Origin of the sequence: Ureibacillus endophyticus (assembly GCF_003628435.1) — a bacterium.
GTDB classification, from domain to species: domain Bacteria; phylum Bacillota; class Bacilli; order Bacillales_A; family Planococcaceae; genus Ureibacillus; species Ureibacillus endophyticus.
This window is the reverse complement of the sequence record NZ_RBZN01000015.1, coordinates 1-57,671: the sequence shown is the minus strand read 5'-3', so window position 1 is coordinate 57,671 and position 57,671 is coordinate 1. Positions and strand designations below refer to the sequence as shown.

The 57,671-nt window shown below is 36.7% G+C and carries 54 protein-coding genes, 1 pseudogene and 1 riboswitch (1 of these 56 running past the window's edge); of the genes and pseudogenes, 38 read left to right on the top strand and 17 right to left on the bottom strand.

The features are described from left to right. From D8M03_RS08150 to D8M03_RS08105, 10 genes are all read left to right on the top strand, one after another. Nucleotides 1-2,210: the 3' portion of a 3-hydroxyacyl-CoA dehydrogenase/enoyl-CoA hydratase family protein gene (locus D8M03_RS08150; protein ID WP_121214272.1), read on the top strand. The gene continues 175 nt to the left of window position 1, outside the view; only the last 2,210 of its 2,385 coding nucleotides appear in the window; its start codon lies beyond the left edge, outside the window; it ends in the stop codon at nucleotides 2,208-2,210. Nucleotides 2,211-2,245: 35 nt separating this feature from the next. After that, nucleotides 2,246-3,418 (top strand): acetyl-CoA C-acetyltransferase, encoded by a 1,173-nt coding sequence (locus tag D8M03_RS08145; protein WP_121214271.1) that lies wholly within the window; start codon nucleotides 2,246-2,248, stop codon nucleotides 3,416-3,418. Nucleotides 3,419-3,493: 75 nt separating this feature from the next. Continuing rightward, nucleotides 3,494-5,275 carry an acyl-CoA dehydrogenase family protein gene (locus D8M03_RS08140; RefSeq protein ID WP_121214270.1) on the top strand — a complete coding sequence of 594 codons (1,782 nt, stop codon included), beginning with the start codon at nucleotides 3,494-3,496 and terminating at the stop codon, nucleotides 5,273-5,275. 109 nt (nucleotides 5,276-5,384) lie between these two features. After that, nucleotides 5,385-5,741: an arsenate reductase family protein gene (locus D8M03_RS08135; protein WP_121214269.1), complete on the top strand. Its 357-nt coding sequence runs from the start codon at nucleotides 5,385-5,387 to the stop codon at nucleotides 5,739-5,741. A gap of 78 nt (nucleotides 5,742-5,819) precedes the next feature. After that, nucleotides 5,820-6,203, top strand: coding sequence for a glycine cleavage system protein GcvH (gcvH, locus tag D8M03_RS08130; RefSeq protein WP_121214268.1), 384 nt, complete (start codon nucleotides 5,820-5,822; stop codon nucleotides 6,201-6,203). Between the two features lie 148 nt (nucleotides 6,204-6,351). Then, the gene (locus D8M03_RS08125) at nucleotides 6,352-6,696 is read left to right on the top strand and encodes a toprim domain-containing protein (RefSeq protein WP_121214267.1); all 345 of its coding nucleotides are present in this window, start codon (nucleotides 6,352-6,354) and stop codon (nucleotides 6,694-6,696) included. A gap of 96 nt (nucleotides 6,697-6,792) precedes the next feature. Continuing rightward, nucleotides 6,793-7,095, top strand: coding sequence for a thioredoxin family protein (locus D8M03_RS08120; protein ID WP_121214266.1), 303 nt, complete (start codon nucleotides 6,793-6,795; stop codon nucleotides 7,093-7,095). Nucleotides 7,096-7,159: 64 nt separating this feature from the next. Beyond that, nucleotides 7,160-7,264: riboswitch (SAM riboswitch) on the top strand. 124 nt (nucleotides 7,265-7,388) lie between these two features. Continuing rightward, nucleotides 7,389-8,414, top strand: a complete 1,026-nt coding sequence (locus tag D8M03_RS08115; RefSeq protein WP_121214265.1) for a methionine ABC transporter ATP-binding protein — start codon at nucleotides 7,389-7,391, stop codon at nucleotides 8,412-8,414. After that, nucleotides 8,407-9,075 (top strand): methionine ABC transporter permease, encoded by a 669-nt coding sequence (locus D8M03_RS08110; RefSeq protein WP_121214264.1) that lies wholly within the window; start codon nucleotides 8,407-8,409, stop codon nucleotides 9,073-9,075. The genes D8M03_RS08115 and D8M03_RS08110 overlap by 8 nt, the downstream gene beginning before the upstream one ends. 57 nt (nucleotides 9,076-9,132) lie before the next feature. Further along, the gene (locus D8M03_RS08105; protein ID WP_121214263.1) at nucleotides 9,133-10,005 is read left to right on the top strand and encodes a MetQ/NlpA family ABC transporter substrate-binding protein; all 873 of its coding nucleotides are present in this window, start codon (nucleotides 9,133-9,135) and stop codon (nucleotides 10,003-10,005) included. Nucleotides 10,006-10,194: 189 nt separating this feature from the next. On the opposite strand, the gene gltC is transcribed toward D8M03_RS08105, so the two are convergent. Further along, nucleotides 10,195-11,109, bottom strand: a complete 915-nt coding sequence (gene gltC, locus D8M03_RS08100; RefSeq protein WP_121214287.1) for a glutamate biosynthesis transcriptional regulator GltC — start codon at nucleotides 11,107-11,109, stop codon at nucleotides 10,195-10,197. Between the two features lie 119 nt (nucleotides 11,110-11,228). Between gltC and gltB the strand changes: the two genes are divergently transcribed. From gltB to fosM, 8 genes are all read left to right on the top strand, one after another. Further along, a complete protein-coding gene (gene gltB, locus D8M03_RS08095) occupies nucleotides 11,229-15,752 on the top strand; it encodes a glutamate synthase large subunit (RefSeq protein WP_121214262.1) in 4,524 nt (1,507 codons plus the stop codon). A gap of 12 nt (nucleotides 15,753-15,764) precedes the next feature. Further along, a complete protein-coding gene (locus D8M03_RS08090) occupies nucleotides 15,765-17,243 on the top strand; it encodes a glutamate synthase subunit beta (protein WP_121214261.1) in 1,479 nt (492 codons plus the stop codon). 370 nt (nucleotides 17,244-17,613) lie between these two features. Then, nucleotides 17,614-18,390 (top strand): Fe-S cluster assembly ATPase SufC, encoded by a 777-nt coding sequence (sufC, locus tag D8M03_RS08085; protein WP_121214260.1) that lies wholly within the window; start codon nucleotides 17,614-17,616, stop codon nucleotides 18,388-18,390. Between the two features lie 18 nt (nucleotides 18,391-18,408). Continuing rightward, nucleotides 18,409-19,716 (top strand): Fe-S cluster assembly protein SufD, encoded by a 1,308-nt coding sequence (sufD, locus tag D8M03_RS08080; RefSeq protein WP_121214259.1) that lies wholly within the window; start codon nucleotides 18,409-18,411, stop codon nucleotides 19,714-19,716. Continuing rightward, nucleotides 19,716-20,939 (top strand): cysteine desulfurase, encoded by a 1,224-nt coding sequence (locus D8M03_RS08075; protein WP_121214258.1) that lies wholly within the window; start codon nucleotides 19,716-19,718, stop codon nucleotides 20,937-20,939. Before sufD ends, D8M03_RS08075 begins: the two co-directional genes overlap by 1 nt. Then, nucleotides 20,929-21,366, top strand: a complete 438-nt coding sequence (gene sufU / locus D8M03_RS08070; RefSeq protein WP_121214257.1) for a Fe-S cluster assembly sulfur transfer protein SufU — start codon at nucleotides 20,929-20,931, stop codon at nucleotides 21,364-21,366. Before D8M03_RS08075 ends, sufU begins: the two co-directional genes overlap by 11 nt. 21 nt (nucleotides 21,367-21,387) lie before the next feature. Further along, nucleotides 21,388-22,785, top strand: a complete 1,398-nt coding sequence (gene sufB / locus D8M03_RS08065; RefSeq protein WP_121214256.1) for a Fe-S cluster assembly protein SufB — start codon at nucleotides 21,388-21,390, stop codon at nucleotides 22,783-22,785. A gap of 110 nt (nucleotides 22,786-22,895) precedes the next feature. Then, nucleotides 22,896-23,315, top strand: coding sequence for a FosM family fosfomycin resistance protein (gene fosM / locus D8M03_RS08060; RefSeq protein ID WP_121214255.1), 420 nt, complete (start codon nucleotides 22,896-22,898; stop codon nucleotides 23,313-23,315). A 41-nt stretch (nucleotides 23,316-23,356) separates the two neighbouring features. On the opposite strand, the gene D8M03_RS08055 is transcribed toward fosM, so the two are convergent. From D8M03_RS08055 to D8M03_RS08040, 4 genes are all read right to left on the bottom strand, one after another. Next, nucleotides 23,357-23,887: a hypothetical protein gene (locus D8M03_RS08055; protein WP_121214254.1), complete on the bottom strand. Its 531-nt coding sequence runs from the start codon at nucleotides 23,885-23,887 to the stop codon at nucleotides 23,357-23,359. A gap of 286 nt (nucleotides 23,888-24,173) precedes the next feature. Further along, on the bottom strand, nucleotides 24,174-24,776 hold the full coding sequence (gene cysC, locus D8M03_RS08050) for an adenylyl-sulfate kinase (protein WP_121214253.1): 603 nt from the start codon (nucleotides 24,774-24,776) through the stop codon (nucleotides 24,174-24,176). A 17-nt stretch (nucleotides 24,777-24,793) separates the two neighbouring features. Next, nucleotides 24,794-25,933, bottom strand: coding sequence for a sulfate adenylyltransferase (sat, locus tag D8M03_RS08045; protein WP_121214252.1), 1,140 nt, complete (start codon nucleotides 25,931-25,933; stop codon nucleotides 24,794-24,796). 560 nt (nucleotides 25,934-26,493) lie between these two features. Next, entirely contained in the window at nucleotides 26,494-27,195 is a 702-nt protein-coding gene (locus tag D8M03_RS08040) for a phosphoadenylyl-sulfate reductase (protein ID WP_121214251.1), read from the bottom strand. 677 nt (nucleotides 27,196-27,872) lie between these two features. Between D8M03_RS08040 and cysT the strand changes: the two genes are divergently transcribed. The 6 genes from cysT to D8M03_RS08010 all read left to right on the top strand — a co-directional run bounded on the left by cysT (nucleotide 27,873) and on the right by D8M03_RS08010 (nucleotide 33,753). Then, nucleotides 27,873-28,709 carry a sulfate ABC transporter permease subunit CysT gene (gene cysT / locus D8M03_RS08035; protein WP_121214250.1) on the top strand — a complete coding sequence of 279 codons (837 nt, stop codon included), beginning with the start codon at nucleotides 27,873-27,875 and terminating at the stop codon, nucleotides 28,707-28,709. A gap of 15 nt (nucleotides 28,710-28,724) precedes the next feature. Continuing rightward, on the top strand, nucleotides 28,725-29,603 hold the full coding sequence (cysW, locus tag D8M03_RS08030) for a sulfate ABC transporter permease subunit CysW (RefSeq protein ID WP_121214249.1): 879 nt from the start codon (nucleotides 28,725-28,727) through the stop codon (nucleotides 29,601-29,603). 11 nt (nucleotides 29,604-29,614) lie between these two features. Next, nucleotides 29,615-30,685, top strand: a complete 1,071-nt coding sequence (locus tag D8M03_RS08025; protein ID WP_121214248.1) for a sulfate/molybdate ABC transporter ATP-binding protein — start codon at nucleotides 29,615-29,617, stop codon at nucleotides 30,683-30,685. A 286-nt stretch (nucleotides 30,686-30,971) separates the two neighbouring features. Then, the gene (locus D8M03_RS08020) at nucleotides 30,972-32,021 is read left to right on the top strand and encodes a sulfate ABC transporter substrate-binding protein (RefSeq protein ID WP_121214247.1); all 1,050 of its coding nucleotides are present in this window, start codon (nucleotides 30,972-30,974) and stop codon (nucleotides 32,019-32,021) included. Between the two features lie 295 nt (nucleotides 32,022-32,316). Beyond that, entirely contained in the window at nucleotides 32,317-32,463 is a 147-nt protein-coding gene (locus D8M03_RS08015) for a YezD family protein (RefSeq protein WP_121214246.1), read from the top strand. Between the two features lie 201 nt (nucleotides 32,464-32,664). Next, nucleotides 32,665-33,753: a glycosyltransferase gene (locus tag D8M03_RS08010; protein ID WP_121214245.1), complete on the top strand. Its 1,089-nt coding sequence runs from the start codon at nucleotides 32,665-32,667 to the stop codon at nucleotides 33,751-33,753. A gap of 49 nt (nucleotides 33,754-33,802) precedes the next feature. On the opposite strand, the gene D8M03_RS08005 is transcribed toward D8M03_RS08010, so the two are convergent. The 6 genes from D8M03_RS08005 to D8M03_RS07980 all read right to left on the bottom strand — a co-directional run bounded on the left by D8M03_RS08005 (nucleotide 33,803) and on the right by D8M03_RS07980 (nucleotide 42,320). Beyond that, on the bottom strand, nucleotides 33,803-34,891 hold the full coding sequence (locus tag D8M03_RS08005; RefSeq protein ID WP_170148404.1) for a polysaccharide pyruvyl transferase family protein: 1,089 nt from the start codon (nucleotides 34,889-34,891) through the stop codon (nucleotides 33,803-33,805). 26 nt (nucleotides 34,892-34,917) lie between these two features. Continuing rightward, nucleotides 34,918-35,952, bottom strand: a complete 1,035-nt coding sequence (locus tag D8M03_RS08000; RefSeq protein ID WP_245987508.1) for a glycosyltransferase family 2 protein — start codon at nucleotides 35,950-35,952, stop codon at nucleotides 34,918-34,920. 22 nt (nucleotides 35,953-35,974) lie between these two features. Next, entirely contained in the window at nucleotides 35,975-36,439 is a 465-nt protein-coding gene (locus D8M03_RS07995) for a hypothetical protein (RefSeq protein WP_121214243.1), read from the bottom strand. A 77-nt stretch (nucleotides 36,440-36,516) separates the two neighbouring features. Continuing rightward, complete coding sequence (locus D8M03_RS07990) at nucleotides 36,517-37,005, bottom strand: alpha-helical endospore appendage domain-containing protein (protein ID WP_121214242.1); 489 nt, start codon at nucleotides 37,003-37,005, stop codon at nucleotides 36,517-36,519. A 399-nt stretch (nucleotides 37,006-37,404) separates the two neighbouring features. Further along, nucleotides 37,405-41,466 (bottom strand): alpha-helical endospore appendage domain-containing protein, encoded by a 4,062-nt coding sequence (locus D8M03_RS07985; RefSeq protein WP_121214241.1) that lies wholly within the window; start codon nucleotides 41,464-41,466, stop codon nucleotides 37,405-37,407. Nucleotides 41,467-42,017: 551 nt separating this feature from the next. Then, the gene (locus D8M03_RS07980) at nucleotides 42,018-42,320 is read right to left on the bottom strand and encodes an alpha-helical endospore appendage domain-containing protein (RefSeq protein WP_121214240.1); all 303 of its coding nucleotides are present in this window, start codon (nucleotides 42,318-42,320) and stop codon (nucleotides 42,018-42,020) included. A 306-nt stretch (nucleotides 42,321-42,626) separates the two neighbouring features. Here D8M03_RS07980 and D8M03_RS07975 point away from each other — a divergent pair, with 306 nt between their 5' ends. From D8M03_RS07975 to D8M03_RS07945, 7 genes are all read left to right on the top strand, one after another. Continuing rightward, nucleotides 42,627-43,484 (top strand): DUF72 domain-containing protein, encoded by an 858-nt coding sequence (locus D8M03_RS07975; RefSeq protein WP_121214239.1) that lies wholly within the window; start codon nucleotides 42,627-42,629, stop codon nucleotides 43,482-43,484. Continuing rightward, entirely contained in the window at nucleotides 43,484-44,311 is an 828-nt protein-coding gene (locus D8M03_RS07970) for a sulfite exporter TauE/SafE family protein (protein WP_121214238.1), read from the top strand. Before D8M03_RS07975 ends, D8M03_RS07970 begins: the two co-directional genes overlap by 1 nt. A 14-nt stretch (nucleotides 44,312-44,325) precedes the next feature. Further along, a complete protein-coding gene (locus D8M03_RS07965; protein ID WP_121214285.1) occupies nucleotides 44,326-45,687 on the top strand; it encodes a bifunctional metallophosphatase/5'-nucleotidase in 1,362 nt (453 codons plus the stop codon). A gap of 86 nt (nucleotides 45,688-45,773) precedes the next feature. Then, complete coding sequence (locus D8M03_RS07960; protein ID WP_121214237.1) at nucleotides 45,774-46,877, top strand: HD-GYP domain-containing protein; 1,104 nt, start codon at nucleotides 45,774-45,776, stop codon at nucleotides 46,875-46,877. A gap of 68 nt (nucleotides 46,878-46,945) precedes the next feature. After that, nucleotides 46,946-47,698 (top strand): sporulation protein YunB, encoded by a 753-nt coding sequence (gene yunB / locus D8M03_RS07955; protein WP_121214284.1) that lies wholly within the window; start codon nucleotides 46,946-46,948, stop codon nucleotides 47,696-47,698. Between the two features lie 136 nt (nucleotides 47,699-47,834). Beyond that, complete coding sequence (gene lipA, locus D8M03_RS07950) at nucleotides 47,835-48,752, top strand: lipoyl synthase (protein ID WP_121214236.1); 918 nt, start codon at nucleotides 47,835-47,837, stop codon at nucleotides 48,750-48,752. Between the two features lie 36 nt (nucleotides 48,753-48,788). Further along, nucleotides 48,789-49,127 (top strand): YutD family protein, encoded by a 339-nt coding sequence (locus D8M03_RS07945; RefSeq protein WP_121214235.1) that lies wholly within the window; start codon nucleotides 48,789-48,791, stop codon nucleotides 49,125-49,127. Between the two features lie 386 nt (nucleotides 49,128-49,513). Here the strand turns inward: D8M03_RS07945 and D8M03_RS07940 are convergent, their stop codons facing one another. Then, complete coding sequence (locus D8M03_RS07940; protein ID WP_121214234.1) at nucleotides 49,514-49,780, bottom strand: DUF3055 domain-containing protein; 267 nt, start codon at nucleotides 49,778-49,780, stop codon at nucleotides 49,514-49,516. A gap of 93 nt (nucleotides 49,781-49,873) precedes the next feature. On the opposite strand from D8M03_RS07940, the gene D8M03_RS07935 reads away from it, so the two are divergent. After that, nucleotides 49,874-50,323, top strand: a complete 450-nt coding sequence (locus D8M03_RS07935) for a DUF86 domain-containing protein (protein WP_121214233.1) — start codon at nucleotides 49,874-49,876, stop codon at nucleotides 50,321-50,323. Then, nucleotides 50,323-51,111 (top strand): TIGR01457 family HAD-type hydrolase, encoded by a 789-nt coding sequence (locus tag D8M03_RS07930; RefSeq protein WP_121214232.1) that lies wholly within the window; start codon nucleotides 50,323-50,325, stop codon nucleotides 51,109-51,111. Before D8M03_RS07935 ends, D8M03_RS07930 begins: the two co-directional genes overlap by 1 nt. A gap of 17 nt (nucleotides 51,112-51,128) precedes the next feature. Here the strand turns inward: D8M03_RS07930 and D8M03_RS07925 are convergent, their stop codons facing one another. Continuing rightward, nucleotides 51,129-51,365 (bottom strand): YuzB family protein, encoded by a 237-nt coding sequence (locus D8M03_RS07925; protein ID WP_121214231.1) that lies wholly within the window; start codon nucleotides 51,363-51,365, stop codon nucleotides 51,129-51,131. Between the two features lie 196 nt (nucleotides 51,366-51,561). Here D8M03_RS07925 and D8M03_RS07920 point away from each other — a divergent pair, with 196 nt between their 5' ends. Then, nucleotides 51,562-52,632, top strand: a complete 1,071-nt coding sequence (locus D8M03_RS07920; protein WP_121214230.1) for an NAD(P)/FAD-dependent oxidoreductase — start codon at nucleotides 51,562-51,564, stop codon at nucleotides 52,630-52,632. Between the two features lie 84 nt (nucleotides 52,633-52,716). On the opposite strand, the gene D8M03_RS07915 is transcribed toward D8M03_RS07920, so the two are convergent. Continuing rightward, complete coding sequence (locus D8M03_RS07915) at nucleotides 52,717-53,046, bottom strand: YuzD family protein (RefSeq protein WP_121214229.1); 330 nt, start codon at nucleotides 53,044-53,046, stop codon at nucleotides 52,717-52,719. A gap of 83 nt (nucleotides 53,047-53,129) precedes the next feature. Here D8M03_RS07915 and D8M03_RS07910 point away from each other — a divergent pair, with 83 nt between their 5' ends. Then, the gene (locus tag D8M03_RS07910) at nucleotides 53,130-53,366 is read left to right on the top strand and encodes a NifU family protein (RefSeq protein ID WP_036186915.1); all 237 of its coding nucleotides are present in this window, start codon (nucleotides 53,130-53,132) and stop codon (nucleotides 53,364-53,366) included. Nucleotides 53,367-53,429: 63 nt separating this feature from the next. On the opposite strand, the gene D8M03_RS07905 is transcribed toward D8M03_RS07910, so the two are convergent. Next, entirely contained in the window at nucleotides 53,430-54,134 is a 705-nt protein-coding gene (locus D8M03_RS07905) for a DUF2225 domain-containing protein (protein WP_121214228.1), read from the bottom strand. A gap of 174 nt (nucleotides 54,135-54,308) precedes the next feature. Between D8M03_RS07905 and D8M03_RS07900 the strand changes: the two genes are divergently transcribed. Further along, nucleotides 54,309-54,683: a HesB/IscA family protein gene (locus D8M03_RS07900; protein ID WP_121214227.1), complete on the top strand. Its 375-nt coding sequence runs from the start codon at nucleotides 54,309-54,311 to the stop codon at nucleotides 54,681-54,683. A 48-nt stretch (nucleotides 54,684-54,731) separates the two neighbouring features. Here D8M03_RS07900 and D8M03_RS07895 read toward each other — a convergent pair whose 3' ends face one another. Both D8M03_RS07895 and D8M03_RS07890 read right to left on the bottom strand, forming a co-directional pair. Continuing rightward, nucleotides 54,732-55,346, bottom strand: a complete 615-nt coding sequence (locus D8M03_RS07895) for a phosphatase PAP2 family protein (RefSeq protein ID WP_121214226.1) — start codon at nucleotides 55,344-55,346, stop codon at nucleotides 54,732-54,734. A 123-nt stretch (nucleotides 55,347-55,469) separates the two neighbouring features. Further along, nucleotides 55,470-56,389: pseudogene (locus D8M03_RS07890) on the bottom strand (class I SAM-dependent methyltransferase). 222 nt (nucleotides 56,390-56,611) lie between these two features. Between D8M03_RS07890 and D8M03_RS07885 the strand changes: the two are divergent. Together D8M03_RS07885 and D8M03_RS07880 are read left to right on the top strand one after the other, a co-directional pair. Next, nucleotides 56,612-57,109: an NUDIX domain-containing protein gene (locus D8M03_RS07885; RefSeq protein WP_121214225.1), complete on the top strand. Its 498-nt coding sequence runs from the start codon at nucleotides 56,612-56,614 to the stop codon at nucleotides 57,107-57,109. 85 nt (nucleotides 57,110-57,194) lie between these two features. Next, nucleotides 57,195-57,524, top strand: a complete 330-nt coding sequence (locus tag D8M03_RS07880; RefSeq protein ID WP_121214224.1) for a YuiB family protein — start codon at nucleotides 57,195-57,197, stop codon at nucleotides 57,522-57,524. Nucleotides 57,525-57,671 lie beyond the last annotated feature (147 nt).

The following is a 57,671-nucleotide window of genomic DNA, read 5'->3' as shown; positions in this document are numbered from 1 at the left end:
ATCGTTTTGTGCAAGGTGCAGTTCAAAAATTATTAAAACAAAAGCCTGCTCCTCTTACGTCAAAGGAAAACTTATCATTATTAACAGTCGGTAACTTAGAAGATGATTTCGAAAAATTAAAAGATGTTGATTGGATCATTGAAGTTGTCGTTGAAAATTTAGAAATAAAACAAAAGTTATTTGAACGAATTGATAGTGTTCGTACACCAGGCACTATCGTTACATCGAATACTTCTGGAATTAGCGTAAATGCGATGATTGAAGGTCGTTCTGAGGATTTCCAAAAGCATTTCTTAGGAACACACTTCTTCAATCCTCCAAGATATTTAAAATTGCTTGAAATTATTCCGACTGAGCATACATCGAATGAAGTTTTATCTTATATGAAAACTTTCGCAGAAGATGTGCTAGGTAAAGGTGTAGTAATCGGAAAAGATACACCGAACTTTGTAGCAAATCGAATCGGAACTTATGGATTACTGATTACGCTACGTGAAATGTTAGAAAGAGGATATTCGGTTGGTGAAGTGGATTCTGTAACGGGTCTATTAATTGGTCGACCTAAATCAGCCACTTTCAGAACGTTGGATGTTGTTGGATTAGACACATTCTTACATGTTGCAAAAACTGTATATGATCAAACAACTGGTGAAGAGCAAAAAGTATTCGAAGTACCTGAATTAATGAAAAAGTTAGTAGATGCAGGTAGTCTCGGTGCTAAATCTGGGCAAGGGTTCTTTGTGAAAAAAGGAAAAGACATTTTCGAAATCGATCCAGCCACAATGGAATATGTACCAGTTAAAAAGCTACAAACACCTTCTATTGAAATGGCAAAACAAACGAAAGGACTTTCAAATAAAGTAAAAACATTAGTTTATGCGAAAGACCGTACTGGTGAGCTATTGTGGAATATCTTTGCACCAACACTTATTTACTCTGCTGAACTAACTGGCATCATTGCTGATAACATTGTAGAAATCGATAATGCAATGAAATGGGGCTTTGGCTGGACACAAGGACCATTTGAAATGTGGGATGCAATCGGTGTTAAACAATCAGTAGAAAAAATGGAAGCTGAAGGAAGAGAAATTCCTGCTTTCGTTAAATCTTTATTAGAAAAAGGCTATGAATCTTTCTATAAAGAAGTAGATGGAGAAGTTGCATACTTTGATGGATCAGACTACTCAAAAGTTCCAGTTAACGAAAAGGAAATCCACTTAAAACGTTATAAGAAAAAGCATGGGGTCATTAAGTCGAACTCTGGAGCTAGTTTAATAGATTTAGGTGACGGAATTGCGTTGTTAGAGTTCCATTCAAAATCAAATGCAATTGGTTTGGACATTATCCAAATGATTAACTTTGCTATTGATGAAGTGGAAGCGAATTATAAGGGGCTTGTCATCGGTAACCAAGGTAAAAACTTCTGTGTAGGGGCAAACCTTGGAATGATTTTGATGGAAGCTCAGGACGATAACATTTTCGAGTTAGATTTCACGATTCGTGCCTTCCAAAAAGCAATGCGTCGTATTAAATATAGTAAAAAACCTGTAGTGGCAGCTCCGTTTGGCATGGCGCTAGGAGGAGGAGCAGAAGTTTGTTTACCAGCTGCTCATATCCAAGCGTCTAGTGAAACTTACATGGGATTAGTGGAAGTAGGGGTTGGACTAATTCCAGGCGGTGGCGGTAATCTTGCCCTTTATGAAAAATTCATTAAAGGCTTACCAAATGGTGTGGATGTGGATTATCAAGCAATCGCGAATAAAGTGTTCGAGACAATTGCTATGGCGAAAGTATCTACTTCAGCTGCTGAGGCTAGAGAAAATAACTTCTTGAACTTTGCAGATGGTATATCTGTAAATCCAGACCATTTAATTTATGATGCAAAACAAGCTGCAATAGCACTTTATGAAGCGGGTTATAAACCACCAGTTCCAAAGAAAATTAAAGTGGTAGGTGCACCAGGATATGCAACATTACTATTAGGTGCACAAGGCATGTACCAATCAGGCTACATTAGTGACCACGATTTGAAGATTGCCAAAAAGCTTGCCTACGTTATTGCAGGTGGTTTAGTACCTTATGGAACAGAAGTGACAGAAGATTATTTATTAAATCTTGAACGAGAAGCATTTATTCAGCTTGTTGCAGATCCGAAATCTCAAGCTAGAATGCAACACATGTTGATTAAAGGCAAACCATTACGAAATTAATCACGATCTAGCTTTTTAGAAGGGGGATACGATATATGCGTGAAGCCGTAATTGTGGCAGGTGCAAGAACACCAATTGGAAAGGCAGTAAAAGGTTCTCTTGCAACAGTACGTCCAGACGATCTAGGTGGACTTGTAGTAAAGGAAACATTAAATAGAGCGGGTTATGAAGGACCTATTGATGATTTAATTATAGGATGTGCATTACCGGAAGCTGAACAGGGTTTAAACGTTGCACGTAATATTGGTGCATTAGCAGGTTTACCTGATTCTACGCCAGCGATTACAATTAATCGATATTGTTCTTCAGGTTTGCAATCTATTGCCTATGCAGCAGAACGTATCATGCTAGGGCATTCCAAAGCGATTATTGCTGGTGGCGTTGAATCGATGAGTTTAGTTCCGATGCCGGGTAATACGGTTCGATTAAATCCGAAACTTGCAGAGGAAGCACCTCAATATTACATGAGTATGGGGCATACAGCGGAAGAGGTAGCGAGACGTTATGAAGTGTCAAGGGAAGATCAAGATGCCTTTGCGGTTCGTTCTCATCAATTAGCTGCCAAAGCGATTCAAGAAGGCAAGTTCAAAGATGAAATCGTTCCGGTTGAAGTTGTGAACTATTATGTAGATGAAAATAACAAATTACAAAAGAAGACGTTTATTTTTGATACAGATGAAGGGATTCGTCCTCAAACATCAATGGAAGTGTTAGCAAAACTTCGACCAGCCTTTAACATCAAGGGTTCTGTTACAGCAGGCAACTCATCACAAACTTCAGATGGTGCAGCAGCTGTGTTAGTGATGGATCGTGAGGAAGCTGAAGCACAAGGGTTAACACCTATGGCTAAATTTTTAGGCTTTGCAGTTGGAGGAGTTCCACCTGAAGTAATGGGAATTGGACCAGTTGAAGCCATTCCAAAAGCTTTAAAAATAGCTGGTTTATCTCAAGACGACATTGACTTGTGGGAGCTAAATGAAGCCTTCGCATCTCAATCGTTACAAGTTGTTCGTCATTTAGGACTTGATATGGATAAAGTCAATGTAAATGGTGGTGCCATTGCCTTTGGTCACCCACTTGGAGCAACAGGTACGATGCTTACGTTAAAACTAATTCACGAATTAAAACGCCAAGGTAAAAAATATGGAGTTGTCACAATGTGTATCGGTGGCGGTATGGGTGCAGCTGGCGTATTTGAACTGCTATAAATTGTAGTTTGGCGGATATCCCCGAGAAATTGGCGGAATTGCATATACGATGATAAATAATTGGGAGGAATTAATATGGTTCAAACAACGAACATTATTAAAGGTGGAAGTTTCTTAATTGAAGATGTGGACGTAAATCGCGTATTTACACCAGAAGATTTTACAGATGAGCACAAAATGATTGCTCAAACGACTGTAGACTATGTAGAAACTGAAGTAAAACCGGTAGTTGAGAACCTGGAAAATCATGAATTTGAACATTCCGTACGCCTATTAAAAAAGGCTGGTGAACTGGGGCTTCTTGCGGCAGATATTCCTGAAGAATATGAAGGTCTAGGTTTAGATAAAGTTTCATCAGCATTAATCGGTGAAAAAATGTCTCCAGCTGGTGGCTTCTCGATTACTCATGGTGCGCATGTTGGGATCGGTTCTTTACCAATCGTATTATTCGGTAACCATGAACAAAAATCAAAATACTTACCAAAACTTGCTTCAGGTGAGTTATTAGCAGCCTATGCATTAACAGAGCCAGGTTCAGGTTCAGATGCATTAGGTGCAAAAACGGTTGCGAGATTAAACGAAGCAGGTACGCATTATATTTTAAATGGTGAAAAACAATGGATTACAAATGCTGGATTTGCAGATGTGTTTGTTGTTTATGCAAAAATTGATGGTGACAAATTCTCTGCATTTATCGTTGAACGTAAATTCCCTGGTGTTTCAGTTGGAGCAGAAGAGAAGAAAATGGGGATTAAATCTTCTTCAACACGTACATTAATTTTACAAGATGCAGAAGTTCCAGTAGAAAACTTATTAGGTGAAGTTGGTCGTGGTCATGTCATCGCCTTCAACATTTTAAACATTGGTCGTTATAAATTAGGGGTTGGAACAGTTGGTGCTAGTAAGCGTGCATTTGAGCTAGCTGCTGCTTATACAAATCAACGTCAACAATTCAAAACGCCATTATCGAGCTTTAATTTAACAAAAGAAAAACTTGCAACGATGGCATCTTACCTATATGCTTCTGAATCGTTAAACTATCGTACTGTAGGATACTTTGAGGATCGTTTAAGTCAATTAACAGACGAGGAGCAAAAGGACGGAAGAGCAGTTGCCGCAGCGATTGCTGAATATGCAATTGAATGTTCGATTGCTAAAGTGTTCGGTTCTGAAACATTAGATTATATTGCAGATGAAGCTGTACAGTTACATGGTGGCTATGGCTTTATGGCGGAATATGAAGTAGAAAGAATTTACCGTGACTCTCGTATTAATCGTATTTTTGAAGGTACAAACGAGATTAACCGTTTAATCGTACCAGGTACATTTATGAAAAAAGCATTAAAAGGTGAATTACCACTTCTTCAAGCTGCACAAAAACTACAAGAAGAATTGTTAATGCTTATGCCAGAAGAAATTGGCGATGAGCCATTAGCACAAGAGAAATATCTAGTGAAAAATGCGAAGAAAATCGGCATTTTAGCAGCTGGTGTTGCAGCACAAAGATTTGGTACAAAATTAGAAGCAGAGCAAGAAGTACTTGTAAACATTGCGAATATCGCAAACCAATTATACGCAATGGAATCGGCAGTGCTTCGTACAGTAAAAGCGATTGAACGTGACGGTGTAGAAAAATCGAAACAAAAAATTCTATACACAGAGATTTTCTGTCAAGAAGCCTTTGCAGAAATTGAAAAAGAAGCAAAAGAAACAATTATTGCTTCTGTTGAAGGCGATGCAGGTAGAATGACACTATCAGCACTTCGCAAACTAACACGTCATAACCCTTATAATTTAATCTTGAAAAAACGTGAGGCTGCACAAAAGCTAATTGAAGCTGAAAAATATGTTGTTTAAATAATAGGGGAGGAGGTGTTTAATAAAAATGCCTCCTTCTTTTTATTATCAGAAGAGTGAAATATTTGTTAAAATAAGTTTAAATATTAACTTTTAAGGAGCACTCTTCATGACAATTCAATTATTCCAGTACCCTCGTTGTACAACTTGTAAAAAGGCAGCAAAATGGTTAGATGAACATCAAATTGAATACGAAAACATTCATATTGTGGAACAAACACCTACAAAAGAACAGTTAAAATCGTTTTGGGAATTAAGTGGTCTTCCATTAAAGAAATTTTTCAATACTTCTGGTATGAAGTATAAAACATTAGGGTTAAAGGACAAATTAAGTACGATGACAGAGGATGAACAGTTAGAACTTTTGGCTTCTGATGGTATGTTAATTAAACGCCCAATCGTTACAGATGGGGAAAAAATAACACTTGGCTTTAAAGAAGAAGATTTCACAAATACGTGGAAATAAAAATAGTTATTAACTTGTTTTTACTGTAGAAATATGTCAAACTTATAATCATATTACATATGTTTTGGAGGGGTTTTTGTGAGCACACCAAAAGAATTACGTTACTCAGAAGAACATGAGTGGGTAAAAGTAGAAGATGGAAAAGTACGCGTTGGAATTACACATTTCGCACAATCTGAATTAGGTGACATCGTATTCGTTGAGTTACCACAAGTTGGTGACGAAATCCAAACAAACGAACCATTCGGTAGTGTAGAATCTGTAAAAACAGTTTCTGAACTATATGCGCCAATCTCTGGTAAAGTAGTAGAAGTTAACGCTGACCTAGAAGATAGCCCAGAATTTGTAAATGAATCTCCATATGAAAAAGCTTGGATGATTGTTGTTGAACCAACAGATATCTCTGAAGTAGAAAGTTTACTAACAGCTGAGCAATATGAGGAATTAATTGAAGCTGAATAAGAATATAATATATTAAAAACGCCAGATTAGCACTGGCGTTTTTTTTTACAACAAAATATACTAATATAACCACCTTCTTTTTTGGATATGCTTTGCATATTTTTCACACATTTTTAGCAAGTTTACTTACAAATCGTGGGGTGAGCAAATGATTGTTGAAAAGTGTATAATTGTTGAGGGTAGATCGGATAAATTAAACATTGAGCCAATTTTTGCAGAACACGTACAAATTATATGTACGAATGGGACAATTAGTGAAGATGCGCTATTAGATTTACTTGAACCTTTTGAAGAATGTAGATTTTATACTTTGTTTGATGCAGATAAATCAGGAGAAAAGTTGAGAAAGCTTACAAAAAGAATTTATTCTGAAGCTGTTCATCTTTTCATTCCAAGAACATATATCGAGGTTGCGAATGCTCCGAAAAAAGTATTGGCACAGTTGTTAAATGAGGCGAGTTTTTCTGTTCATAAACAATATCTATCTTCTTAAAAATAAAGGAAATATTAATTTGCGACTTTTCCCATACTATGAGCAAAAGTCGCAATTTTATTTTGTCACAAATTATTTAGAAATTGAGTTGATTTTATGGATGAATGGACGATACAACAATGGGAACAAAAACTAACTGAAAACGAAATTGTAGCCTTTTATTTGTACACTCCTATGTGTGGGACATGTGCAGTCGCTTCAAAGATGTTATCGGTTGTTGAAGAAGTATTGCCTAACACCCCAATTGGTAAAGCGAACATTAACTTTATGGAGCAACTTGCAATGGATTATAAAATAGAAAGTGTCCCTTGTTTGCTTATACACCGCGATGGAAAACTTGTTGAAAAAATTTACGCTTTCCAATCCGTACCATTTCTATATGAAAAGTTGAAAATCTAGTTGACTTTATAAATCTATCATGATAAAGTTACTCAAGAAGTATTACATTAATTGAATATCGTACCTCTTATAAAGAGCGGCGGAGGGAAGTGCCCTATGAAGCCCGGCAACCATCACAAAAGTGAAAAGGTGCCAAGTCACGCGAAGTGGATACTTTGGAAGATGAGAGAACGGTTCGTATAAATATTAAATAAATTGCGAAACCCCTTCTACTTATCTTGTAGATGGGGTTTTATTAGTAATAATTACCTAATTACATATTGTCTATGGCAGCGAAATAAAGGAGAATTTTTATGATCGAATTAAAAGACATCTCGAAAATATACAAATCAAAAAATGGTGAGATCACTGCTGTCAAAAATGTAAATTTATCAATTAATAAAGGTGAAATTTTCGGAATTATCGGATATAGTGGCGCTGGAAAAAGTACAATGATTCGCTTACTTAATGGCCTTGAGAAACCATCGAACGGAACAGTTACAGTCAATGGTAAGCAAATTTCCTCTATATCAGGAAACGAACTGCGAAATGCTCGCCAAAAAATTAGTATGATATTCCAACATTTTAACTTACTTTGGTCTCGTACAGTCGCGGAGAATATCGCATTCCCGCTAGAAATTGCAGGTGTATCAAAAACTGAGCGAAGTAAACGTGTGAAGGAACTGATTGATCTAGTTGGTCTTTCAGGAAGAGAAAATGCGTATCCTTCTCAGTTATCTGGTGGTCAAAAGCAACGTGTAGGCATTGCCCGCGCATTAGCGAACAATCCTGAAGTATTACTTTGTGACGAAGCAACAAGTGCACTAGATCCTGAAACGACTGATTCCATTTTAGAACTATTGCTTGATATTAATAAACGTTTAGGTTTAACCATTGTTCTCATTACCCACGAAATGCACGTAATTCGGAAAATTTGTAACCGTGTTGCGGTAATGGAAGCTGGACAAGTAGTTGAACAAGGAGACGTTCTACGAGTGTTCCAAAACCCACAAGCAGAAATAACGAAGAACTTCGTAATGCAAGTTTCTGGAACAAAGGAATCGAAAGAATCAATTGAACAAATTTTAGCAAACTATCCTACAGGTAAGATTGTAAAATTAACGTTTATCGGAAATAAAACTGAACAGCCGATTATTTCACAGCTCATTAAAGAGTTTGGCGTAGAAGTAAATATTGTTCACGGAAACATTTCACAAACGACAGGTGGCCCATATGGAACATTAATAGTTCAAATCGATGGAGACTCTACCAAAGTGAAACAAGCATTAGAGCTATTAGATCAGCAAGAAGTACAAACGGAGGTGATTGATCATGCTTAGTGGATTCTTTCCGAATGTACGATGGGACAAATTGTGGGAAGCTACATATGACACATTGTACATGACAGTCATCTCTACAGGAGCTACGTTTGTTTTGGGTTTAGCTATTGGGATTCTTTTATTTTTAACGAGTCCTCACCAAATTTGGGCGAATAAAATAGCGAACTTTATTACGGGTTCTTTAGTAAATATTTTCCGTTCAATTCCATTTATTGTGTTGATTATTTTATTAATCCCGTTCACAAAATTTTTATTAGGGACAATTCGTGGAGTAAATGCGGCATTACCAGCATTAATTATCGGTGCTGCGCCATTCTATGCACGAATGGTTTTAATTGCTTTACGTGAAATTGATAAAGGTGTAATTGAAGCTGCTCGATCAATGGGAGCAAAAACTTCAACTATCATATGGAAAGTACTTATCCCAGAATCAATGCCTGCACTATTATCTGGTATTACTGTTACAGCTGTTACATTAGTAGGTTATACAGCGATGGCAGGTATTATCGGCGCTGGGGGATTAGGGAACTTAGCGTTTATCGACGGTTTCCAACGTAGCCGTGATGATGTAACTCTTATGGCTACAATTGTCATTCTTATTATTGTATTTGTAATTCAGTTTATTGGAGATTTGATTACTTCAATAACTGATAAGCGTTAATTAGGTGCTCACGGTGAATCCGTTGACATAAAGAAAAATAAAAAGGAGAAATACAAGATGAAGAAGTTATTATCGTTCTTATTCTTAGCAGTATTCGTATTAGCGTTAGCAGCTTGTGGCTCTAAAGAAGACGAAAAAGCTACAGAAAGTAAAGCAACAGATGAAGGTACAGAAGAAACAACTACAAATTCAGAAAAAGTTACGTTAAAAGTAGGGGCTTCTAACGGTTTACATGATATTATTCTAGAACAAGCTAAACCAATTTTAGCTGAAGAAGGTATCGAATTAGAAATCGAACCATACCAAGACTATGTAATGCCAAACCAAGATTTAGATTCTGGTGAATTAGATGCAAACTATTTCCAACACATTCCTTACTTAGAAACTGAAATTGCACAAAAAGGTTATGACTTTGTAAATGCTGGTGGAATTCATATTGAACCAATCGGTATCTATTCTCAAAAATATAAATCTTTAGATGAACTTCCAGATGGCGCAACAATCATTATTTCTAACTCTGTTTCTGACCAAGGTCGTATTTTATCACTTTTAGAAACTCAAGGATTAATTAAATTAAAAGACGGTATCGATAAAACAGCTGCAACTGTAGATGATATCGTTGAAAATCCTAAAAACTTAGAAATCGATGCTAACTCTGCTCCAGAAATGTTAGTAACTTATTATGAAGAAGGCGAAGGCGATGCAGTAGTTATTAACTCTAACTTCGCTATCGACGCTGGTATTAACCCAGTTGAAGATTCAATCGCTATCGAAGGATCTGAATCTCCATACGTAAACGTAATTGCTGTTCGTGCTGAAGATAAAGACAACGCAGCAATCAAACGTCTTGTAGAAGTATTACGCACTGACGAAATCCAAAACTTCATCCTTAACGAGTGGGGCGGCGCAGTAGTACCTGTAAATGAATAAAGGTGGCGTCTGAAAAGACATTTTGAGACGACACCTTTGCGACGAGGATGATGACATCTTGATGTGATCACCGCAGGAGCAATACTTTTCAGCAATACTGTAGAGGGCTGTACAGAAAATCTATCTGTACAGCCCTCTTTTTAATGGGTGTTATATTCTGAATTAACCCCAAATAAAAAACTACCCGGTTTAAACCGAGTAGCCATTAAATTGATTGATCCGAGAGAAGAAGGTGCTGACGAAATCTAAGAATACTTTTTCAGATGGTCCTAATTCTCGATTTGTTGGATAAATCACTCCGACTGTACGCGTGATAGACGGATTTTCAATTTTCATTTTCACTGTTAGACGTGGTGTAATATCAGATAAAGAACTTTCCGGAAGTAATGTAATCCCAATTCCGGCTGCAACTAGCCCTTTTAATGCATCCATATCTTCCCCTTCTGATGTAACGTTCGGAACAAAACCTGCAGATTTACATGCATCCACTGCTACTTTATTTAAAATATAACCTTCAGGGAATAACACGAAATTTTCCTTCCGTAAATCAGCTAAATTTAATACTTCTTTTTCAGTTAACGGATGAGATGCAGGAAGTAATGCATGAATCTTTTCGCTAAAGAGAATCATGGTATTAATGCTCTCGTCCTTATTCGGGACAGGCCCTAAAAATGCTAAATTTAAATCGCGATTTTTTACGGCATCAATTAAATATCGATAAGATCCTTGGCGTAAATGAAATGAAACGTCTGGATATTCTTTTTTAAAGGTTGAAATAACGGTTGGGAGTACGTAACTTGCTAAGCTTGTAGGGAAACCAACTTTAATTGTCCCTCTTGCAGGATCTAAATATTCTTCCACTTGTTTGGCTGCAAAATCAATTGCCTTCAGTGCGGTAACACAATGTTCCAAAAACAACTTACCTATAGGTGTTAATTTTACATTACGTCCAATCCTCTCAAAAAGTGGAGTACCAAGCTCTTCCTCTAGGTTTGCGATTTGTCGACTGACTGCTGACTGTGCTACATGGAGATGTTCGGCTGCTTCTGAAATATGTTCACGTTCTGCGACCTCAACAAAGTACCTCAATTGGCGTAGTTCCAACATTTTCACCCCGTTTATCTATTTATTAGATTAATTCCATCCAATCTATATATTGTTTATATTATTTCAAAAGACGTAGAATGTAAATAAGATAAATAAGAAGTTTTGGAGGGATTTACATGAGTTTTCACCAACTACCGGATGCACAAGGTCTTTATTCACCAAGTTTTGAACATGATGCTTGTGGAATTGGTTTTTACGCAAATATTAAGGGACGCCCTTCACATAACATTGTAAAAAATGGTTTAGAAATGTTATGTCGCCTGGAACACCGTGCTGGACGTGGTGGCGATGGTAAAACAGGTGATGGCGCCGGCTTGATGGTTCAAATTCCAGATGCATTTTTTAGATTAAAATGTCCGGAGCTAGAACTACCAGCAAAAGGGGACTATGGAGTAGGTCAATTCTTTTTCTCTGAAAATGTAGAAGAGAGAGAAGCCATTGAGCAAAGAATTAATGAATTGATTGAAAGTGAAGGTCAAGTTTTAATTGGCTGGAGAACAGCACCTACGAATAAAAAACTTCTAAGTGATATTGCAAAATCTACTGCACCAGTAGTTCGTCAAGTCTTTATTAAAAAGAATGAAAATATCGAAAATTCTTTAGACTTTGAACGAAAATTATACTTAATCCGCAAACAAGCAGAATTTTGGGCGAAACAAAATAATTATAAATTCTATTGTCCTAGTTTGTCTAGTCAAACAATGGTATTTAAAGGTTTATTAACTCCGGAAGAAGTTAGTGAATTTTACGTTGATTTACAAGATGACAGCTTCATTTCTGCCTTTTCAATTGTACACTCACGATATTCGACAAATACATTCCCAAGTTGGGAAAGAGCACATCCAAACCGTTACATTGTTCATAACGGAGAAATCAATACATTGCGCGGAAACATTAACTGGATGACTGCTCGTGAACAACAATTTGTTTCAGAAGCTTTCGGTGAAGATTTACAAAAATTATTGCCGATAATCGATCATTCAGGATCAGATTCATCTATGTTAGATAATGCTTTTGAATTTTTTGTTCTTGCAGGTAGAACACCAGCGCATACAGCAATGATGTTAATCCCAGAACCATGGACAGAGAATCCACACATTTCAAAAGAGAAAAAGGCATTTTACTCCTATCATGCAAGTTTAATGGAGCCTTGGGATGGTCCTACTGCAGTATGTTTCACAGATGGTAAACAAATTGGTTCTATCTTAGACCGAAACGGCTTACGACCAGCCCGTTACTATGTGACAAAAGATGATATGATCGTTTTTTCTTCTGAAGTGGGCGTTGTGGATATTGAAGAAGAAGAAGTACTTTATAAAGAACGATTAAGTCCAGGTCGAATGTTATTAATCGATTTAGAACAAGGGAAAATTATTTCCGATGAAGAGCTAAAAAGTACAATGGCAGCTGCAGAGCCTTATGCAGAATGGTTAGAAGAAAATTTAGTAACGTTAGAAGAAACTGAAGAAGCACCAAAAAAATTAGACCAACTGACTTTACGTCAAAAAACGTTTGGTTACACATATGAAGACCTTCATAAATATATTGTTCCAATTGCAAGTAGTGGGAAAGATCCAATTGGTTCGATGGGTACGGATACACCATTAGCTGTATTATCTGATCGACCACAATCATTATTTAATTACTTTAAGCAATTATTTGCCCAAGTAACAAACCCACCAATTGATTCAATTCGTGAACACATTGTTACCTCAACAATGACACTTTTAGGAGCTGAAGGTAATCTTCTACATCCAAATGCAGAAAATGCAAGACGAATTTTCTTAGAAACACCGATTTTAACAAACGATGAATTACAACAATTAGTTACTTTGAAAAATAATCATTTCAAATCTACTACTCTAACACTAGAGTTCAAACAGTCATTAAAAGATGAACTAGATCGCTTATTTAAAGAAGCAGAAGCGGCAATCGATCAAGGAGTATCATTACTTATTTTATCTGATGAATTACAAGATATTTCAACACCAACGATTCCAGTTCTACTTGCAGTAAGTGGTTTACATCAACATTTAATTCGTGTAGGTAAACGTACTAAAGTAAGTCTTATCGTAAATAGTGGTGAGGCTCGTGAGGTACATCATTTTGCTTCATTAATTGGATTTGGAGCAGATGCAATTAATCCTTACTTAGCGTATGCATCAGTGGAAGAAGCGATTGAGTCAGGACATATTACAATTAGCTATCAAGATGCTGTGAAGAAATATCGTAAAGGTATTGCTGAAGGCGTAGTAAAAGTAATGTCAAAAATGGGTATTTCAACGGTTCAATCTTATCGTGGTGCTCAAATCTTTGAAGCAGTGGGTATTAGTAAAGATGTGATTGATCAATATTTCACAGGTACTGCTTCACAAATTGATGGTATTAATTTAGAAACGATTGGCGAAGAGGCAAAACGTAGACATGAGGCAGCATTCACTCAAAATTCTCAATATTTAGAATCTGGTAGTGAACATCAATGGCGTGCAAATGGCGAGCATCATGCCTTTAACCCAAAAACAATCCATACATTACAAACAGCAACACGTAAAAATGATTATGGAATTTACCGTATGTATGCGGAAATGGCAAATGAAGAACGTATTGGTTTCTTACGTAATCTCTTTGAATTTAAAACAACGAATTCAATTCCTTTAGAAGAAGTTGAATCAGTGGATAGCATTGTGAAACGTTTCAAAACAGGTGCGATGTCATTTGGTTCAATTTCAAAAGAAGCTCATGAAACTTTAGCTATCGCAATGAATCGCTTAGGTGGACGCTCAAACTCTGGTGAAGGTGGAGAACATTCATCTCGTTATGAAGTTGATGCAAACGGTGATAACAGAAATAGTGCAATTAAACAAATTGCATCAGGTCGTTTCGGAGTAAAATCTCACTATCTAGTAAATGCACAAGAGCTTCAAATTAAAATGGCTCAAGGTGCTAAACCTGGTGAAGGTGGTCAGTTACCTGGAAATAAAGTATATCCATGGGTAGCAGAAGTTCGTGGTTCAACGCCAGGTGTTGGATTAATTTCACCACCACCACACCATGATATTTATTCAATTGAGGACTTAGCAGAGTTAATCTATGACTTAAAGAATGCGAACCGTCATGCAAGAATCTCTGTAAAACTAGTTGCAAAAGCTGGTGTAGGAACAATTGCAGCAGGTGTTGCAAAAGGTGGAGCAGATGTAATTGTTATCTCTGGTTATGATGGAGGTACTGGTGCATCACCAAAAACTTCTATTAAACATACAGGTTTACCATGGGAGCTAGGATTAGCAGAGGCGCATCAAACGTTAATGTTAAACGGCCTTCGTGAGCGCGTTACTTTAGAAACAGATGGAAAGCTTATGACAGGGAAAGATGTTGTGATGGCTGCATTACTAGGGGCAGAAGAATTTGGTTTTGCAACAGCGCCATTAATTGTTCTTGGCTGTATCATGATGCGTGCTTGTCACTTAGACACTTGTCCGGTCGGAGTAGCAACTCAAAATCCAGAATTACGTGCAAAATTCATGGGTAATGCTGATCATATCGTAAACTTCATGCGCTTTATTGCAGAAGAGATGCGTGAATATATGGCGAAATTAGGATTCCGAACTGTTGATGAAATGGTAGGTCGTACGGATGTACTTCAGGTGAGTGACCGAGCGAAATCTCACTGGAAAGCAAGTCAATTGAATCTTTCGTCATTACTTTATCAAGTAGAAGGGGTTCGTACAAAACAACGTCCTCAAGATCTACAAATTGAAGAAACGTTTGACTTAAGTGTACTACTACCAAAAGTGGAAAATAGTATTCGAGATAAAGAGCGAATCGAACTAGAATATGAAATTAAAAATACAGATCGTGTAATGGGTACAATTATCGGAAGTGAAATTTCGAAAAAGTACGGTGAAAAAGGTCTTAAAGATGAAACAATTACGTTGAAATTTACAGGTCATGCTGGCCAAAGTTTCGGTGCATTTGCTCCACGTGGTTTAACTCTATCTTGTGTGGGTGATGTGAATGACTACTTTGGTAAAGGCTTATCAGGTGGTAAGTTAGTTGCCATTGCACCAATTAAAGGTGAACAAGAGAAAAACGTAATTGCAGGGAACGTTTGTCTATATGGTGCGACAAGTGGTACTGCTTATATTAATGGTCGTGCAGGAGACCGATTTGCTGTAAGAAACAGTGGTGCAAACATTGTGGTTGAAGGTATCGGAGACCACGGTTGTGAATACATGACAGGCGGACGCGTAGTCATTCTTGGTGATGCGGGTAAAAACTTTGCAGCAGGTATGAGTGGCGGTATCGCGTATGTGTTACCAACAGATGAAAATGAATTTAAAGAAAACTGTAATACAGAAATGGTTGAATTCGAGCAATTAAGCGATAAATCAGAAATTGAAGCTGTTCGTTCTATGATTATCAAGCATTTAGAACATACAGAAAGCTCACTAGCATTAGACATTTTAGCGAAATGGGATTCATTTGTTCCGAAATTTATTAAAGTGGTTCCAACAGATTACAAAGTAATGTTAGAGAAGATTGAATATCATAAATTCCAAGGTCTAGAAGAAAGCGAAGCAGCAATGCAAGCATTTGTTGACCAAACGAGTGGTAAAGAACTTGCCATTACAAATAGATAGGGGGGAAAAGTAGTGGGAAAACCAACTGGATTTATGGAGTACAAAAGAGAAAAGGTTAAAGAATTACCGGCGAAAGACCGTATTTCATCTTGGAATGAATATGCAACAAGATTATCTGATGAATCATTGCAAACTCAAGGTGCTCGTTGTATGGATTGTGGCACACCATTCTGTCACATGGGTGTAGAAATCAGAGGAGCAGCAGCAGGTTGTCCAATCCAAAACGTAATCCCTGAGTGGAACGATTTAGTTTATAAAGGACATTGGAAGGAAGCGTTAGATCGTCTTCACATGACGAATAACTTCCCAGAATTCACAGGGCGCGTTTGTCCAGCGCCTTGTGAAGGTTCTTGTACTTTAGGTATTAATGAACCAGCTGTGGCAATCAAATCAATCGAACGTTCAATTATCGATAAAGGGTTTGAAAATGATTGGATTACGCCAAGAGTTCCTCAATCACGTACTGGGAAAAAAATTGCAGTTGTTGGTTCAGGTCCTGCTGGTTTAGCAGCTGCCGATCAATTAAACCAATTAGGTCACAGTGTAACAGTTTACGAACGTCATGATCGTCTTGGTGGATTATTAATGTATGGTATTCCAAATATGAAGCTTGAAAAAAGTGTAATTGATCGTCGTATTAATTTACTTCGTCAAGAAGGAATTGACTTTGTCGTAAATACGGAGATTGGTAAAGATATTACTGCAGAAGAATTGAAGGCACAATACGATGCAGTTATTTTATGTATCGGTGCTCAAAAACAACGCGTTCTTCATTTAGAAGGCAGTGAATCAAAGGGTATCCATTTAGCGATGGATTATTTAACTGGTGTTACACAAAGTTTACTAGATTCAAATTTCGAAGATAAAACAGCTATCGATGTTAAAGGGAAAGATGTAATCGTAATTGGTGGTGGTGACACTGGTGCTGACTGTGTAGCAACAGCTCTTCGTCAACAAGCACGCTCAGTTCATCAATTTGGTAAACACCCTGAATTACCAAAAGTGCGTGAAGATGACCGTCCTTGGCCACAAGATCCAAATATCTTTAAATTAGATTATGCATATGAAGAAGCAGCAGCGATTACAGGTAAGGACCCAAGAGAATATTGTATCCAAACGAAAAAAATTGTAGCAGACAAAGATGGTAATGTTAAAGAACTGCATACAATTCAAATGGAGAAAATATTAGGTGATGATGGTTTCCATTACTTTAAAGAACTACCTGGCACAGAAAAAGTTTGGCCAGCTCAAGCTGTTTTTGTGGCAATCGGGTTTGAAGGAGTGGAAAAATCACTTCCAGAACAATTTGGTGTGAAACTATCTAACAATAGAATTCAAGCATCAATTAAAGATTTTGAAACGAATGTTCCGGGTGTATTTGCTGCAGGCGATGCGCGTCGTGGCCAAAGTTTAGTTGTATGGGCTATTAAAGAAGGTCGTGCAGTTGCTGCAAGTGTTCATGAATTTTTATCAACAAACGTAACGGTTTAATAATAAACGGTTTTCAAGTTGAATTCTCAATTTGAAAACCGTTTTTGTTTTTATGTATAGGATTCTATTTAATAGAAGAAAATTAGTACAGGATTCTTGAGATACGGTATGAATTAACATCATAACCATAGTGAAATAGTTTCTCAATTAGATTTTATTTATTGAAAATGAATTTTACAAAACTATCGTAGCATTATTTTTCTTATATATAATAAAAATATACAAAATCTCAATATCTAAGCGCTTTCAACTGAAAAATATTGTTTGCGGGATAAATGTTTTGCATGGTATGATGTTTTCGGTTAAGATTAGAATGATAATAAATTAGAAATGGTTCCACCATTCAATGCACAATTACGGAGGTTATACAATGTCAACTTTAGTTATCAAAGATCTTCATGTTTCAATTGAAGATAAGGAGATTTTAAAAGGTCTGAACCTTACAATTAACACTAATGAAATCCATGCAATCATGGGTCCTAACGGTACGGGTAAATCAACGTTAGCTTCTGCGATCATGGGTCATCCTAAATATGAAGTTACTCAAGGTACAATTGAAATAGATGGTCAAAACGTGCTTGAAATGGAAGTTGATGAGCGTGCAAAAGCTGGTCTTTTCTTAGCGATGCAATATCCATCAGAAATTTCAGGTGTTACAAATGCAGATTTCATTCGCTCAGCAATTAATGCTCGTCGCGAAGAAGGTAATGAAATTTCTTTAATGAAATTCATCCGTGAATTAGACAAAACAATGGATTTCCTTGAAATGGACCAAGATATGGCTCAACGTTACTTAAACGAAGGTTTCTCTGGTGGGGAAAAGAAACGTAACGAAATCCTACAATTAATGATGATTAAACCAACATTTGCAATCCTAGATGAAATCGACTCTGGTTTAGATATCGATGCATTAAAAGTTGTTGCAAAAGGTATTAACGAAATGCGCGGTGAAGGATTCGGATGTATCGCAATCACTCACTATCAACGTTTATTAAACTACATCACTCCAGACCATGTACACGTTATGATGCAAGGTAAAGTAGTAAAATCTGGTGGTCCAGAACTTGCACAACGTTTAGAGGCTGAAGGTTACGACTGGATTAAAAAAGAGTTAGGTATCGAAGACGAAACAGTAGAACAAGCATAATCGAGGAGGACGAAACAGATGACGGTTGAAACAAAATTGGCGTTATCAGCGGAGGAAGTAAGCTCGTTCTCACAAAGCAATAATGAACCAACATGGTTTGCTAACTTACGTGCTACTGCAATTGAAAAAGCGGCTGAACTACCAATGCCAAAACCTGATAAAACAAATATTACAAAATGGAACTTCATTGAATTTCCAGCACACACTGTTGAAAGTGAAGCATTTAATTCATTAGATGAACTTCCAGCAGAAATTAAAGAAATTATTGATATTGAAGGTCAAGAAAACCTTTATATTCAACGTAATAACACACCTGCTTTCTTGAAAGTTTCAGAAGAATTACAATCACAAGGTGTTATTTTCACTGATATTTTAACAGCTGTTCGTGAACATGGTGATTTAGTTCAAAAATACTTTATGACAGAAGCAGTTAAAGTGGATGAACATAAATTATCTGCTTACCATGCAGCACTTGTTAATGGTGGGGTATTCGTTTACGTACCCAAAAATGTTGTAGTGGAAAAACCATTACAAGTTGTATTCATTAACGATAATGAAGAAGCTTCGTTATTTAACCACGTATTAGTTGTTGCTGACAGTAATTCTTCTGTTACATATGTAGAAACTTATGTATCAACTGTTGAGCAATCTAAAGGTCAAGCGAACTTAATCGAAGAAGTGGTTGCATTAGACAATGCCCAAGTAACATTTGGAGCAGTGGATGTATTAGCAAAAGGATTCACAACATATGTTAACCGCCGTGCTCACCTTAAACGTGATGCGAAAATTGAATGGGCATTAGGTTTAATGAATGATTCAGATACAATTTCAGAAAACATTACTCATTTAGTTGGAGATGGCTCTTTAGCTAATTCGAAAACTGTAGTAGTTGGTCGTGGAGAACAAAAACAAAACTTCACAACTGAAATTCGTCACTGGGGTAAAAACTCTGAAGGCTTTATCTTAAAGCATGGTGTTATGAAAGAATCTGCTCAAACGATTTTCAATGGAATTGGTAAAATCGAACATGGAGCAACAAAAGCAAATGCAGAACAAGAATCACGTGTATTAATGTTATCTGAAAATGCTCGTGGTGATGCAAACCCAATGCTATTAATCGATGAAGATGATGTAATGGCAGGACATGCAGCTTCAGTAGGACGCGTTGACCCAGTTCAACTTTACTATTTAATGAGCCGCGGTATCTCAAAAGCCGAAGCTGAGCGTTTAATTATTCATGGTTTCCTTGCGCCAGTTGTTAACAACATTCCAATTGAGAGTGTTCAAGCACAATTGACAAAGGTGATTGAAGGGAAAGTTCGCTAATGAATGAAATCCGAAAACAATTTCCAATTCTAGATCAAGAGGTAAACGGGCATCCACTCGTTTACCTTGATAGTGCTGCAACATCCCAAAAACCCAAACAAGTTTTAGATGTAGTTAGAAAATATTACGATTTAGATAATTCCAACGTACATCGTGGTGTACATACTTTAGGAAATCGCGCGACAGATTCTTATGAAGGTGCACGTGAAAAGATTCGTAAGTTTATTAATGCAACTTCAACAGAAGAAATTATCTATACACGAGGCACGACAACTTCACTAAATACAGTTGCTTCAGGTTACGGAAGACAAAATGTCCAAGAAGGCGATGAAATTGTTATTTCGTACATGGAACATCATTCGAATTTAATTCCATGGCAGCAACTTGCAAAAGAAAAAGGTGCCGTATTAAAATACTTCGATCTTGAAGAAGATGGTACGATTACGTTAGATACAGTTCGTGCAACAATTACGGATAAAACGAAAATCGTTGCAATTACAATGGCATCAAACGTACTTGGAACAATCAATCCAATTAAAGAAATTGCACAAATTGCCCACGAGCATGGTGCAATTATCGTAGTGGATGCTGCTCAAGCTGCACCACATATGCCAATTGATGTTCAAGATTTAGATGTAGATTTCTTAGGATTCTCAGGACATAAAATGTGCGGACCTACTGGAATTGGTGCTCTATATGGTAAAAAAGCACTTTTAGAAAATATGGAACCAATCGAATATGGCGGAGAAATGATTGACTTTGTAGACTTATATGATTCTACATGGAAAGAGTTACCGTGGAAATTCGAAGGTGGTACGCCAAACATTGCTGGAGCTATTGGGTTAGGTGCTGCAATTGACTTCTTAACTGAAATTGGATTAGAAAAAATTGCAGAGCATGAACACGAATTAGTAGCATATGCAATTACTGAGATGGAAAAGATCGAAGGACTAACAATATACGGTCCAAAAGATCCAATGAAACGTTGTGGTTTAATAACATTTAATTTAGAAGGTGTACATCCACACGACTTAGCAACAGTATTAGATATGAATGGGATTGCCATTCGTGCAGGTCATCATTGTGCTCAACCGCTTATGAAATGGCTAAAAGTTTCTGCAACAGCACGTGCAAGCTTCTATATGTACAATTCCAAAGAGGATATCGATGCGCTTGTGAAAGGATTACGCCAAGCGAAGGAGTATTTTAACGATGTCTACTAATAATCTAGATCAACTATATCGTTCTGTTATTATGGATCATTATAAAAAACCTCGTAACAAAGGTGCTTTAGAAGAAAATAGCGTAACGATTGATATGAATAACCCTACATGTGGTGACCGTATCCACTTAACTTTAAAAATAAATGATGGTATTGTAGAAGATGCGAAATTTGACGGTGAAGGTTGTTCAATTTCAATGTCTTCTGCGTCTATGATGACAGAGGTCATTAAAGGGAAAAAATTAGATGAAGCACTTGAACTAGCTGATATTTTTTCGAAAATGATGCTTGGTGAAGATTATTCCGATAAATATGATTTAGGGGATGTGGAAGCACTACAAGGTGTTTCAAAGTTCCCAGCTCGAATCAAATGTGCAACACTCGCTTGGAAAGCAATGGAAAAGGGCGTTAAAAACGAAGCAAAATAGTTCTGAACGGAGGAGAAAATAATGGCCAAACAAATGCCAGATATCGGCGATTACAAATACGGCTTCCATGACAAGGACGTTTCAGTTTTCCGTTCAAAACGTGGATTAACTGAAGAAATCGTTCGTGAAATTTCAAAAATGAAAAATGAACCTGAGTGGATGTTAGATTATCGTCTAAAAGCGTTAGAGATTTTCTATACGAAACCAATGCCACAATGGGGTGGAGATCTTTCTGCTTTAAACTTCGATGAAATTACTTATTATGTAAAACCATCTGAAGCAACTCAAAAATCTTGGGATGAAGTACCTGATGAAATTAAAGCAACATTTGATAAATTAGGTATTCCAGAAGCAGAACAAAAATATTTAGCTGGTGTATCAGCTCAATACGAATCTGAAGTTGTTTACCACAATATGAAAAAAGACTTAGAAGAACTAGGTATTGTGTTCAAAGATACAGATTCTGCTTTACGTGAAAATGAAGATATCTTTAAACAATATTGGGGTACAGTAATCCCATCTTCTGATAACAAATTCGCAGCTCTTAACTCAGCTGTATGGTCAGGTGGATCATTCATTTACGTACCACCAGGTGTAAAAGTTGAAACACCATTACAAGCATATTTCCGAATCAACTCAGAAAACATGGGTCAATTCGAACGTACTTTAATTATTGTTGATGAAGGGGCACACGTACACTATGTTGAAGGTTGTACAGCGCCTGTTTACACAACAAACTCTCTTCACTCAGCAGTAGTTGAAATCATTGTTAAGAAAAATGCATATTGCCGTTATACAACAATTCAAAACTGGGCAAATAACGTTTACAACCTAGTTACAAAACGTACAGTTGTTGAAGAAAACGGTACTATGGAATGGATTGATGGTAACATCGGTTCAAAATTAACAATGAAATACCCAGCATGTATCCTTAAAGGTGAAGGTGCACGAGGTATGACACTTTCAATTGCAATTGCAGGGAAAGGTCAACACCAAGATGCTGGTGCGAAAATGATTCACTTAGCACCAAATACATCTTCTACAATCGTGTCAAAATCCATCTCTAAACAAGGTGGTAAAGTAACTTACCGTGGTATTGTTCGCTTTGGTAAAAAAGCAACAGGTGCACGTTCAAACATTGAATGTGATACATTAATTTTAGATAACCAATCAACATCTGATACAATTCCATACAACGAAATCCTAAATGACAACGTTTCTTTAGAACACGAAGCAAAAGTTTCAAAAGTATCTGAAGAGCAATTATTCTACTTAATGTCACGTGGTATTTCTGAGCAAGAAGCAACAGAAATGATCGTAATGGGATTCATTGAACCATTCACTAAAGAATTACCAATGGAATACGCAGTAGAAATGAACCGCCTAATCAAGTTCGAAATGGAAGGTTCAATAGGATAAATAGGAAAGAGATCGAGTGCTTTTGTGCTCGGTCTTTTTTTATTGAGATTGGAACTTTTTGATAATATCCGTCGTAATAGAAGAAACGCATATTTATTGGAGGATATACGATGGTAGTTAAAGGTATTAACCACTTTTTATTCTCAGTATCCAATCTAGAGGAATCAATTGAGTTTTATCAAAATGTATTCGATGCAAAATTATTAGTGAAGGGAAAGCGAACTGCTTATTTTGATTTAAGTGGGTTATGGCTTGCGCTAAATGTAGAGGAAGATATACCACGTAATGAAATTAAACAATCTTATACTCATATCGCTTTTACCATAGACGATTCAGAATATGAGAATGTGTACGATAGGCTAAAGAAAATGGATGTAAATATTCTTCCAAGTCGTACCAGAGATGAAAGAGATAAAAAATCAATTTACTTTACAGATCCTGATGGCCATAAATTTGAGTTTCACACAGGTACGTTGCAAGATCGAATCGATTATTACAAAGAAGAAAAACCATATATGGAGTTTTATTGATAATAAAAAACAAACCAGATGAGGATCTGGTTTGTTTCATTTTAAAATTCAACTTTTACAGGATGATCCTCTGTGTAATCATAATCGTCCCATGAGAATACATGTAAAATCATTTCAAAGTTCTTTTCGAATGCAGGGAAGTCATATCCTTCAAATTCACTTATCGTTAATGTTGCCTTAGCTGATTTGCCTGGTGCAACTTCTTGACTCATCGATAATAAGGTTTCATCAACCATCACATCATCAACAGAAACACTATTTGCTTGCACTTCAATACTATCTTTACGTTTGTTTGTTACGTCAAAAACAACCTCAACTGTATTACCCCAAACGTCATCATTTTTCTTAACTATTTTCACTAAAGTTGCTTTTATATTATCATTATCTACTATTAATTGGTTTAATTCTTTTTCGTCATTTGTTGTAGCTTCTTCAGTTTCTTTCGTAGCATCGTTTTCTGTGTTCTCTGTATTATCTTTTACCTCACCACCAAGGTTTTCTTCCGTTGTATCACCACATGCTGCGAGCCCAAGTGAGAAAATAAATGCCGTTAGCAAAATAAATTTCTTCATATGAAGTACTCCTTTGTTTTTTGATTATTATGTGCAGCGAAAAGTGAATCATACTAGAAATAACCTTGGTGAAAACTGCATGATAATTGATAAATTGACCATCATAAGAAGAATGGATTTAATGATTAGGTGGTGAACTAGAATGTTGAAGAAATTTTTAGAATCCTTTAAACATGTTCCACATATGTATGAATCATTTTTTCATTTTTAAGTATGATAAAACAGTAATTTTGCAGCAAAACAAAATAAAATGCCATCCGCTTTTAAAAGGATGGCATTTTTAAAATTAATTCTTTAAGATATATTCTTTATCTACTAAAAATTCAATAATTTGGTTAGCACATTCTTCAATAGAGAATTTTTCACTATCTACGACTAATTCAGGGTTAGCTGGAGCTTCATATGGTGCACTAATGCCTGTGAAGTTTGGAATTTCACCTTTACGAGCTTTGTTATAAAGTCCTTTAGGGTCTCTGCGTTCACATTCTTCAACGGAACATTGTACGTACACTTCAATGAACTCGTTGTCTTCAACAAGTGCTCTTACAACATTTCGGTCTTCTCTGTATGGAGAAATGAAAGCTGTTAAAACGATTTGACCACTCTCAACGAAAAGTTTAGATACTTCACCGATTCGGCGGATGTTTTCTTTACGAGATTCTTCATCAAACCCAAGATTTTTATTCAAACCGTGACGGATATTATCGCCATCTAAAACGAAAGATTGGTTACCTTGTTCAAATAATTTTTGGGCAACAGCATTCGCAATGGATGATTTACCTGATGCAGATAAACCAGTAAACCATAAGATAAAACTATGATGTTTATTTTTTTCTCTTCTTTGTTCTTTGCTTATTGATGCTTCATGCCAGACGATATTTGTACTCAAAATCCTACACCTCTTTATTATGAATGAACTTCTTGACGTAAACCTTTGATTAATACTTCCACTACTTCTTTACGGCTAAATGTGCTTGGTGGAATTTGTCCGCTTCTTAACATTTCACGTACTTTTGTACCTGATAGAATTACACGTGAAGATGCATCGTGTGGACAAGTTTTTGTTGTTGCCATACCTTCACAAGCTGTGCAGTAGAAGCTATGTTCAAATTTTAATGGTGTGATGCCGATTTCTTCAGGAGCAAATTGTTCGAAAATCTTTTGAGCATCATACGTACCGTAATAATCGCCAACACCAGCGTGATCGCGACCTACGATGAAGTGTGTACATCCATAGTTTTTACGAACAAGTGCATGGAAAATTGCTTCTCTTGGACCTGCATAACGCATAGCAGCTAGGAAAACACCTAATTGTACACGTTCTTTTGGATAGTATTTGTCTAGTAATACTTGATAGCTTTCCATACGAATTTCAGCAGAAATATCATCTGATTTTGTTTCACCAACAAGTGGGTTTAAGAAAAGACCATCAACGATTTCTAAAGCGATTTTTTGAATATATTCATGAGCACGGTGAACCGGGTTTCTTGTTTGGAACCCAACAATTGTGTTCCATCCTTTTTCTTCAAAGATTGCTCTAGTTTCTTTTGGTTCGAAAGTGAAAGCAGGGAATTGCTTTGGTGCTTTTTTAATTAATGTTGTTTTACCACCAACATACGTATTTGGACGATCAAATAATTTTTTAACACCAGGGTGGTTGATGTCATTTGTTCCATAAACTAATAAAGCTTCTACATTTTTATCAGGTGAATAGATGTCACTGATTTCGATTAATCCATATACTTCACCATCGAATACTAATTTTGCTTTTTCTCCGATTGTTAATGTAGCTGCTACATCTTCTGTAACTGGTAATGCAATTGGAATACTCCAAACAATACCTGAAGCAAGACGCATTTTTTCGACTACACTTTCGTAATCTTCTTTAGAGAAAAAGCCTTCGATTGGGCTATATGCGCCAATACCGATTAATTCAAGATCACTTAATGCAATCGCATCAAGCTGAATTTCTTTTTCTAAATTTTCTAAAGATGCATCCGGATTGTAAGAATAAACTAATTTGCCTCCATGGGGTTGAATACTCATTGTAAATTTCCTCCTAAGTTGTGTTGTTAATTTATAGTGTTAAACGAGTTTAGGCGAGCCTAAGCCGCTTTCGCTTTTCTAATTGTCTAGCTGCGAACGCTAGCTCTTCGACAACTTCGGTGCTGCCAGCAAGGACAAAAAGCGTCCTTTTGTCAGCCCCTCCAGTTGTTGTCAGAGCTGGGCGAGCGTTCTCCGCTTTTCTAATTGTCTAGCTACAGCGGCTAGCTGCTCGAAAACTTCAACTTCCTTCTACGCATGCAAGCATGCTTGGCGGAAGTCTCCAGTTTCTTTCACGGCTGATCGAGCCCACGCCGCTTTACTTATTGTCTAGCTGCGAACGCTAGCTCTTCGACAACTTCGGTGCTGCCAGCAAGGACAAAAAGCGTCCTTTTGTCAGCCCCTCCAGTTGTTGTCAGAGCTGGGCGAGCGTTCTCCGCTTTTCTAATTGTCTAGCTACAGCGGCTAGCTGCTCGAAAACTTCAACTTCCTTCTACGCATGCAAGCATGCTTGGCAGAAGTCTCCAGTTTTTTTCGCAGCTAAGCGAGCCGCTTTCGCATTTCTAATCATGTAAACCACATTCTGTTTTATTAGAACCTGACCATCTTCCTGAACGTAAGTCATCCATTGTAAAGGCAGGTTTTGTACAGTGTAGACAACCGATACTTGGATAACCTGTGTCATGTAATGGGTTATACGTTAAGTTGTGTTTACTTACGTAGCGCCACACGTCTTTCCATGTCCAGTGAATAAGAGGACAAATTTTAACAGATTCGAATTTATTATCTTTGTTTATAAAGTTTACATGTGCTCTTGTTTCGGATTGATCACGGCGCAATCCGGAAATCCATGCTTTTGCACCAGTAAGTGTTTCTCTTAATGGAACTAATTTGCGGATATCGCAACATTTGTTTGGATTTGTTTTCCATAACTCATCACCGTATTGTGCAGCTTGCTCTTCAAGAGTAATGGCAGGCTTTTTAAGCACGATATTTAGTGAAGGATAGTTTTCTTTTACACGTTCAATTGTTTCATAGGTTTCTTTAAAATGAACGTCCGTGTCTAGGAATACAATTTTTGCGTCAGGTTTTACTTTTGAAATTAAATCAATAAGTACAATCCCTTCGATTCCAAAACTGCATGCATAAACTACTTCTTCGCCATAGTGGTTGTAAGCCCAGTTTAATACATTCAAAGCGCCTTTATAGGTATCATCCACTTCAAAATCGACTTGTGAATCATTCCAAGTGCTATAAGTAAGCATAAAATTCCCCCTTTTAATAGAAAAAGGCGCTTTAATGCCATAATAAGTACAATAATATCGCATTAAAACACCTCTAGTTGTCTAGTCAGCATTTAAAATATTAAAATGAAAAATTCTTATAATTCACTTTATTATTATTTTGTATTTAAAGTATACTATATAACTAGAAATAGTCAAATATAATTTTAAACAGCCATTTATATAAGAAACAATTAGAATTTTATAAAAAAACAGATTATTTTTCAATTCCTTGTTGACTTATCGGATATATTTGTTTAATGTGTTTTTAAGAAATAATATTCCGAACATGAAATATTAAAAACTACATATCTAACTGATCAGACAAACTGAAGGTTACAAGTTTTTTTCTTACATACATAGGGAGAAGCATGTAATCTTTTATTTTTTTTTAAGGGAGTTAGACAAAGGAATCAGACAAAAATTTAATGGCATCCACTTAATTAAAAGGGTGAATGGTTGAGTTACCTATTTCAGTAAAGGTCAGAATTTTTTGAACTATTTACTGTTGTCCGCGCAATGGAGAAAGGAAAGAGCAGTTAAGATTATTTTGGAGGGTGGCACAAGTCTATAAAACCAACCAAACAGATGAGATTAAGAGAAAATGTGCTGATATGAAATGCATCATTACTGTAAAGTGATTTTTAGGGGAGGTACTTATGGAACTAACATTAAAAAAACGTAATAAAAAGACAATAATACCTGGGTTTTCATTAACCCTTGGGTATACGATGCTTTATTTGAGTATTATCGTAATCTTGCCATTATCAATGATATTTTTTAATACTTTCTCAATGAGCTGGAGCGAATTTTATGAAACAATTTCACATCCACGGGCAGTTGCTTCTTATAAGTTAACACTAGGCACAAGTCTAGGAGCAGGTTTAATAAATGTAGTATTTGGAACAATTATCGCCTGGGTATTAATTCGATACGAGTTTCCAGGAAAAAAAATTGTTGATGGTCTTGTTGATCTGCCATTTGCTTTGCCGACTGCAGTTGCAGGTATCGCTTTAGCAACACTATATTCCCCAAATGGTTGGGTTGGCCAATTTTTTGATTTTAAAATTGCTTATTCGCCACTAGGAATTATTATTGCACTAACATTTATTGGTCTGCCTTTTGTTGTTCGAACAGTGCAACCAGTTTTGCAAAATTTAAGCAGTGAGGTTGAGGAAGCATCGGCGAGTCTTGGTGCAAATCGTATTCAAACGTTTACGAAAGTTATTTTTCCAGAATTATTGCCAGCCATGATTACAGGGTTTTCTTTAGCTTTCGCCCGCTCTCTAGGTGAATATGGTTCTATCGTATTCATTGCAGGGAATATTCCAATGAAAACAGAGATTACACCATTAATAATAATGACGAAATTGGAACAGTACGATTATGTTGGAGCGACTGCTATTGCTACAGTAATGCTTATTGGATCTTTCCTGTTTCTATTTATTATTAACATCATCCAATGGGTTACGAATAGAAAATTCAATCAGCATTAAGGAGGAGAAGATGATATGACGAAACCAATAGAGGTAAAACAAGATGCCCCTATAGTTATAAATCGTACAGCTACAAAGTCTTATGCTTTGCAGGAATCTGCCATTGTTAAATGGTCTCTAATAACAATATCATTATTATTTTTAGCTTTATTTTTAATTTTACCTCTTATCACCATCTTTGTAACAGCTCTAGAAAAAGGTTGGGATACCTATGTTGCATCGATTACTCATCCAGATGCTTTAGCGGCAATAAAATTAACTCTTACAGTTGTATTAATCGTTGTTCCGCTAAATACCATTTTTGGTGTGGCAGCAGCATGGGTAATAACAAAATTTAATTTTAAGGGGAAAAATTTATTAATTACCTTAATTGATTTACCATTTGCGGTTTCTCCAGTTATTGCTGGTTTAATATTTATTTTGTTATTTGGTGCACAAGGATTATTTGGAGATTGGTTATTCGCAAATGATATTAAGATTGTCTTTGCTTTACCGGGTATTCTTTTAGCGACAATCTTTGTAACGTTTCCATTTGTTGCACGTGAATTAATTCCGTTAATGCAAATGCAAGGAGTAACAGAAGAAGAAGCATCTATTTCATTAGGTGCTAGCGGTTTTAAAACGTTTTGGTTAGTCACATTACCCAATATCAAATGGGGATTATTGTACGGAATCATTTTATGTAATGCACGGACAATTGGAGAATTCGGTGCCGTTTCAGTTGTTTCCGGACATATTCGAGGCTTAACTAATACGATGCCTTTGCATATTGAAATTTTATATAACGAATATCAATTTACTGCGGCATTTGCAGTAGCATCCTTAATGTCAATTTTAGCGATTATTACAATCATCATTAAAAATATTATCGAGTGGAAAGCAAAAGAAGTGTAGGGGGTAAATAAATGAGCATTCAAGTTCAAAATGTTTCAAAAAGATTTGGTTCGTTTCAAGCATTAAGTGATATTTCTATTGATATCGAATCAGGTGAATTAATCGCATTATTAGGTCCATCAGGTTCAGGAAAAACTACCCTTTTACGCATCTTAGCAGGTTTAGAAGGATTAGACGAAGGCGCTATTTTATTTGATGGTGAAAATATTACAGGTGTAAGTCCGAAAGAACGTAAAATAGGATTTGTATTCCAACATTATGCTTTATTCCGTCATATGACAGTATTTGATAATGTTGCATATGGTTTAAAAGTACGCCCTCGAAAAGAACGTCCATCGAAAGCAGAGATAGCAAAAAAGGTAAATGAATTATTATCACTTGTAAAATTAGATAATTTAGCGGATCGTTACCCATCACAACTTTCAGGGGGGCAACGTCAGCGTGTTGCTTTAGCTAGAGCCCTTGCAGTAGAACCAAAAGTGTTATTGCTTGATGAACCTTTTGGTGCGTTAGATGCGAAGGTACGTAAAGAATTACGTCGCTGGTTACGTAAGCTCCACAATGAGTTCCATGTAACAAGTATCTTTGTTACTCATGACCAAGAGGAAGCATTGGATGTAGCGAATCGTATCATTGTGATGAATAACGGAAAAATTGAACAAATTGGAACACCAGATGAAGTATATGAAAATCCAAAAAGTCCATTTGTATATGACTTTTTAGGGAATGTGAATCTATTTAGAGGAAGATTACACAACGGAAAATTAACACAAGGTCAATTTGAAATTGATGTACCTACTTATTTGGATTCTCATGAGGAGGCAGTGGGCTACGTTCGTCCTCATGATATTCATATTGAAAAAGTGCAAACGAGCAATGATACAGTTGCAGCTACCATTGTTCATATCCATCTTTTAGGTCCTGTTGTTCAAATTGAGTTAAAACGCGATGATATTGATGAATATTTAGAAGCAGAAGTAACAAAAGAGCACTTCAATCAGTTAGGGATTAAAAAAGGGGATATAGTATATATCCGTCCAAAACAATTGAAAGTGTTTATACCAGAGGATTTTTCAATTTAATATTTTAAGATAAAAAATTTTTCAGAAAATTATTGACATCCATCCTTTTTATGGTATAGTAATCTTACCAACTTAATAGGAATTAAATTTTGCATTACAAGACTGATTAGAAAAACTAAAGGTCGCTATATTCATACATTTGATATAGTGACCTTTTGTGTTTTCGTATCACACAAATCAAAATGTAATTTCTGCTTTACCAAAGGAAAAGAAAACAATGTCATCCATTGTTTCTTAAAACCTACTAAATTAATAAGTCAAATGAGAATTAAGGGAGAGAAGACAAATGAAGAAATCTAAGAAATTATTATTACCATTTTTAATCGCTACATCATTATCGGTATTAGCAGCTTGTGGAGGAAGCGAAGAGAAAGCTGAAACATCTGGAGATGCGAAAGATTCAAAAGAGTCTGTTGAATTATTAAACGTATCCTATGATCCTACACGTGAGTTATACGAAGAATATAACAAAGCGTTTGTAAGTCATTGGAAAGAAGAAACTGGTCAAGATGTAACATTCCAACAATCACACGGTGGTTCAGGTAAACAAGGACGTGCAGTAATCGATGGTTTAGAGGCAGATGTTGTTACTCTAGCTCTAGCTTACGATATTGATGAAATTGCATTATCTCGTCAATTATTAAACGAAGATTGGCAAACAGAATTCGAAAATAATTCTTCACCTTACACGTCTACTATTGTATTTCTAGTTCGTAAAGGCAATCCAAAAGGCATTAAAGATTGGGACGATTTAGTGAAAGATGGGGTATCTGTTATTACACCAAACCCTAAAACAAGTGGTGGTGCACGTTGGAACTACTTAGCTGCTTGGGCATATGCTGGTGAAAAGTTCAACGGTGATGAAGCAAAAATTAAACAATTTATGAAAGATTTATATGGCAATGTTGAAGTATTAGACTCTGGTGCACGTGGCTCTACAACAACATTTGTTGAACGTGAAATCGGTGATGTATTAATCGCTTGGGAAAATGAAGCTTACCTTTCTTTAAATGAATTAGGAGAAGACAAATTTGAAATTGTAACTCCTTCATTAAGTATTTTAGCAGAACCACCTGTAGCAATTGTTGACAAAGTGGTAGATAAAAAAGGTACTCGCGAAGTGGCCGAGGCTTACTTAGAATATTTATACTCTGATGAAGGTCAAGAAATTGCAGCGAAAAATTACTACAGACCTCGCAATGAAGAAATTTTAGCGAAATATAAAGATCAATTCCAAGATTTAAACTTAATTACAATTGATGAGTTTGGTGGCTGGCAAGAAGCACAAAAAAAACACTTTGCTGATGGTGGAACATTTGATGAAATCTATCAATAAAATATAAGATTAAAAACCTGATAATTGAGGTTCTAAAGGTCGCTATTTCAATAAAATGAGATAGCGTCCATTTATTAAAAGTTAAGGGAATAATCTGAAAATTAAATTTAAAAAATGAATTCACTAGAAAACTAGAGATTCAGCCATTATACTCATGCATCATACTGTATATAGGTTGAATCTTCTTTTTTATTCATAAATCATACTAATTTTATGTGAATAATGGAGATGGGTGTTTTCGTCGTGGAGCTGAAAAGGACTTAACCAAAATAACTTATAGAAAGGAAAATGTACAATGAGTAAGAAACAAGAAAATATTGAATTAGCTTTAAAAAATATTGAAAAAATGATTTCTACTTTAAGTTATGGATCCATTACGGTGGTTATTCAGGATCAACATGTTGTGCAAATTGATAAAAATGAAAAAATCAGGCTTAAATAAGAAGTGAAAAAGAGTTAATTGAGGGGCTGTGTTAAAAGTCAAAGTACTTTTTAACACAGCCTTTCTGTCTGCGGTGATCATAGAGAAAGCGGTAGCGTCAGTCACAGGTTGCTGTCATAAAAGAACATTTCAGACGGCTCCTTTCACCCTCCTATATGGGTTCGCATATACTAATATGATTCTATTTTGGATGGTGAAAAGATGCTGACAATTAGTTTGTGTATGATTGTTAAAAATGAAGAAGAAGTGCTGGAACAATGTTTAAGTAGTGTGAAGGATATTTGTGATGAAATTATAATTGTAGACACTGGTTCGACGGATAAAACGAAAGAAATTGCTTACCAGTTTACAGATAAGGTCTTCGATTTCGAATGGATTGATGATTTTTCAGCAGCAAGAAATTTTGCATTTAGTAAAGCTTCAATGGATTATATTTTTTGGATGGATGCAGACGATATTGTATCAGAAGGGGATCAGGAAAAGTTTAAAAAGTTAAAAGCAGAATTGCCAGATAATGCTGATGCAGTGTCTATGCTTTATCATATTGCTTTTGATGAATATCAAAATCCAACATTTAGCTTTAGACGAAACCGACTAGTCCGTAGAGAGAAAAATTTTAAATGGCATGGTGCGGTTCATGAATACTTAGAAGTTGCTGGCAATATTGTGGCATCTGATGTTGCGATTACCCACCGTAAAAAGGATAAACGTAAAGGGCAAGTACCGAGTGATCGAAATTTAAAAATCTACGAGAAACGTTTAGAACGAGGAGACACGTTTACTCCAAGAGATTTATTTTACTATAGTAATGAGTTAAAAGATCACGGCCAATATGAAAAGGCAATTGAATACTATAATAAGTTTCTTGATACGAAAAAAGGTTGGGTAGAGGATCAAATCCGTGCTTGTATTAATATGGCAACTTGTTATCGCATGTTAGGAAATACGGAAAATGAAATTGAAGCACTGATTAAATCCATTATGTATGACGTACCTAGACCTGAGGTTTCATGTCGAATGGGTGATTTATATAAAGAGCGAAGACTATATGAAAAAGCAATCATTTGGTATCAGCTCGCTTGCCAGGTAAATCCTGAAGATATTCCAGGATTCAGACAAGAAAGCTATTCTACATGGTACCCATATTTGCAACTTTGTGTTTGTCACTGGCATATTGGAAATCATGAGTTAGCAGTTGAATATAATAAAAAAGCAAAAGAATATCGACCAAATGATCCAAGTGTACTGAAAAATGAAGAATTCTTTAAAGAATACTTTGCAGAAAAGTAGTCTTCCAAATGAAAAAGAAGCGCTAACCATAAAGGTTGCGCTTCTTTTTTTATTCTAGAAACAGGTTATTCTTAAAAGGTTCAATTATACGAGCGTAATAAGTCTCTCTCACGTCATTCATCTTATTTTTAAGGGTAGAAGAATTGACTGATATGTCTTGTTCTAAACGTAAAATTTGTTCATCAATATCAACATCATCTGTCGCGATAATATATTTTTCAAGGTCAATGGATTTAATAAAATCAAATACTTTGAAGCGGTATCCTAAGGCGATGAATGGAACATTGGCTGCTAATGAGAGGTAGTTGGGATGAAGTTTGAAATTAATTGTAAAAGTAAAGTTCTTTAATATTCCTAACAACTCATTGTGGGAATAAAGGGTTTTATCGAGGATTACATTTTCTGTTTTATTCAGTTTTGAATAAAGTCGATCCATTGCTTCATAGTCACTTTGCCAAACCGTATATAAATAGATTGTATAGTCTTTTTCAATAAGCTGATTTAGCGCATTGGCTAGCTGATCTTCTACTTTTAGCTCATCTTGACCATATATATTATTGAAACTTGTTCCCCAATTCACTCCTATAGTTTTTTTGCCCTGGATTTCAGGAAGTATTTTTTGGGGGACTTGATGATTTAACAAGAATGCGGAGTCTCCACTGATGTGTAATTTATCCGTTACACCGTATTGCCCCAATATCTTAAATGTCAGCGGGCCCCTTACACCAGCCCAAACACTTTCGTGAAATACCTTTTGTACTTTTGATTTCCAGAAATCCGTACTATCAAGTGGAATTTTTTCATTGTTTTCTAATTGTTGAATATAAGACTTGGGAAGCCAATCGATTCCAGTGCCCCACATCATAATTTTTTTATTTAATAGTAGACATTGATGTAAATACTCAATGATATACGGGTGAACGATATTATTCTTTCCATTTAATATAGAGCCCCCACCTAATACGATCAGGTCAAAATCATCTATCCGTACATTTTTTAAATATTTATGCTCGATATTAACACAATCTAGTTTAAAGGAATCTCCCAATGTAGCGAATTGTTCTTTAAACAAATCGTACATTAATTCATCCCCTAGATTTTTATAGCCGATCCAACCGATATAAAGTACATTTTTCACAAACATTGCTCCTTGAAGACATCCAACTACAAATCACTTTCTGGAACTTTCATTGCTATATAACATAATTGTTTATAATGTTTTGCTTTAAAGCTACCTGCACCCTTTGTAATAAGGTAGTCTTTATGATGTTCCCCAAGCTCCAGACATTTATCAAATGAAGCTATTGCAGCTGGATAATTTTTTATTTGAAATAAAAAAAGCCCCTTTAAAAAATGAAGATCTACATAATCTGGGTAAAGAAGAAGAGCTTTTTCAATACTAGAACTAGCAACTTCAAAGCTACCCGTCTCAAATAAAATATCATATTTCAAACGGTATAAAAGTGCAGGAGGTGTATACCCTTGCCGTAAAAATCCTAAAATTGATTTATTTAAATAGTTAAAAGCTGTTTGATATTCTTTTAACCGATAAAATTCACTTGCTAAATGATATTCAATCCATGGACTATGAGAACTGTCTTGATATTCTTTAAAAAGGGCCTGTAAATTCCTTTGAGATTTATTTCGTTGGTCTGTAATTTTTTTGATATAACCATAATGATAAATTTCAGTATCAATGCTTACTATATCATTTGATGGTTCGAGTGGTTGCGGTAGTTGAGGTGTTTCGTGAATTCGATTAGTAAATTGTATACCTGCATGATTACGAAATAGTCGTGGCTGGTAATAGATAAAAGCATCTTCTTCTTGTATGGGTAGAGAATCACCGTAATAATTGACAATAGGCATAAAAATCATTAACTCATTTGTTTGTTGTATTGCCTCTTGTATTAATTTCGTTTTTTTATCTTCCAATTTTTCATCAGCATCTAACCATAATATCCAATCACCATTAGCCTTTGATAATCCATAGTTTCGGGCATCTGCAAAATGATCATTCCATTCATAAGAAAAGACAGAAGCATTATATTTCTTACAAATGTTAATCGTTTGATCCGTTGAGCCCGTATCCACAATAATAATCTCATTAACTAACTTCTGAACACTTTGTAAACATTGTTCAATTAAGTCTTCCTCGTTTTTAACAATCATACAGAGTGAGATTGTTTGCGTTGTCATTCAATCATCCCATCCGTTAAAATTAATAATTCGGTGGTTTCCAAGGAGGAGAAGGTTTTTTCAAAATAATGATTTTAACAGAGGAAGCAGGGTAATAGTTCAGAATCTGAGAGATAATATTGTTGCATAACAGTTGATTATCTAAATGGACAAAATGATGTTGCTGGATAAGGCGCTGTAACTTTTTTATTAATAAATAAGTATTATTGCTTTCAATTGAATCGTAAGTAAAAATATCATCTGATAAAGATATTACCTGATTATAGAGATAATGCCGATAAAACAAATACATATGCAGTTTTTCAATTAAGAGTAAAGATTGTATAATCTGTTTTTCAGTTAAATTTCTTTTTTTTTCTGAGGGAATTGCATAAGAATAGACAAAAAAGTATTTTGTTATAAATTGGATAAATGACTGTATAAAATGGTAATGATTTTCCACCGTTTTCATGACTTTCTTTTCATCGAAACTATGATTTGTGTGCAATGATTCAACTCCTCTCCTAAACATTTCCTCACGATTCATACAATGTTAATCTGCAAAAGCGGTACAGGCGCTTACTTCTAACACTTATTATTCTTTTCTTTATTTTTATCTTTCTCTTTCTCTTTTTCTTTGTCTTTCTCTTTCTCTTTACTTTGACACTTCGAACAAGTACAAGGGATTACATTTGTGTCCTTACAGTTATTATTTTTTTGATTATCACATTTTTTCTCGCATTTTTGAGAGCATTTGTCTTTATCTTTTGAATCGCTCTTTTCATGACAAGCCTCATCATCAATCGAAATAACTTCTTCTAACTTAAATTGAAGTAATGTTTGAGAACTGACAATTGATCGCAGCATCTTATTGACGCTTGCATTTATCTTTATATAATCTTCAACGTTACAAGGGTCCTTTTTTAAGAAATGTTGTATTTTTTCCCCTTCTGCATTCAAAATATGGGATAAACCAATCTCCTCTAATGCGATCGATGCAAGTAATAAATTGATCGTTTCACAACGGGTTAGTGAGATTTTTGGAGTTATGTTAGGAATAGTAGGTAATGACATATAGATCCTCCAATCCATTTTGGCCTTTGCCATGATAAATGACTAAGACGTTCTTTATAATATATGAGTTATGGAGTAATTGGTGCCTAGTTATTTGAAATTGGAGTGGATATAAAATCAGTTTTTGAAAACTCTTTTTTATCGGAAAACTAGAGCTGCTTGAACAAATTTGTGTTATGTAATGCAAAAGTTTTCTATGAAATCTGAGCACACTGCTGCGATTTCCCTTTTTAAAAGATTTTGTTTCACTAAAGGATCTATAAGTGAAAGTAAGCTCCAATTAAATAAATTTTATTGCACTAATTTTTTAGGAAAATAAAATGCGTGTAGACAAAGTATAAATGCAACTTTATCTACACGCTTGGAAGTGAAGGTTAGTGCAAACAGGTCAATTTAGGATTATTCTGTAATTTGGTAAATTGACCAGTGGATAGGAGTTGATGGTCCACCTAAGTCAATGTTAACTGTTAATCCATCTGCTACATAGAATAATCCAATTTCGTCATTTTGATCTAACTCTACAACTCCGGATAATGTGACAGTTCCATTTCCAAGAATACCTCTGACATTGATTAAACCGATACCAAGAAGGTCTAATGATAGATTTAATACTGGGAATAATCCAAAAATTAAATCATCTGTCGTTGGCGTAGTTCTTCGAACAACGAATGCAGGTGTTGCCGCATTGATACCGATAGTTAATGCAACTAAAGTCTCGTAGGAGATTGTTGCAGATATTGCATATCTTCCTGTAGCTGGAACCGTATATACTCCAGTTGCAGGGTTAAAGTTTCCGCTGTTAAAGTATGGTGATGCAATAGACCAGCTACTAATTTGTGCATTGGCACTTACAGAAACAGCATTAGCAATTGCAGAGAAACCTTCTTCCATTAAATTCGGTCCAGTAGGTCCAGTAGGTCCAGTAGGCCCCGTAGGTCCAGTAGGCCCCGTAGGTCCAGTAGGCCCCGTAGGTCCAGTCGGTCCAGTAGGCCCTGTAGGTCCAGTCGGTCCAGTAGGTCCAGTCGGTCCAGTAGGTCCAGTAGGTCCAGTCGGCCCAGTAGGTCCAGTCGGCCCAGTCGGTCCAGTTGGCCCTGTTGGTCCAGTCGGCCCAGTAGGTCCAGTAGGTCCAGTCGGCCCAGTAGGTCCAGTCAGTCCAGTAGGTCCAGTCGGCCCAGTAGGTCCAGTCGGTCCAGTCGGCCCCGTAGGTCCAGTCGGTCCAGTAGGTCCAGTAGGTCCAGTAGGCCCAGTCGGTCCAGTAGGTCCAGTAGGTCCAGTCGGCCCCGTAGGTCCAGTAGGTCCAGTAGGTCCAGTAGGTCCAGTCGGTCCAGTAGGCCCAGTCGGTCCAGTAGGTCCAGTAGGCCCCGTAGGTCCAGTAGGTCCAGTAGGTCCAGTAGGTCCAGTAGGTCCAGTCGGTCCAGTAGGTCCAGTAGGCCCAGTCGGTCCAGTAGGTCCAGTAGGTCCAGTAGGTCCAGTAGGTCCAGTCGGTCCAGTCGGTCCAGTCGGTCCAGTAGGTCCAGTAGGCCCAGTAGGTCCAGTCGGTCCAGTAGGTCCAGTAGGTCCAGTAGGTCCAGTAGGCCCAGTAGGTCCAGTCGGTCCAGTCGGTCCAGTCGGCCCCGTAGGTCCAGTAGGTCCAGTTACTCCAGTAGGTCCAGTCGGCCCTGTAGGTCCAGTCGGCCCAGTAGGTCCAGTAGGTCCAGTTACTCCAGTAGGTCCAGTAGGTCCAGTAGGCCCTGTAGGTCCAGTAGGTCCAGTAGGTCCAGTAGGCCCAGTCGGTCCAGTCGGTCCAGTAGGTCCAGTAGGCCCAGTCGGTCCAGTCGGTCCAGTAGGTCCAGTAGGTCCAGTCGGTCCAGTAGGCCCCGTAGGTCCAGTAGGCCCTGTAGGTCCAGTAGGTCCCGTAGGTCCAGTCGGCCCCGTAGGTCCAGTAGGTCCAGTCGGCCCAGTAGGTCCAGTCAGTCCAGTAGGTCCAGTCGGTCCAGTCGGTCCAGTCGGTCCAGTAGGTCCAGTAGGTCCCGTAGGTCCAGTAGGCCCTGTAGGTCCAGTCGGTCCAGTCGGTCCAGTAGGTCCAGTCGGTCCAGTAGGCCCTGTAGGTCCAGTAGGCCCTGTAGGTCCAGTAGGTCCAGTCGGCCCAGTAGGTCCAGTAGGTCCAGTAGGCCCTGTAGGTCCAGTCGGTCCAGTAGGTCCAGTCGGCCCAGTAGGTCCAGTAGGTCCAGTAGGCCCTGTTGGTCCAGTCAGTCCAGTAGGTCCAGTAGGCCCAGTAGGTCCAGTAGGTCCAGTCGGCCCAGTAGGTCCAGTCGGTCCAGTCGGTCCAGTTACTCCAGTCGGTCCAGTCGGCCCAGTAGGTCCAGTCGGCCCAGTCGGTCCAGTAGGTCCAGTTACTCCAGTCGGTCCAGTAGGCCCTGTCGGTCCAGTAGGCCCTGTCGGTCCAGTAGGCCCTGTTGGTCCAGTAGGTCCAGTCGGTCCAGTCGGTCCAGTAGGTCCAGTCGGCCCAGTAGGTCCAGTCGGCCCAGTCGGTCCAGTAGGTCCAGTCGGCCCTGTCGGTCCAGTAGGCCCTGTCGGTCCAGTCGGCCCTGTTGGTCCAGTCGGTCCAGTCGGTCCAGTAGGTCCAGTAGGCCCAGTCGGTCCAGTAGGTCCAGTCGGTCCAGTAGGTCCAGTCGGTCCAGTAGGCCCCGTAGGTCCAGTAGGCCCTGTAGGTCCAGTAGGTCCCGTAGGTCCAGTCGGCCCAGTAGGTCCAGTAGGTCCAGTCGGCCCAGTAGGTCCAGTCAGTCCAGTAGGTCCAGTCGGCCCAGTAGGTCCCGTAGGTCCAGTCGGCCCAGTAGGTCCAGTAGGTCCAGTTACTCCAGTCGGTCCAGTAGGTCCAGTAGGCCCAGTCGGTCCAGTCGGTCCAGTAGGCCCAGTAGGTCCAGTAGGTCCAGTTACTCCAGTAGGTCCAGTAGGCCCTGTCGGTCCAGTAGGCCCTGTCGGTCCAGTCGGCCCCGTAGGTCCAGTAGGTCCAGTAGGTCCAGTAGGTCCAGTAGGCCCTGTAGGTCCAGTAGGTCCAGTAGGTCCAGTAGGCCCTGTAGGTCCAGTAGGTCCAGTCGGCCCCGTAGGTCCAGTAGGTCCAGTAGGTCCAGTAGGTCCAGTCGGCCCAGTCGGTCCAGTAGGTCCAGTAGGTCCAGTCGGTCCAGTAGGTCCAGTAGGCCCTGTAGGTCCAGTAGGTCCAGTAGGCCCAGTCGGTCCAGTCGGTCCAGTAGGTCCAGTCGGTCCAGTCGGTCCAGTAGGTCCAGTAGGCCCAGTAGGTCCCGTAGGTCCAGTCGGCCCAGTAGGTCCAGTAGGTCCAGTAGGTCCAGTAGGTCCAGTTACTCCAGTCGGTCCAGTAGGCCCTGTCGGTCCAGTCGGCCCTGTTGGTCCAGTAGGTCCAGTAGGTCCAGTAGGTCCAGTAGGTCCAGTAGGCCCTGTAGGTCCAGTAGGTCCAGTAGGTCCAGTAGGCCCAGTCGGTCCAGTCGGTCCAGTCGGTCCAGTAGGCCCAGTAGGCCCTGTCGGTCCAGTAGGCCCTGTTGGTCCAGTAGGCCCTGTAGGTCCAGTAGGTCCAGTAGGCCCAGTAGGTCCAGTCGGAACGTTAGTTAATTCAATATCTACAATTGCAGAGCCATCTGTAACTGTAATGTCTAAAGTTGTGGAATTAAATGTCAGAGTATCGCCTAAGCGCATCTCTGCAACGTCACCAGCGGGACCACTAACGAAGAATAATAATTGATTTGGATCAAATACTCCAGTAGGTCCAGTCGGTCCAGTCGGTCCTCTTGCTCCAGTCGGCCCAGTAGGTCCAGTCGGTCCAGTCGGTCCAGTAGGCCCAGTAGGTCCAGTAGGTCCAGTCGGTCCTCTTGCTCCAGTCGGTCCAGTCGGCCCAGTCGGTCCAGTAGGTCCAGTCGGTCCAGTCGGCCCAGTCGGCCCAGTAGGTCCAGTCGGCCCAGTCGGTCCAGTAGGTCCAGTAGGTCCAGTAGGTCCAGTAGGTCCAGTAGGTCCAGTCGGCCCAGTAGGTCCAGTCGGTCCAGTAGGTCCAGTAGGTCCAGTCGGTCCAGTAGGCCCTGTTGGTCCAGTAGGCCCTGTTGGTCCAGTCGGTCCAGTAGGCCCAGTCGGCCCAGTAGGTCCAGTCGGTCCAGTAGGTCCAGTCGGTCCAGTAACCCCATTATCAGTCAGTTGAACAACTTGCTTTAATTTATTATCTAGGAGTAATTCCTTTTTAATTGCCATTGCTAATGTATCCTGAACACTATCATTAACAGCTAAAATTTCTTCAAGTGTTGCTGGATTAGGCAGACCAGGAATTGTACCTAGCGAATACTGAATTTTTTCCCCCTCAGCATTAATAATGTGAGCAAGCCCTAACTCCTCCATAGCAATTGATGCTAAGAGTAGATTGATGACACTACTTCTACTGAGAGTAATGTTCGGGGTTATATTGGGTAAATTGGGTTGAGACATTCCATTACTCCTTTCTTAAAAATAAGAAACGCGTACCTCTATTTAACTCGTAACTAAACACTCATGTAGTAGAGTGAATTAGTTATAGAACTAAACAGCCGCTACGTGTTCTTTAGTAAGTTATTCAGATTAAAAAAAAGAGTATATATAGTAGCCTATTAATTTAATATTTTCTTTTAAAAAATAATGTAGGTACCAAAATTCAACGAATGTTGAAAATTTTCGGTACCTATAAGGTTTAGAGAAACCATAAAATGATCGAAAACATTGATGAAAACAAAGGATTTTAAGGAAAAAGGATCGTTATAGACATACGGAGGTTACAAAATTATTGGGTGTAAAATCTAGCCATAATAAACTGTGGAGATAATCAACATTATCTTTCAACTATAAAACTTGTATTAGTTCAAGGGTTTTGGATGCTTAATTGAGGTAAATAAGAAGGTTGGTCTATAAATCATTAATAGAGTTATAAAGTCATACATTATCTAAAACGTAGCCCTTCAATAAAGAATAGGTTTTTTTATAACTTAAATTTAACAAAGTGAAAATTAAGAGCCTGTAATTAAATCAATAACCTGTTTTAATTTATTGTCTAAAAGTAGTTCTTTTTTGATGACCATCGCAAGCATATCCTGAACACTGTCATTGACATCTAAAATTTGATCCAGTGTCGCTTCCGGTGATAGTCCTGGAATTGTTCCAATCGCGTATTGAATTTTTTCCCCTTCGGCATTAATAATATGAGCCAGCCCGATTTCCTCCATGGCAATGGATGCAAGTAATAAATTAATCGCATCGTCTCGATTAATGGAAATTTGCGGTGTAATATTCGGTACATTCGGTTGAGACAAACAATATCACCCTTTGAACATTATTGAACTCGTATGGCTAATTGATTAAACAAGAAAATACCAAATGGAAAAATGTGTAATCGATAGCAAACGCGCTCACTTGTAATGTATTCAAAAATAAAAAAAATGCCCTACATTCAGTTCATTTTTCAAAAATTAAATTGAATAAATTTCATTGATGTTATGAAAATAATAAAAAAGTTCGATTTATGTTACATGCATAAACGAACTTTTTAATTTTTTCGTTTATACTATTAATAAATGAAGATGAAGAATAATGAAATATTGTAAAATAGGTGAAATAATATGATAAAAATTGGACTTACCGGATGGGGAGATCATCCTTTGATTTATCGTCCAAATGCCGCCAAACAGGATCGATTATTTGATTATAGTGGTCATTTTCCGATAGTTGAGGTGGATACGTCCTTTTATGCGATACCTTCTGTTAAAAGTATAGAAAAATGGATAAATGAAACACCGAGTACATTTCAATTTATTGTAAAGGCTTATCAAGGAATGACAGGACATTTACGCGATGAGAATCCATATGAGACACGAAATGATATGTTCGAAGCATTTCGACAATGTGCACAAACGTTTCAGAAGGCAAACAAGTTAGCCATGGTCTTAGTTCAGTTTCCACCTTGGTTTGAATGTTCAGTGAAAAATGTTCAATATTTGCGATATATTAAACAACAATTACATGATTTTCCCATTGCGATCGAGTTTCGAAATCAGACATGGTATAGCAAGGATAGAAGACAAGCAACCTTGATTTTTTTAGAAGAACTTGGTTTTATTCATTCTGTATGTGATGAACCACAAGCAGGTGTTGGGTCAATTCCTTTTGTTCCTGTTGCTACCTCCAATAAGACGCTTGTACGAATTCATGGTAGAAATGTATTTGGATGGAGAAATTCAGGATCGACTGAAAATTGGAGAGAAGTTCGTTTTTTATACGATTATAACAATGAAGAACTTTATGAATTAGCTGCAAATATTAAAGAATTGGAAACACAGTGTGAGGAAGTGTATGTTCTTTTTAATAACAACTCAGGACATCACGCAGCCAAAAACGCTAAACGATTACAAGAAATTTTGGATTTAGATTTTGAAGGCCTTTCTCCAAAGCAATTAGATTTTTTTGAAGGGGAATTTTAATGGAACTACTATTATTAGCAATTATTGCATTATGTTCAGGGATCGTTGGGGCTTTGGTTGGCCTTGGAGGCGGCGTAATATTAATACCAGCAACATTATTTTTTGGTTTAGAAATAGGATTATTTCCGGATATTACACCTCAAAGAGTTGTGGGATTATCTGTGGTGATGATGATTTTTACAGGATTAGCATCAACGCTTTCTTATGTAAAAACTAAACAAATTGATTTTAAAAGTGGATTTATCTTTTTTATAGGTAGTATCCCAGGAGCAATGTTAGGTGCATATTTAAATAAAAACTTGGATTTACCTTCTTTTAATTTATACTTTGGTATTTTATTAATTGTTTTATCAACGTTATTACTTGTACGAGATCGATTAAAACCGATTCATTGGTTTGTGAATCATGGGATGAAAAGACATTTTATCGATAAAAATGGTATTGAGCATGAATATGGTTATCCAATTTGGTTTGGAATTATCTTCACCTTCTTTGTTGGGATAATTTCAGGGGTATTTGGCATTGGGGGAGGATCATTAATAGTTCCAGCAATGGTATTATTATTTTTATTCCCACCTCACGTAGCGGTGGCAACATCGATGTTCCTAGTATTTTTAACATCCCTCGTTAACTCTGCAAGTCATATCTATTTAGGGAATGTACCATGGGGTTATACAATACCAGTGATCATTGGTGCTTATGTGGGTGCAAAATTAGGTGCTGCATTAAATAAACGATTGAATTCAAAAACAGTTGTTATTTTATTACAAGTTGTTATGTTTTTAATGGGTGTAAGATCTATTTTAGAAGGATTATTTAATAAGTGAGAGATGGTGTGAAAATGCTTGAGAACATCCATATTTTTCATACAAATGATATACATAGCCATTTTGAGTACTGGGTTCGTATGCAACACTTTATTAAAGAACAACGGGTACAGTATGCAAAATTAGGTGAACCAAGTTTCCTTTTTGATATTGGTGATCACCTAGATCGATCAAATATTTATACAGAAGCTACAGTTGGAAAAGGCAATGTAAAATTATTAAATGAAGCACAATATGATGTGGTAACAATCGGTAATAATGAAGGGATTACCTTGTCTTTTGATGATTTATATAACCTATACAATGATGCTGACTTTGATGTAGTCGTGGCCAATTTAAAACCAATTGAGGGAGAACAACCGAAATGGTTAAAGCCATATACGATTTTACAAACAAAGTATGGTACAAAAATTGGGGTTGTTGGGGCAACTGCTATTTTTGAAGCATTTTATAAAGCATTGAATTGGCATGTGGTTGATCCGAAAGAGAAAATTATTGAAGTAGTAAATGAAATAAAAGATGAAGTAGATATAATCCTTTGTTTGTCCCATTTAGGCATCACAGAAGATGAACTATTAGCAAATCTTTGCCCTTCTATCGATGTTATCTTTGGAGCGCATACCCATCATTTATTCGAGCAAGGGAAAGTCATTAATAATGTATTATTAACAGGTTGTGGAAAATTTGGTTTATATACAGGGCATTTATCATTACAATTTGATCATACCACTCGGAAAGTGATTCAAAAAAAAGAAATTGCTATAGAAAATGCGATGCTTCCTGAAGTCAATGGAGAAGGAGACCTTATCACGAAGCTTGCTGAGCAAGGTAAGCAATTATTAAAAACACCTGTTTTTGAAACGACGAAATTTTATAATAAAGAATGGTTCCACTATTCAGCACTATCGAAGCTTTTTGCAGAGGCGATGTTAGATTTTACACAAGCAGATTGTACAATGTTTAATGCGGGAATCTTTTTAGACCATTTGAAAAAAGGGACCATTACGAACTATGATATCCATAGAATTTTACCTCACCCAATTAATGTGTGTGTGATTGAGCTGTCGGGAAATGAACTAAAAGAAGTCTACTTACAAGCACAAAATGAGGAATGGCCACTATTAGAGTTAAAGGGGCTTGGCTTTAGAGGGACAATTTTTGGAAAAATGCTCACATATCAATTTAAAATGAATGAAAATCGTGAATTGATGATAAATGGTAAAATAGCCGATTTAAATCAGCAATATAAACTTGCAACTTTAGATATGTTTACATTTGGTTACTTTTTCCCGAACTTTAAATATGCAAAAAAACATTACTATTTACCAATGTTTTTACGGGATATACTGGTAGGATTTGTTAAAAATAAGATGTAATCGTCATGAATTGATGAAATTAATAATAAATTTTAACGTTGCTTTAATTTTACTCTTAATAGAGATAGAAACGAGGGAAAAAGCCAATGCGTCTTATATCCATCAATGTGCTTACAACAGGTATGGTTATTGGTAGAACAATTTGGAATGAAGCAGGGCATCCTCTATTACAGAAAAATGTCGTTGTGTCAGATAGTATTATTGAACGACTAAAACAACTTGGTATTCAATATTTATACATTGAGGATGAAATTTCAAATGGAATAGAGATTGAGGAAACTGTCTCACATGCAAAGAGAATGAAAGCTGTAAAACAAATTACAGAATCATTCGATAAAGTAAAAGGACTCAATAGTTATTCAGCATCAATAATTTTAGATCAGCAATCCAAAGTTATTGGAAACCTTGTAGATGATTTATTAAATAGTGTAACAAAAGATGAAGACTTATTAACAATCTTAACAGATACACTTATTTACGATGAATATATTTATCAACATTCTTTTCAAGTAACGCTATATTCTTTAGCGATTGCCAAGGAACTAGGCTATACTTATGGGGATTTAAAAACAATCGGGATGGGCGCATTGTTACATGATGTTGGCAAAATGGCTATCCCAACTGAAATTTTATTAAAGCCTAGTAAACTAACTGATGAAGAATATGAAACAATGAAAAAGCACGCACGATTCGGTTTTGATATTTTACGAAATTTACATACAGTATCTTTACTCGTTGCCCATTGCGCGTTTCAGCATCATGAGCGACTAGACGGAAGTGGATACCCTAGAGGACTAGTAAATGATGAAATACATCCATATGCTAAAATTATCGCTGTTGCGGATGTATTCGATGCAGTCACATCAAATCGAGTATATCGAAAGAAAATGTTACCACACCAAGGGATTAAAATAATTGATTCAGCAAATGGAACATTGTTTGATTCGCGGGTGGTAGAAGCATTAAAACGGTGTATTGTTCATTACCCAAATGGTACGATTGTATTACTGTCTGATGGTAGACGAGGCGTTGTGGCAAAACAAAACTCTGAAAACTCTGCATTACCACATGTGCGGATTTTTGAAGAGAATAATAAGTTATTAAAATCAACGTATTTAATTAGTTTAGCTGTAGAGACTAATGTTTTCATAGAAAAAGTAGAGACAGATTATATTGTGAATATCGAATAGAAATCTCCCCCTGTTCATAAAGTGGAGCAGGGGGAGATGTTTTGTTTTCTCGTCAACCAAGAAGAAGGATGAAGTTTTATTACACAAAACGGCGAAGAAAGGCCAACCGGTTTGCACTTTTTATCATTAGTTTCGTCGTGGCGGTCATTATATTTTTATATACATTAAATGCCCGTTTAATGCCGACATATTTACAATATGCAGAAGTACAGACATTTAAAATTGCATCACACGTAGTAAGTAAAGCAATTAATGCTAGAACGTCTACTGTTTTAGACGTCAATGAAATTATTGAAGATTTACCGTCTGAGTCTGATTATATGCTTACAACCCGTTTCAATACGGAAATTATTAATAAAGTTCGGGCAGAAACTGTTACTCTTGTGAAAGAGCATTTACAACTTGCTGAACAAGGGGATTTAACGCAATTACCAGATTTAGAAAATGTAGAATATGATATAAGTGAAATTCAAAAAGGTGATGGGATTGTATTTTTCGTACCCATTGCCCAAGCTTTGAATTTACCTTTATTGGGTAATTTAGGTCCTAGAGTGCCCATACGTTTTCATATTATTGGAAATGTAGCAAGTGATGTAGCAACATCCTTTAAAGAGTTTGGAATTAATAATGCATTAGTAGAAGTAAATATCCATATTAAAGTGAATGTCCAAATAATAATTCCTTTTGCTAGTAAGCAATCGTCTGTTGAACAAACGATTCCTGTAGCAATCGGATTAGTTCGAGGTCAAGTACCGCATATTTATACAAACGGTGGAGATGGAGCCCAGCCATCGATAGAGGTACCAGTTCCACTAGAATAAGTAATCAAATAAAGAAAGTTAGTTGTTTTCATTTGTAGGAATATGTTACATTGACATCAGTAAAGTTATATTTTTGTACTACTTATGAAAATATTAATCACGAGTTTTTCGAATAAATGATTGGGGCTGAATGAGTATGACTAGTAAACCTACAAATGAAAAAGAAATCTTACGAAAACCCGAATGGTTAAAAATAAAATTAAATACAAACGATGAATATAAAGGTTTAAAAAAATTAATGCGTGAAAAAAACTTGCATACAGTATGTGAGGAAGCAAGATGTCCAAATATTCATGAATGTTGGGGCGAAAGAAGAACTGCTACAATGATGATTCTTGGTGCAGTTTGTACACGCGCATGTCGTTTTTGTGCAGTAAAAACAGGCTTGCCAAATGAATTAGATTTAGCTGAACCAGAACGAGTAGCAGAATCTGTTGAGATCATGAATTTAAAACACGTTGTTATTACAATGGTAGCACGTGATGATTTAAAAGACGGTGGAGCTGGAGTATTAGCAGAAACGGTTAAAGCGATTCGTCGTCGATCTCCTCAAACATCTATTGAAGTACTACCATCGGATTTAGGTGGAGTAGAGGAAAATTTAAAAATGTTAATGGATGCAAAACCAGATATTTTAAACCATAATATCGAAACGGTTCGTCGCTTAACACCAAGAGTTCGAGCTCGAGCAAAATATGACCGTTCATTAGAATTTTTAAGACGTGCAAAAGAAATGCAACCAGAAATCCCTACAAAATCTTCATTAATGATTGGATTAGGTGAGGAATGGGATGAAATCTTAGAAGTAATGGACGATTTGCGTGCAAACAACGTAGATATTATGACAATAGGCCAATATTTACAGCCAACAAAGAAACATTTACCAGTAAAAAAATATTACTCTCCTTTAGAATTTGGCAAACTACGTAAGATTGCAATGAGTAAAGGGTTTAAACATTGTGAAGCTGGCCCACTTGTACGTAGTAGTTATCATGCGGATGAACAAGTAAATGAAGCAACAAAAACAAGACAGCTTGAAGCAGAGATGAAATAATGGAATAGGTTTGATGTAGATTGGGGGAATTTTTCCATGATAATTGCGGAGGGGTATGCATACGAAATTGTTGAAAACGTCCGAGATGGTTTTCAAGAGGAAGCATTTATCGCACGATTCTCCGATATTTTAACGAAATATGACTATATCGTTGGGGATTGGGGTTATGGTCAGCTCCGTTTAAAAGGGTTTTTCGACGATAGAAATCAAAAAGCAACGTTTGATACGAAAATAAGTACTTTTGAAGACTATTTGTTTGAATACTGTAATTTTGGCTGTGCTTATTTTATCGTTAAGAAAATCGGGAAGGCTCCAAAACAAGTGGAAGCGACAGCAAGTGTTGAGGAAAGTACAATAGAAGTAGAGCAGAATTAAAGTAAAATGAGCTTGGGACAAAAGTGGTTTTCAAAAGATATAGTAAATTATTAGTGTTGAAAATCTACTTTTCAGAAAAAAGTTGATTGGAATGTAGTGTGGCAGAGTGTAGCTGGGGGCATTCGCCTTTCGCTACAGAGCACAGCTTCCTGCGGGAATAGCAAATTTATTTGCGACGAAAGCGTAAGCGACAGGAGCACTGAGCCGAAAATCCATTTTTGCCGGCCAAAGTCGGCAAAAATTAGTTGAGGCCATGCCCGCGGAAAGCGTCCACACGGAATGGAAATCAACGTCCTTCGTATCAAAAAACCACCATTCAATTATGGAAATGGTGGTTTTTTGGTTTGTAACAGCTCGTTTTTTTTCTTATCTATAATTCGGTGAACTTACCCCAACAACTCAGTTAAATACTCTCTTAGATCTGTTGCTTCTTCTTCTGTTTTATTAAATACATATTCTAAATAACCAGGTTCTTCTAAATCATCTGGTCCAATAATCGCAAAGCGACCAAATTGCATATCTAAGACTAGTACTTTACCAAAAAAACGTGTTGATTGCATAATTGCTAAATCATAGCGCAAGTGATTACCAGTAAAACTTACGAATCTCGTTTTTGTATCTTCTATATCATCGTATAAGAAAAAACGTTCCATTTTGTTTTGTTCTCCTTCCAATTCCTCATAATATGTTACTATAGATAGGAAACGACTATCAACCTTTTTAGATTTGAATGGAGGATCTTAAGCATGTACTTTGTAGATCGAAATAAAATTACGGTTACATTAAAACACTTAGAAGAACTACTAACAATTTTTGAAGGTGATCATAATTGGTTAGCAGATGAAATTTCAAATTTAGCTTTACAACGCATTGGACATAATGTAATTGAAGCAATGATGGATGTAGGGAATTTAATTATTGACGGTTTCATCATGCGTGATCCAGGTAGTTATGATGATATTATAGATATCTTAATCGATGAAAAAGTAATCGAAGCAGAAATGGAAAAACCAATGAAAGATGTAGTTGGTTTACGTAAAATGCTAGTTCGAGAATTTGTGCAAGTAAACAATGAAGAAGTGTTACAAGTACTTACAAATAGTCTTCCTACGATTAAAAAGTTCCCAGACCTTGTAAGAAATTATTTAGAAAATGAGTTAGGACCAGTATCTGCCTTTTTACCGGAGAATGACTAATGAATCAATATAGGGCATACTGTTTTGATTTAGATGGAACGGTATATCGAGGAACTGAAGGAATCGAGTCAGCCATTCGATTCATCCAGGAACTACAACATAACAATATAGACTATTTTTTAGTAACAAATAACTCTTCTAAAACACCTAGCCAGTTGCAAAAGGCATTGGATAAATTTGGTCTTGATGTGCCAGAAGAAAGAATTTATTCAAGCGCATTAGCTACAGCTAAGTATGTCAAACAACATTATCATGATGCGAAAATTCATGTGATTGGTTCCGATGGGTTATTTCATGCAATGAAAGAAGAGGGATTTGAAATCAATGTAGAAGAATTAAATCCTGAAGTAGTTGTCATGGGAATCGATCGCACAATTGACTATATGAAATTATCGAAAGCTGCTGTTGCTGTACAAAATGGAGCCCAATTAATTGGGACTAATGAGGATATGAAATTTCCTTCTGAGATGGGATTCTTACCGGGAAATGGTTCTTTTGTTCGTCTAGTTGCAAATGTTGCTTCAGTAGAACCAGTGTTTATCGGGAAACCATCACCTGTTATGTTGCAAGTTATTCAGGACGAGTATGGTTATCGTAAAGATGAAATGGTGATGATTGGTGACAATTATGACACAGATATTCTTTGTGGTATTCGCTTTGGATGCGACACCATTCATGTAAATACTGGAGTAACGAGTACTGACCAGGTTTTAAAAAAGGAACTTCAACCTACATATTGTGTTGAAAATTTAGATGATTTAATATTAAAAATCCGCGCACAAAATTGATTGTGCACGGATTTTTTTTAGAAAAGTGGGTTATCCTCAATATATTGATAAATCTTTTTTGTAAGCTCTTCTGGCGTGTCAGCTTCGACAACATCACCATTTACAAGAGCGTATAAAGAGCGATCACATGTTGTACAGTAACTTAAGCAACCATATTCTAAAACATCAATGTTTGGATCTTTTTCTAAGATTTCATAAGTTTCTTGTGCACCATTCGCTAGACTACTAATGCAAAATTCAACTAATGGATTCACGCTTGGTCACCTCACTAAATGACATGCTACTAGCTTTTTGTTAATTCGTCAACGAATAGAATATTTTTGTGAAATTATTCACAAAAAAATAAGAAAAGATATTGTGAAAAGTATCACAATAAGATATACTCTTTATGTATAAATTGTGAACGATTTTGCGACAGGCAAAGTTGATTAGAATGTAGGGGAGTATTTTATGAGAAAACTAGTATTACTAGGTGGCGGTTATGGGAATATGCGAGTATTACTTCGTTTATTGCCTAATAACTTTCCAGAAGACACTGTTATCACATTAGTGGATCGAACGCCTTTCCACAGTTTAAAAACAGAATTTTATGCATTAGCAGCGGGCACATCTACTGATAAAGAAATTAGAGTAAGTTTCCCAGAACATCCAAGATTAAAAACAGTTTATGGTGAAATTACAAAAGTTGATTTAAAAGAAAAAACTGTTATTTTAGAGGACGGGCAAGTTGTACCTTATGATGATTTAGTAATTGGTTTAGGCTGTGAAGATAATTATCATGGTGTTCCAGGTGCTGAAGAGAATACTTATAGCATTCAAACAATTGCAAAATCACGTACAACATTTGAAAAGTTATGTGGTTTACCACCAGGATCAACAGTTGGGATTGTTGGAGCTGGATTAAGTGGTATCGAACTTGCAAGTGAATTACGTGAAAGTCGTAAAGATTTAAAAATTAAATTGTTTGACCGCTCTAATCGTATTTTACGTGATTTCCCTGAGAAACTAAGTAATTATGTTAAAGAATGGTTTATTAAACATGATGTTGAAGTAATTGCAAACTCAAATATTACAAAAGTTGAAGCAACTCAACTTTATAATCATGATGAAGTAATTGATGTAGATGCAATTGTTTGGACAGCAGGTGTTCAACCTGTAAAAATTGTTCGTGAAATGGATGCAGAAAAAGATAGAAGAGGACGTCCTCTTGTGAATCAATATTTCCAACTAACTGCTGATGAACATGTTTATGTGATTGGGGATTGTGCATCTTCTGACTTACCAGCAAGTGCACAATTAGCCGAGGAACAAGCAGAACGTGTAGTAAAAGTATTAAGACATCGTTGGAATAATGAACCACTACCAGAAAAAATGCCTGAAATTAAATTAAAAGGCTTTATGGGTTCATTAGGTAAAAAACAAGGCTTTGTTTACTTAGCAGATACAACAGTTACAGGGCGTATTGCACGTTTAATGAAATCAGGATTACTTTGGATGTATAAACGCCAAAATGAACACTAATTGGCTGTAATAAAGAACGTTTTTTGCAACAAAATATAAAAAGCAGCATCTAAAAAATGATGCTGCTTTTTCAATGATTAACTATTATTCACTTGGTTGAAAACCTAATTTTTCTAATGTGGAGAAGATCGGTTGAATTTGAATATACCCTTCACCAACCACTTCATCATTAATTAGTACAAGAGGATAGAAAAATTCATCGTTTTGAATTCGTTCTGCCCATTCTTTGTCTCGTTCGTTTTCGGATGGTTGCTCGATATCCACGTAACGAATTGTGAATGGTTGGTTTGGATATTTACGGCTAATAGCTGCTTGTAACCATTCGTATGTATCTTTTGATGATGGTGCATTGACACAGCTTGCACAAATGATATCCGCTCCAAAAACTTCTATTATGGTATTATTTTCATTCATAGATTAACAACCTTTCATAACGGAATGATGGATTTTTTCGTTTCTTCACATTATAATAATTTTAATGAAAGGAGTCGAGAGAAATGACAGAATTAGAACAAAAACAACAAGTGCAAGAAGTTTTAGATAAATTACGCCCATTCCTACTTCGCGATGGTGGGGACTGTGAGTTAGTGGATGTTGAAGACGGTATCGTTCGCTTACGTCTATTAGGTGCATGTGGAAGCTGCCCAAGTTCTACAATTACATTAAAAGCTGGTATCGAGCGTGCATTATTAGAAGAAGTACCAGGTATTATTGAAGTTGAACAAGTATTCTAATTTATAGAATAATAAGGAGGCTGTGCAGAAATTTTTCTGCACAGCCTTTTCAATACAATCATTTTACTTCGATGCAATTTCACGTGATATTTCACGATCTTTTTTCACAATTTGCCATTGTTCTTTGGCCATATCAACAAGTTTTGCTTCTCCACCAGTACGTTGGCTTTCGATTACTTTTGAGAAGAAACGGGTAGAAGTATCCAAATCATTAATTCTTCGAGAAAGTTCTGCAATCATATACATAACACGAACTCCGGACATCTGGGTACTCGCATAATCTTCCGTAGAAAAAGAAGTTAAATATTGATCTCTTGCCATTTTCATAAATCGTTGTTCTTGTCCTTCATTTTTCAAGGAACGATATAACCAAGCGATACGCAGTGCAAGTCCAGCTACTGTAACGGATTTTTCTTTCTTATATACTCCGCAAATGTAAGCCAATTTATAAGCTTCGAGGGCTTGAAAGATTGTTCGTTCAGCGCCGAAGTTACGTGATATCCACTTATTTGTAATTTCTTCTTGGATTGTTTCACGTACGCCAGGTGCAAAATATTTTGTAAAGTCTTCGGTAAATGAAAAGCCGCAATGTTCACAGACAAAAACATTATAATATAATGCGTTAACAGCAGACTCAGCATACGTTGGGCAAAAATCAGTATCCGTATGTTCAACTTTTATGGCTTTTGTACGAATTTTTAACGTTGGAAATGTCTTTTTACAATAAATACAATCAATTTTCTTTTCATAAAATGGGGATACTTCCATAGTATCATACCTCTCTAGGTAATTTGGTTTACTCCGATTATAACAGTATTTTGTGAAAAAATGTAATTTAAGTTATCATTACCGTAAAAAGTTAAATGACTCGATACAAGCCGAAAACTTTACCTTTAGAAATCTGCTTGATATCATATAATAAGAAGAAGGAAGGTGAATGGGATGACAAGTGAGAAAAAGGTAATTGAATTAACAGAAGCTGCTGCTTTTCGTGTAAAAGAAATGCAACAACACAATGAAGAAGATGGTGCTTTTTTACGTGTTGCAGTGCATGGTGGTGGCTGTAGTGGGCTTTCTTATGGTATGAATTTTGATCGTAACCAAAACGAAGATGATTTTTCTGATGAACAGCATGGAATTAAAATTCTTGTTTCCCGTGAAGATGCACCAATTTTAATGGGAACAAAAATTGACTATAAGCAATCACTAATGGGCGGAGGTTTCACCATCGACAATCCAAACGCCATCGCATCATGTGGTTGTGGAACGTCCTTTAGAACGGCTAAAGTAGAAGGTACGCCTGAAGTTTGTGAGTAGGGTAGATTTTTATCAAAATATAAAAAACGCATTGAGAATATCAAGCACTCAATGCGTTTTCTTGTTCACTTTTTTACGATTTCTTGTTTCGTACCACCAAACACAAAGCATAAACCAGCTATAGCCAAGCATCCATCCTGCTAAAACATCCGATGCATAATGTCGTCCTTCTGTAATACGTGATGTACCAATTAAAAGTAATAAAATAATAGCAATGCCCCAGATGAATTGGGAAGCTTTTTTCGAGATAACCATTTTAGAAATGACATAAGCTATTGTTAATAAATACAACAATCCATGTACTGCATGGCCAGAGGGAAAGCTATAGGTTGAAAATTGATCTGGAATCTCCGGACGAGGTCGTTCGATTAAATGTTTTAAAAATTGATATAATCCATAGCCTAAACCAACCGTTAGAAAAACAAAAAGCATTAATTTTAAATCTTTTAATCGGACCCCAATGAAAATTAATAAAATCAAAGAAATAAAGAATATTACTTTTGTTTCGCCTAAATAATGAAACAGTGTTATAAAGTCAAGTCCGTATAATAAATTCGAAGCGTTTTTATCGAATGCTTCTATCACGGATGTATCATAGGTAAGCCATAATATACAAAATCCAATGAATGTGATGATTGCGATTATATAGGGCCATTTGTCCATGTTTACTCCTCAAGATTAATTCTATTGTAGAACGTTTCTTCAAAATTATTATTAGAATAGCGTGATAAGATTATGTATTAATAAATTAGAGTAGCGGCCTACATTCGTAGACCGCAAAGAACTTCAATATTTTTTCACAGCATGAAGAAAGTGAATCGTTTCAAATGCACTCAAATAATCTAAACGGTTTTTAAAGTATTGTTCATGAATAAGGGATGGCGATAAATGTTCGTAAATAAGTAGTCCGCAGCCTTCAAGAAATTGTTCTATTTCTTTATAAGTAAAGCAGGATTTCATTGGTTCTCCATTAATAGCTGCGATTTGGACCATACTCTGGACACGATTATATAATCCATTTATCTTAAACATTTCATTATCTCCATAATCCATTACAATTGAGCTACCTGGTGGAACGATGCTAAATAATTCTTTCAACATTTCGGCTAGTTCATCTTTCGTTAAATAATAGGATACACCTAGTAAACTAAAGAATGTTTTTTCCCTGTTAAAAATCCACAGTCTAGTAAACTTTGCGTATCGAAGCGTTTTGTGAAATCCATCGAAACAAAATGTAGGTTGTCTGGGACTGTGTAATTAGCATTTTCTATTCGAGTCTGTTTAAATTGTTGCGTTGCCGGATGATCGATCTCAAATATTTGTAGATGCTTATTTAATTCTGGGTGTCTTAAACCAAAAGTGTCTAAGCCTGCACCTAAAATAACATATTGTTCTACACCAAGTGTCAGTTCGTGTAAAAGTACATTATCACAATAGGCAGAGCGTGATAGGGTCGTTGGTGATAGTTGAACTTGGGTAAACCATTTTATTAATTCGGCTGGTTGTCTCTCGTACTTAGATGCGATATCTGGATTTAGTAAATGGACAGCCTTTATCAGGTTGTCACTAATTTCTCTAAATTCCTTGTCTGTAATTAAATCTATCGCTACTGAATCTTCATATATTTTCGGTGTATCATTTAGAAAGTGGTATGCTCGACCAAAAGCAGTCATTAAAGAAGTGATGCTAGATTGGTTGTGATCCAATGTATAAGTCCTCCAAAACAAAAAAAAGATTCCCTGGCCAGGAGAATCTTATTATATACTCTGATTTTAATATTGTAAAATATAGCATAAATAACTTTTTTTGTCAATTATTTTCACTCGTAATCTAAAAGGAATACGGATGGAGGATAATTTCCTGTAAAATAATCCATATGTAATTAATTTTTGAAATGGAAGAATAAGACATAGACTAGGAGGTATGAAATGAATAAAGATAGAGGAAAAGTGTGGCTTGGGGTTGCAGGCGTAGTTGTTAATCGTGAAGGAAAATGGCTTGTAGTAAACAAGACATATGGCGGATTAAAAGGAGTTTGGTCATTGCCAGCGGGTTTTGTCAATGTAGGAGAGACTGCAGATGAAGCAGTTGTTCGTGAAATCAAAGAAGAAACAGGGATTGATGTTGAAGTAACTGGATTAATTGGTTTACGGACAGGTGTTATTCGCAATGAAATCAGTGATAATATGGCAATTTTTTGTTGTAAGCAACAAGATGAACATCAACCGATTATTATACAAGAAGAGGAATTGTTTGATGCAAAGTGGATTACACTGGAAGAGATTGTGAATGAGATGAATGTTTCCGTCATGCTAAAAGAAATGGCTAGCCAAGAATTAATTTCTCATCAACTAAGTAAGGTGGAGGGAATAAATCCAGGAGATGTTTTTGAATATTCATCCTATAAACTTTTCTTCCATCGATAAGTGTCGAGAATTCCTAAATCCGTCATTTGAAACCTCCTACTATATCATGTAAACTAATGAGAGATAAATGGAGGTTATACATAAAATGGGTGGATCAGTTTCATTAGTGCAATTAATCATATCAATCGTTCTTTTCTTTGTTATGTTTTTTGGAATCGGTTTCTTACTAAACATGTTACTTCGAATGACATGGTTAATGGCAATAATTTATCCGGTTGTTGTGGTATTTATTATTGATGAAGTTAGCTTTTTAGATTATTTTTTTAAGGCTGGAACAGCATTTCCTGCATTACTAGATAAATTAGCTGCTCTAAAAGTAGTTGATATATCAATCTTAACAGGTGGTTTTGCAGGAGCGATTGTAGCTGGTATTGTCATGATCTACTTAAGAAAAGCTGGCTATCGAATGTTTTAATAAAGGAGGCGTCTGAAAAGTCATTTTGATATTATCCCCTTTAAGTAGACAATGTAAAAAAGGCTACGGTAATCTGTAGCTAACAGTCTATTTAGAGGGGATTTTTCTATGTCCAGAAAAAACAATACTTATTCAAATGATTTCAAA

Bases quoted from the DNA above. Each gene is read 5' to 3' on its own strand.
- D8M03_RS08145 (WP_121214271.1), top strand. From the start codon at position 2,246: ATGCGTGAAGCCGTAATTGTGGCAGGTGCAAGAACACCAATTGGAAAG.
- D8M03_RS08140 (WP_121214270.1), top strand. From the start codon at position 3,494: ATGGTTCAAACAACGAACATTATTAAAGGTGGAAGTTTCTTAATTGAA.
- D8M03_RS08135 (WP_121214269.1), top strand. From the start codon at position 5,385: ATGACAATTCAATTATTCCAGTACCCTCGTTGTACAACTTGTAAAAAG.
- D8M03_RS08125 (WP_121214267.1), top strand. From the start codon at position 6,352: ATGATTGTTGAAAAGTGTATAATTGTTGAGGGTAGATCGGATAAATTA.
- D8M03_RS08120 (WP_121214266.1), top strand. From the start codon at position 6,793: ATGGATGAATGGACGATACAACAATGGGAACAAAAACTAACTGAAAAC.
- D8M03_RS08115 (WP_121214265.1), top strand. From the start codon at position 7,389: ATGATCGAATTAAAAGACATCTCGAAAATATACAAATCAAAAAATGGT.
- D8M03_RS08110 (WP_121214264.1), top strand. From the start codon at position 8,407: ATGCTTAGTGGATTCTTTCCGAATGTACGATGGGACAAATTGTGGGAA.
- D8M03_RS08105 (WP_121214263.1), top strand. From the start codon at position 9,133: ATGAAGAAGTTATTATCGTTCTTATTCTTAGCAGTATTCGTATTAGCG.
- gltB (WP_121214262.1), top strand. From the start codon at position 11,229: ATGAGTTTTCACCAACTACCGGATGCACAAGGTCTTTATTCACCAAGT.
- sufC (WP_121214260.1), top strand. From the start codon at position 17,614: ATGTCAACTTTAGTTATCAAAGATCTTCATGTTTCAATTGAAGATAAG.
- sufD (WP_121214259.1), top strand. From the start codon at position 18,409: ATGACGGTTGAAACAAAATTGGCGTTATCAGCGGAGGAAGTAAGCTCG.
- D8M03_RS08075 (WP_121214258.1), top strand. From the start codon at position 19,716: ATGAATGAAATCCGAAAACAATTTCCAATTCTAGATCAAGAGGTAAAC.
- sufU (WP_121214257.1), top strand. From the start codon at position 20,929: ATGTCTACTAATAATCTAGATCAACTATATCGTTCTGTTATTATGGAT.
- sufB (WP_121214256.1), top strand. From the start codon at position 21,388: ATGGCCAAACAAATGCCAGATATCGGCGATTACAAATACGGCTTCCAT.
- fosM (WP_121214255.1), top strand. From the start codon at position 22,896: ATGGTAGTTAAAGGTATTAACCACTTTTTATTCTCAGTATCCAATCTA.
- D8M03_RS08055 (WP_121214254.1), bottom strand. From the start codon at position 23,887: ATGAAGAAATTTATTTTGCTAACGGCATTTATTTTCTCACTTGGGCTC.
- sat (WP_121214252.1), bottom strand. From the start codon at position 25,933: ATGAGTATTCAACCCCATGGAGGCAAATTAGTTTATTCTTACAATCCG.
- D8M03_RS08040 (WP_121214251.1), bottom strand. From the start codon at position 27,195: ATGCTTACTTATAGCACTTGGAATGATTCACAAGTCGATTTTGAAGTG.
- cysT (WP_121214250.1), top strand. From the start codon at position 27,873: ATGGAACTAACATTAAAAAAACGTAATAAAAAGACAATAATACCTGGG.
- cysW (WP_121214249.1), top strand. From the start codon at position 28,725: ATGACGAAACCAATAGAGGTAAAACAAGATGCCCCTATAGTTATAAAT.
- D8M03_RS08025 (WP_121214248.1), top strand. From the start codon at position 29,615: ATGAGCATTCAAGTTCAAAATGTTTCAAAAAGATTTGGTTCGTTTCAA.
- D8M03_RS08020 (WP_121214247.1), top strand. From the start codon at position 30,972: ATGAAGAAATCTAAGAAATTATTATTACCATTTTTAATCGCTACATCA.
- D8M03_RS08015 (WP_121214246.1), top strand. From the start codon at position 32,317: ATGAGTAAGAAACAAGAAAATATTGAATTAGCTTTAAAAAATATTGAA.
- D8M03_RS08010 (WP_121214245.1), top strand. From the start codon at position 32,665: ATGCTGACAATTAGTTTGTGTATGATTGTTAAAAATGAAGAAGAAGTG.
- D8M03_RS08000 (WP_245987508.1), bottom strand. From the start codon at position 35,952: ATGACAACGCAAACAATCTCACTCTGTATGATTGTTAAAAACGAGGAA.
- D8M03_RS07990 (WP_121214242.1), bottom strand. From the start codon at position 37,005: ATGTCATTACCTACTATTCCTAACATAACTCCAAAAATCTCACTAACC.
- D8M03_RS07985 (WP_121214241.1), bottom strand. From the start codon at position 41,466: ATGTCTCAACCCAATTTACCCAATATAACCCCGAACATTACTCTCAGT.
- D8M03_RS07975 (WP_121214239.1), top strand. From the start codon at position 42,627: ATGATAAAAATTGGACTTACCGGATGGGGAGATCATCCTTTGATTTAT.
- D8M03_RS07970 (WP_121214238.1), top strand. From the start codon at position 43,484: ATGGAACTACTATTATTAGCAATTATTGCATTATGTTCAGGGATCGTT.
- D8M03_RS07965 (WP_121214285.1), top strand. From the start codon at position 44,326: ATGCTTGAGAACATCCATATTTTTCATACAAATGATATACATAGCCAT.
- D8M03_RS07960 (WP_121214237.1), top strand. From the start codon at position 45,774: ATGCGTCTTATATCCATCAATGTGCTTACAACAGGTATGGTTATTGGT.
- yunB (WP_121214284.1), top strand. From the start codon at position 46,946: ATGAAGTTTTATTACACAAAACGGCGAAGAAAGGCCAACCGGTTTGCA.
- lipA (WP_121214236.1), top strand. From the start codon at position 47,835: ATGACTAGTAAACCTACAAATGAAAAAGAAATCTTACGAAAACCCGAA.
- D8M03_RS07945 (WP_121214235.1), top strand. From the start codon at position 48,789: ATGATAATTGCGGAGGGGTATGCATACGAAATTGTTGAAAACGTCCGA.
- D8M03_RS07940 (WP_121214234.1), bottom strand. From the start codon at position 49,780: ATGGAACGTTTTTTCTTATACGATGATATAGAAGATACAAAAACGAGA.
- D8M03_RS07935 (WP_121214233.1), top strand. From the start codon at position 49,874: ATGTACTTTGTAGATCGAAATAAAATTACGGTTACATTAAAACACTTA.
- D8M03_RS07930 (WP_121214232.1), top strand. From the start codon at position 50,323: ATGAATCAATATAGGGCATACTGTTTTGATTTAGATGGAACGGTATAT.
- D8M03_RS07920 (WP_121214230.1), top strand. From the start codon at position 51,562: ATGAGAAAACTAGTATTACTAGGTGGCGGTTATGGGAATATGCGAGTA.
- D8M03_RS07915 (WP_121214229.1), bottom strand. From the start codon at position 53,046: ATGAATGAAAATAATACCATAATAGAAGTTTTTGGAGCGGATATCATT.
- D8M03_RS07910 (WP_036186915.1), top strand. From the start codon at position 53,130: ATGACAGAATTAGAACAAAAACAACAAGTGCAAGAAGTTTTAGATAAA.
- D8M03_RS07905 (WP_121214228.1), bottom strand. From the start codon at position 54,134: ATGGAAGTATCCCCATTTTATGAAAAGAAAATTGATTGTATTTATTGT.
- D8M03_RS07900 (WP_121214227.1), top strand. From the start codon at position 54,309: ATGACAAGTGAGAAAAAGGTAATTGAATTAACAGAAGCTGCTGCTTTT.
- D8M03_RS07895 (WP_121214226.1), bottom strand. From the start codon at position 55,346: ATGGACAAATGGCCCTATATAATCGCAATCATCACATTCATTGGATTT.
- D8M03_RS07885 (WP_121214225.1), top strand. From the start codon at position 56,612: ATGAATAAAGATAGAGGAAAAGTGTGGCTTGGGGTTGCAGGCGTAGTT.
- D8M03_RS07880 (WP_121214224.1), top strand. From the start codon at position 57,195: ATGGGTGGATCAGTTTCATTAGTGCAATTAATCATATCAATCGTTCTT.